Raw genomic sequence first — 53,934 nt, forward strand, 5'->3', positions numbered from 1 at the left:
GCGAGGCGCTCGGGCACGTCGTGGACGTGTCGGTGCGCGAATCGGTGTTCGAACTGGCCGACGCCGCGTTCGAGCACTTCGGCGCCGTGCACGTGCTGTGCAACAACGCCGGGATCGGCTCGGGCTCCGAGGGCAAGATGTGGGAGCACGACCCCAAGGACTGGGACTGGTGCTTCGCCGTCAACGTGTTCGGCGTCTTCAACGGCATCCAGGCGTTCGTACCGAGGATGCTCGCGCAGAACACCCCCGGCCACATCGTGAACACCTCCTCCGGCGACGGCGGCATCGCGCCGCTGCCGAACGCGTCGGTGTACGCGACCACCAAGGCCGCGGTGGTGACCATGACCGAGGCGCTGTACGCCCAGCTCGGCCAGGTGCACGCGCAACTCGGCGCGTCCGTGCTGTTCCCCGGGCCCAAGATGTTGCGCACCGGCCTGTGGGAGTCCTACCGCAACCGGCCCGAGCGGTTCGCCAAGTCGGTGCCGCGCAAGACGCCCTACAACACGCTCGACGCGTGGGAGAAGGCGATGCGCGACGCGGGGCAGGAGATCGAGTTCACCCCGGTCGAGTCGGTCGCGGCCGACGTGCTCGACGGCATCCGGGAGAACCGGTTCTGGATCCTGCCCGCCAGTGAGCACAGCGACGGACAGATCACCGCGCGGTCGCAGAGCATGCTCGCCCGCAGCAACCCCTCGTACCTCGAGACCTTTGTCCTGGACAAGTGAGTGACCATGACCCAGAGCAGCGAACACCCCGAGCGGAACGAACTCACCACCCCCTACACGATCATCTCCTCGGACACCCACGCCGGGCTGCCGACCGAGTTGTATCGCGACTACCTGGCCACCCGGCATCACGCCGCCTTCGATCAGTTCATGTCCGAACGCGAGGCGCAGCTCAAGGCGATCACCGACCTGGGTGTGCGCAACGAGGACTTCGCGGCGAACTGGTTCGAGACCAACGAGGAGGTGCTGCGCAGCGGTTGGGAGGTGGACCGGCGCGACCTGGAGTTGGACAAGGACGGCGTGGTCGGCGAGGTGATCTTTCCGGACGCGGACGCCGTCGAGTCGCGCACGTGTGTGCCCTTCGGCGCGGGCCTGGGCCTGTCCGGGGACATGGATCCGGAGCTGGGCCTGGCCGGCGCGCAGGCGCACAACCGCTGGCTGGCCGAGTTGTGCAAGACCAGTCCGGAACGGCGGCGCGGGGTCGCGCTGATCCCGATCACCGCGGCGATCGAGGACGTGCTCGCGGAGATCCGCCGGATCAAGGCGGACGGGCTGGGCGCGGTGATGATCCCCGCGATGTGGATGAACCAGACGCCGTATCACGATCGCAAATACGACCCGGTGTGGGCGCTGTGCCAGGACCTGGAACTCCCGGTGGTCACCCACTCGGGGCCGGCCGACCGCGAATCGTACGGTAACCACCTGGGCATCTACGTCACCGAGGTCACCTGGTGGCCGTCCCGACCGTTGTGGTTCCTGCTGTGGTCCGGCGTGTTCGAGCGGTTCCCGCGGCTGAAGTTCGGGGTGACCGAGGCGGGCTGCTGGTGGGTGGGCAACCTGCTGTGGTTCACCGACCGGCTGCTGCTGGGCTCGCGCGGCGCGGCCAAGTTGGCCGGGTTCGAGGAGATCAAGCTGCTCCCGAGCGAGTACTTCGACCGCAACTGCTTCATCGGCGCGTCCAACACCAAGCGGCGCGAGATCGGCATGCGCTACGAGATCGGTGTCGGCAACATCTGCTGGGGTAACGATTTCCCGCACCCCGAGGGCACCTGGCCGGAGACCCTCAACATCCTGCGCAAGACGTTCTCCGACGTCCCGATCGCCGAGACGCGCGTGATGCTCGGCGAGGCGGTGGCCGACGTGTACGGCTTCGACCTGGCCGCCCTCGCGCCGCACGCCGAGCGGGTCGGGGTCACCCCCGCCACGCTCGGTCAGGTGCACGAGGACGGTTCGGCGAAGGACCTGACGACCAAGTGGGCAGCGGCCGCCGAGATCGGCCGGCACTGGCTCACCGGACACGACACGGGCGCCGCGATCAACCCCAACGCGGAAGCCCTGGAGGTCTGATCCCCCATGACTGACAGCACCACCCCGCTCCCCGTCCCGAGCGGCCCCCCGTCCGGCGACCACCCCGAGCGGTACACCGTGATCTCGGCCGATTGCCACGGCGGCGGCGAGATCCACGGCTATCGCGACTACCTACCGACCCGCCTGCACGCCGAGTTCGATGCCTGGGTGGCGAACTACGAGATCCCGTATCCGGACCTCAAGGGGGACCTCGGCCCGCGCAACTGGGACTCCGACCGACGCCTGCGCGACCTGGAGGCGGACGGGGTGGTGGCCGAGGTCATCTTCCCCAACACCGTGCCGCCGTTCTTCCCCAAGCCCTCGCTGACCGACCAGCCGCCGGCCGCGAACGCGGGCGACCTGGCGCTGCGGTGGGAGGGGCTCAAGGCGCACAACCGCTGGATGGTCGACTTCTGCGCGGCCACGCCCGGGCGCCGGGCGGGCATCGTGCAGATCATGCTGCACGACATCCCGGCGGCGGTGGAGGAGATCCGCTGGGCCAAGGATGCCGGGCTCACCGGCGGCGTGTTGCTGCCCGGCACCCCGCCCGGTTCCGGTCTGGTGCCGATGTTCGACTACGCGCACTACGAGCCGCTGTGGCGGGTGTGCGAGGAGTTGGGCATGCCGGTCAATCACCACACCGGCTCGGCCGCGCCGCCGGCCGGGGACACCGACGTGGACAAGGTGGTGTTCCTGACCGAGGTGTCCTGGTGGGCGCACCGCGCGTTCACCCACCTGGTGGTCTCCGGCGCGATGGATCGCCACCCGGAGCTCCAGTTCGTGTTCACCGAGCAGGGCACCGCCTGGATCCCGGAGGAGACCCGGCGGCTGGACTACTACTGGCACCGGATGAGCACCGCGGTCGGCTCCCAGGAGTACGAGTGGGGCAGCGCGCTGGTCGGCCGGATGGAGCTCAAGCCGAGCGAGTACTGGGCCCGGCAGTGCCACGTCGGGGCCAGCTTCCAGCGCCCGGCCGAGGCCAAGCTGCGCTATCAGGTGGGCGTGGACCGGATCATGTGGGGCAGCGACTATCCGCACAAGGAGGCCAGCCATCCGTTCAGCCGCGAGGCGCTGCAGTTGACCTACAACGGCATCGACCCGGTCGAGGTCGCCGCCATGGTCGGCGGCAACGCGGCGAAGCTGTACGGCTTCGACCTGGACGCGCTGGCCCCGATCGCGGCGAAGGTGGGCCCCCGGGTCGACCAGGTGTGGGCGCCGCTGGCGCCCGAGGACATCCCGGTCGGCGCGGACAAGTGCCCGGCGTTCGTGGGCGCGGTCGGCATCAAGCCGTAGCCGCGTCGAGCCGTGGCCGCGTCGAAACCGTGGCCGCGGGCAACCGCGGCCGCGACCACCGCGTGCGGACCTCGGCGTCGAGGGGCCGGAACCCGCCGTTCCGGTCCCGTCGACGCCGAGGCCGTCGCGGCGGGCGCGCGGGTGTGACGCCTCGCACAGGGCTGCCAACCGTCGGGCCGGCGATTTCTCCGGTGAATCGTGGCGACACGCTTTAGAGTCCGATCCATGACTCGACCGGACTGGGCTCCAGAGCACATCGACATCACCCGCGCCAGCGTGGCCCGCGTCTACGACTACGCGCTCGGCGGCGCGCACAACTTCGCGGTCGACCGCGAGGCGGCCGAACTGGTCACCCAGGCGATGCCCGAGCTGCGCGACGTGCTGCGCGGGAACCGGGTGTTCCTCACCCGCGCCGTACACCACCTGCTGGACCTGGGCATCCGGCAGTTCCTGGACCTGGGCTCGGGCATCCCGACGGTGGGCAACGTGCACGAGATCGCGCACAAGGCCGACCCGGACGCGCGCGTGGTGTACGTGGACAACGATCCGGTCGCGGTCGCGCACAGCCAGGCCCTGCTCGCCGACAACCCGAACGCGACCGTGGTGGGCGCCGACCTGACCGATCCGGCCAAGGTGATCGACTCCCCCGAGGTGCGCAAGCTGATCGACTTCTCCCAGCCGGTCGGCGTGCTGATCGTGTCTGTGCTGCACTTCCTCCCGGACGAGGCGGACCCCATCGGCGTGGTGCGCCAGTACATGGACGCGACCGTGCCCGGCAGCCACCTCGCGCTCTCGCACGCGCACCGCAGCGAGGAGCGCCCCGCCGGGATGGACCGCGCACTCAGCGAGTACTCCTCCAACGTGCAAAAGATGCACGCCCGTTCGCACGACGAGATCCTGGCCGTCTTCGGCGGCCTGGAGCTGCTGCCCGCGCGGCTGGTCCCGGTGGACGTGTGGGGCCCGGCCGGCGCGCTCGGTGAGCCCGCCGTGAAGCTGCCTCAGTTGGCGGGCGTCGCGGTCAAGGCCTGAGCGGCCGGCACCGGGTTGTAGAACTCGCGCTGGCCGACCACCAGACCGTCCCGGAAGGCCAGCACCGCGATGTAGGTGTTGGCGTAGGCGCGGTCGGTGGGCCTGGCCCGCCCCTCGCCGATGAACTCGACGATCACGGTGTCCGGGTCCACGCAGTCGTGGACCCGGGTCACCGTCAGCCGCAGCTCGAAGACGCCGAGCGCGATCGCCAGATAGGCGTCCACCGCGTCCTTGCCCTCGATCCGCACCGGCGGCGCGGCGTACGGGAACTCCAGGACGACGTCGGGGTGGTAGCAGGCCACCTGCGCGCCGCGGTCGCCCGCGCCCACCGCCGCCAACAGCCGCTCGGCGATCCGGACGTTGTGCGCGCGCCGCGCCCGGGCCTGTTCGGGAACACCTGAGTCCATGGCCGCAGCCTGGCCCAGAACGGTTGTCGAGGGAAGATCACGCGGTGGCCGGTTGTCCCTCCCACGCCCGCACCGCGCGGGTCTCCGGCAGCGCGGAGAAGCACGCCACGCTCAGCACCGCGGCGGCCGCGAGATAGGCCGCGACGCTCCACGGGGTGCCGTCGCCTCGGGCCAGTTCGGTGGCCACGATCGGGGTCAGCGCACCGCCGAGCACGCCGCCCAGGTTGTACGCGGTGGACGCACCGGTGCACCGCACGCGCGGCTCGAACAACTCGGACAGATAGGCCCCGACCACCGAGAACATCGCGATGAAGGCGACCAGGGTGCCCAGGCACGCGAGCGTCATCCACACCGGCTCGCCGGTGGCCAGCAGCCCCAGCATCGGGAACGCCCACAGGCCCATCGCCGCGCAGCCCGCCACACACAGCGGCTTGCGCCCGTACCGGTCGCCGAGCAGCGCGAACAACGGGGTGGCCACGGCCTTGCCGACCACCGCGATCATGATGCACGCGAGCATCGTGGTGCGCCCGACCCCCAGCCTGCTGGTGGCGTAGTGCAGCGACCAGGTGGTGGTCAGGTAGAAGCCCACGTAGCCGCAGGTCAGCGCCCCGGCGATGAGCAGGATCAGCCGCCACTGGTCACGCACCACCTCGCGGAACGGGCTCGCCGAGAGTTCGTTCGCGACGGCCAGTTCGCGAAACGCGGGGGTCTCCTCGATCGAGGCGCGCAACATCAGTCCGACGCCCGCGAGCACGCCCGCAAACAGGAACGGCACCCGCCAACCCCAGGAGTGGAACTGGGCGTCGGTCAGCACCCCGGACAGGGTCAGCATGATGCCGTTGGCGAGCAGGAACCCGATCGCCGGCCCGGCCTGCGGAAAGCTGCCCCACAACGCGCGACGGCCCGGCGGCGCGTGTTCGGCCGCCAGCAGCACCGCGCCGCCCCATTCGCCGCCGACCCCGAGCCCCTGACAAAAACGCAGCAGCACCAGCAGGATCGGCGCGGCCAGGCCGATCCGGTCGTAGGTGGGCAGCAGTCCCACCAACACGGTGGCGACGCCGGTCAGCAGCAGCGAGACGACCAGGACCGGCCGACGCCCGCGCCGGTCGCCCAACCGGCCGAAGAGCACCGAGCCCAGCGGCCGCGAGACGAAACCGACCGCGTAGGTGGCGAACGCCGCGAGAGTGCCCGCGATCGGCGAGAACCCGGGAAAGAACAGCGGGCCCAGCACCAGGGCCGCGGCCGTGCCGTAGACGAAGAAATCGTAGAACTCGATCGACGTGCCGGCGAAGGACGCCGCCGCGATCCGGACCATGGAGACATTTCGCGTCACACCCGGCCCAACGATCGGGTCGAGGTGTGGTCACCCGTGCGGGCGTCACCCGTCCGGGGCAGTCTGTCGCGCCTTCCCGTGCGTCTCGGGTCGGCCGGGAGTACGCGCCTCACCCAGATCGGCCAGCCACGGCGCACCCGCGTCGTCGCCCACATGACCCAGCGCCCAGGCCGGGTTCCGGCACATCGCGGTCTGCACGATCTGGGTCCCCGGCAACGTCACCGGCCAGCACAGCAGATGACCCGCCAACCACCAGAACTTGCCCAGCACCGCGACCGAGAGGTCGTCCTCACCGGGCGGCCGGTCCCGGTACTCGTGCCGGTACCAGGTGCGCACCACCTGCGACCAGGACTGCTCGGCGATCACCGTGCCGTCCCGATCGCGCAGCGGCCCGTTGCGAAACGCCACGTCGCGCGCGATCCGGTGGGTCACCCGCAGGCCCAGCACACGCCGCACCGGAGTGAGCACGATGGTCACCCCGCCGCACACCGACCAGGTCACCATCGACGGCCACAACCCGAACACCAGGAACAACACCGCACCCGCGGCGCCCAGCGGCAGGCCGACCGCGCGCGCCGCGACCGGCTCCGCGTACACCTTCAGCGGTGTGATCGGCACCCGGAAGACGGTGTCGGGCGCGGTGGCGTAGCGCGACTCGTCGAAGTCGAGCGCGCGCGCCCGGCGATACGTCCGGGTCTGGAACCACGGCAGGGTCAGGGACAACACCGCGCCTGCGACACCCAACACAAACCAGGGCAGGGACACCTCGGGCAGTTCCATCGCCACGTCACCCCTTAGCGCGTCGATGTCTCCACGGTCGCCCATGGCGGCCTCCGGCGGAAGAGCACAGCCGCCACAAGTGGCAGAAAATGTGCGCCTTCGCCCACCTCGGCACCCGCCGCAGTCGTCACACCCGGATCATCCGGATCATCCGGTCCAGCGCGGGGACGCCGCCATCGTCTTCAACTGCTCGATGGAGAGCAGCGGTTCGGGCAGTGGGGCCGACTCGGCGCTCCGGCCGTCGCGCACCTCCAGGGAGACCGCCAGGCCGCCCGGGCGGATGACCAGGAGCGAACGCGACTGGACCCGGCCGTCGTTCGCGACCACCTGATGGGTCACTCCGGGCGTTCCGTCCGCCAGCGTCACGTTCACACAGAAGTCCTCCTTCGTACCGACCGGGCAAGGCGTCACAGCCGGGTCCCGGGTCGAGCGCAGCCGCACGGTCAGGTCCGACATCGCCTCATGGAGGCCGCCGAGGACGAAGTTGCCCACGGTCGTCTTCACCGCGCTCCGTACCCGGATCCCCTTGGGCAGCACGGCCGACACCGGCTCGAACGCCGCGGGGGGCACGTCGGACGGGTCGACCCCCACCACGGTCCACGCCTGGCTGTGCGCGATGGCGGTCAACTCCTCGGGCCCCAGGACCTGGCGCGTTCCCCTCGGCGTGTCCACGAGCTCGCCGGCCCGGACCTGGACGCCGTCCGGCCGCGTGTACACGACGGCGTAGGACTGCCGTTCGGCCCCCGGCGGCCAAAACCCGGAAACCATGAGCACGCCCCCGTCCGGCTCCACCGTGCGGACACACCGGAGTCGCGAACCGCCATCCGATGACGGGCAATGCGGGCCACGCCACAGATCCTCGACCGAACCGAACAGCGGACGGGAGAGTTCCACCTCGAGCCCCGTGGAGCCGTTGTGTCCGGTGTAGGTGCCGGCGATCCGGGTTTGGCCCGGCACCGGGCCCTCGCGGCTCGGCTCGAAGCGGTCGGTACGACCACCGTCCGGCAGCGCCGCGCGCACGTACGGGACCAACTCCCTGCCGACGGGAAGTCTCGCCATCGCTTCGAGCCGCCTCGCGGCAGGGCCCGAATCGGCGCTCGACCCGGCGAGCACCCCGTCGGGCAAGCCCAGCCCGCCGCTTCCGCCCAGCACCAGTACGGCGGCCACCGCCGCGCCCACCGCCAGCCGCGCCCGGCGCTGCCGCCTGCCGAGCCGGATACCGCGCTCGATCAGATCGGGGCTGGGTCCGCGGAACTCGGCGACGGCCGAACGCATCGCGCCCGGCAGATCCCGCTCGAACCTGTCGTCGGCGTCCACGCTGATCAGCTCCCTTCCGTCGATGCGAGGCGATCCGGGCAACGGCGCCGCCCGGCCCCCGGGCGATCGCGGCGACCGGCCCCCATCGCCGGTCAACATGCCATGCCCAGGTCGACCAGTTCCGCGCCGAGCATCGCGCGCAGCCGATCCAACGCCCGCTTGGACCGCACCCGGACCGCCCCGGGCTTGATCCGCAGGACGTCCGCGGTCTCCTCGACCGACCGGTCCTCCCAGTAGCGCAGCACCAGCACCGCGCGATCGGCGGGCGAGAGTCGGGCCAGGCCCTGAAGCAGGGTCAGGCGCAGCTCGATGTCCTCACCGGGGGCCGGCGGCGGCTCCGGCAGCGCGTCGCTGGGGCGTTCCGAGGAACGCCTGAGCCGACGCACGGACAAGAAGGTGCGCACCAGGGTGGTGTGCGCGTACGCGATCGGCGACTCCATCTCGCGGATCCGCCGCCAACGCCGGTACAGCTTGCCCAGCGTCTCCTGGACCAGATCCTCCGCCGTGTGCCAGTCGCCGGTGAGCAGACAGGCCGTGCGCAGCAGTTGGCCGCTGCGGGCCCGCGCGAACTCGTCGAAGCTCGCGCCCCCGTTCCCGCTCATGGTGCCTCCGCGCCTCGGTGTCGTGCGAATAACGCCGCGACCCGCCAAGCGCGTTACACCCCCGCGTCACCGACGCCGGTAGCCGGTCGCGCCGTGGATGCGGCCCAGGTGTTGGCGCAGCGTGGACACCCGGGGATGTTGCGGGCCCAGCCGGTGCTCCTGCTCGGCCAGCAGCGGCACCAGCACGCTCTCGGACCGGTACGGGTCGCCGAGCGCGGCGAGCAGCAGCCCGATCCGCTCGCGCAGGTCGAAACCCTGGTAGACGTCGGCCTCCGGGATCCGCCGGTGCAGGTCGAGCAATCGCCGGTACTCGCCGAGCGCGGCGGGCAGTTCGCCCAGTTCCTCCAGGCACGCGGCGACCTGCCGGCCGTATTCCATCGCCTCCGCGTCGGTCGGCCCGCCGGACGCCGCGAACACGCCCGCGATGTATTGCAACTCGGGGAGCGCGCGCCGGAACTGACGGTCCGCCAGCAATGTGTCGGCGAGCGCCTGTCGCAACCCCAGGACGAGCGGGTCGCGTTCGCCGTGCCGGGCGATGGCCACCGGCAGGGCGGCACCGAGCACGTCCACGGCCTGGGTCAGCGCACCCTCGCCGAGCAGCCGGTTGGCCTCGTCGAGCGCACTGCGCACGTCCAACGTGGGCGGCGCGGCGGAGGGCACCGCCGCCCAGTCCGGATCGGCGCGCGGCACGTGTGCCGAGGGGCCCGCGCTCATAGCCCACGGCGGCGTGGGCGGGGCCGGCACCGACGCCCGCACCGGGCCGGGCACCCCCGGCAACGGCTGCGGCGCGGCCGGGAAACGCAGCGGGCGGGTCGGGTCCATCGGCGCGGTCGGCGCGAGCGCGTCGCCGCGACTCGCGGGCAGCAGCGGAACGAGCCGCCGGTAGACCTCCTGCGCGTTCGCGGGCCGCTGGTCGGGCTGCTTGCCCAGCAGGTCCAGCACGAGCCGTTCCAGCCCGGCGGGGATGTCCGGGCGGTGCGCGCCCAACGGCTCGGGCGTCGCGCTGAGGTGCCCGAGCATCACCGAGGCCATCGTCGGCCCGGCGAACGGCGCCCGCCCGGCCAGCATCTCGTACAGCAGGCAACCGAGCGCGTACAGGTCGGTGCGCGGCTCGACGATGCCGTTCATCTGCTCGGGCGCCATGTACGCGGGCGAGCCGGGCATCGCGCCGGTCGTGGTGAGCTTGGTCGACTCCGGGTCGAGCACCGCGGCCACGCCCAGGTCGAGCACCTTGACCGTGCCGTCGCGCCGGACCATCACATTGCGCGGCTTGAGGTCGCGGTGCACCACCGGCACCGCGTGCACGGCGGCCAGCACCGAGCAGATCTGCGCGGCCACCGCGACCGCCCACTCCCACGGCACCGGCCGGTTCTCCGCGATCAGGTCGGCCAGGTCGCAACCGTCCAGGAGTTGCATCACCAGATACAGGTCGCCCTCGTCGGTGCCACCGTCGAACACGGTGACCAGGCCCGGGTGATCGATGCCCGCGGTGACCCGGCACTCGCGCAGGAAGCGCCGTTCCATCGCGCTGCGGCCGCCGCCCCCCTCGACCAGGTCGGTGCGCAGCAACTTGACCGCGACCCGGCGCTGGAGGGTCTGGTCGTACGCCTTCCAGACCTGGCCCATGCCGCCGCGGCCGATCGCCGCGGACAGTTCGTAGCGGCCCGCGATCACCCGTCCGGGAGCGCTCATCGGGGCCCTCCGGGGTTGCCGCCGTCCTGCTCGCGCAGCCGCTCGCTGAGCCCTTGCAGTCGGGCCCGGGCACGCGCGGCGGGATCGTCGACCGGCACCGGCCCGGCGACGGGCGGCGGGGCGACCGGTCCGCGCGGGGTACCGGGCCCGACCGGCGGGCCGGGCACCAGGTAGCCCGGCGGGGCCTGCGGCGGGGCCGGGGGGTAGGCCATGGGATGCGGTCCGACGGGCGCCTGCGGCCACGGCGTGTACCCGGCCGGCCCGTACGCGCGCATCGCCCGGGCCCAGCGGGCGGATCCGACACACCACCAGACCGGCACCGCGACCATCAGCACCAGCAGCATGACGGTGCCCACGTCGTCCAGGATCGTCTGGGGTTCGGGCGCGCCCAGCGCCTCGCGCGCGGCCTGCTCGCCGCTCGACTCGCTGCCCATCACCAGGAACACGAAGGCGAGGACCACGCTCACCGAGGTGACCGCCAGGACCACCCAGTCCCAGTGCTTGCGGGTGCGAACTCCCGCCACGAGCGGGGGAATCCACGACAGCAGTCCGATCGAGAGGAACGCGACCGCGGCGAGGCCGACAAGCCCGAACCAGTGACCGGCGGTACCGCGTCTACCGGGCACCGGATCGCGCGACGGACCTTGCATGCTGTGTGACTCCCGAGGCTGTGGGACTCCCGAGGCCGGACGACTCCCCCGCGGGGCGAGCCGATGCCGCGTCCGCACCCGGTCTGCCGGGAGTCGCGGGCGATGGGCCGGGAGACGGCGTGCCGGAAGCCTATCGGCGGGACCGGCCGGCCGGCTGCCGACCTGGACAAGCGCCCACCCACAGACCGTTCGCCCACCGGTTCGGGTCCGGGGCGCGGGCGCGCCGGGGCACCGCGAACGCCGACACCGCGCACCCGGCGGGACACACCGGGCACGGCGAGGGGTACCGTGCTCGGGTGTACCGCTTCCTGCTGACCCCGCGCTGGATCGCGATGGCGCTGCTCGTCCTCGTGCTGGTCCCGATCATGGTCGAGCTCGGTTTCTGGCAGTTCCACCGGCACGAGAACAAGGTCGCGCACAACGACCTGATCAGCGCCAACAGCAAGCGCGAGCCGGTGCCCGCGCAGGAGATCCTCGCGGTGGGCCGGAAGCTGCCCGGCGACCTCCAGTGGCGTCGGGTCACGGTGACCGGCACCTACGACACCGAGCACGAGATGCTCGCGCGCAACCGGTCGCAGAACAACGTGCCCGGCTTCTACGTGGTCACCCCGCTGATCACCGCCGACGGCCGCGCGCTGCTGGTGGACCGGGGCTGGGTGAAGAACCCGCCCACCGCCGCCGAGCGCCCCGAGGTGCCGCCGGCGCCGGCCGGGCAGGTCACGGTGACCGGTCGGCTGCGCCCGGACGAGACCCGCAAGGACTCCGGCATCCGCGACCTCGAGGTGCCCCAGGGCCAGGTGATGCGGATCTCCTCGTTCGAACTGGCCGCGAAGTTGCCGCATCCGATCCTCGGCGGCTATGTCGAACTCACCGAACAGACCCCGATGCCCGCCAAGGCACCGGCGCTGATCCCCGAGCCGGACGACGAGGACCTCGGCCCGCACCTGGCCTACGCGGTGCAGTGGTGGATCTTCGCGTTCGCGCTGCTGGCGATGCTCGTCAAGCTGGTTCGCAGCGAGGCCAAGGAGTTGGAGGCCGAGTTGGCCGCGCTGGACGAGGCCGACTCGGCGCCCGCGCCCGAGGAAGCGGCCAAGGTCTGAGGTGTCCCGGCCGGGACAACGCTCACAACCCCGCGACCAACTCCGGCAGCACCTCGCCGATCGGCTCGCGGATCACCGCGTCGGCGACCCGGTCGTAGGGCGTCTCCCCGGCGTTGACGATCACCAGCTTGGCCCCCGCCTCCTGCGCCACCCGGCACAACGACGCGGCGGGCTCGACCTGGAGCGAGGTGCCGATGGCCAGGAACACGTCGCCGATCTGCGCGGCGATCGCGGCCCGCTCCAGCACGCCGTGGTCGAGCCCCTGCCCGAACATGATCGTCGCGGTCTTCTGGATCCCGCCGCAGCGTAGGCAGCGCGGGTCGTCCTCACCCATCGCCACCCGCTCCAGCGCCGCGTCGAGCGTGGTGCGCGCGTCGCAGTCGGTGCACAACACGTAGAACATCGTGCCGTGCAACTCGATGATCTTCTCCGCGCCGGTTCCCGCCCGCAGGTGCAGCCCGTCCACGTTCTGGGTGATCAACGCGTTGAGCCGACCGGCCCGCTCCAGCGCGACCAGCGCGGCGTGTCCCGCGTTCGGCCCGGCCAGCCGCGCGGGGTTGTCCCGGCGCAGCAACCACGAGCGGCGGCGGATGTCCTCGTCGCCCATGTAGTAGCCGTAGGTGACCAGCTTCTCCGCGTCCGGGTCCTTGGTCCACACGCCCTGCGGGCCCCGGTAGTCGGGGATCCCGGAGTCGGTGGAGATGCCTGCCCCGGTGAGCACGGTGACCCCGTCCTCGGCCGCCCGGATCCACTCCCGCACCACGTCGATCTGCTCGGTCATGCCACCGAGGGTAGCGACCGGCCGAGCTGACGACCTGTCAATTACCGCGCGTCGGGGCCGGCACGAGGCAGGATGGTGGCATGGATCTTGGACTGCGCGATCGCGTGTATCTGGTCACCGGCGGCACCCGCGGCCTCGGCTTCGCCACCGCCCGCGCGCTGGTGGACGACGGCGCCCGGGTGGTGGTCACCGGGCGGGACGAAAAACGCGCGACGGAGGCCGTCGCCGCGCTCGGCGGGCCCGAACAGGCGTTGGGGATCGCCGCCGACAACGGCGACAGCGGCACCGCCGAGCGGCTGGTCGCGGCGGCGCTGGCCCGCTTCGAGCGGCTGGACGGCGCGTTGGTGAGCGTCGGCGGACCACCTCCGGGCGAGATCACCGCGATCGAGGACGACCAGTGGCGGGACGCGTTCGAGTCGGTGTTCCTGGGCGCGGTCCGGCTGGCCCGGGCGACCGCCTCGGCGCTGGGCACCGGCGGCGGATCGATCGGCTTCGTGCTGTCCTCGTCGGTGCGTCAACCGATCCCCGGCCTCGGCGTCTCCAACGGTCTGCGGCCGGGCCTGGCGATGGTGGCCAAGACCCTGGCCGACGAGCTGGGCCCGCGCGGCATCCGGGTGTTCGGACTGCTCCCCGGCCGGATCGACACCGACCGGGTGCGCGAACTGGACGATCTCAGCGGCGACGCGGAGGCGACCAGGGCCGCGCACACCGGAAGCATCCCGCTGGCCCGCTACGGCACCCCGGAGGAGTTCGGCCGGGTGGCCGCCTTCACACTGTCCCCGGCCGCGTCCTACCTGAGCGGCGTGATGATCCCGGTCGACGGCGGCCTGGCCCGCTCGTTGTGACACCCGTGCGGCTCGGGGCTCGACACCGATGTGGCCCGAACCCCGACGCGAGTGCAGCCGGAGCCCGACCCCGGTGACACCCGGGGCCCGACAGGAGTGGCGTCCGGGACATCACCCGGGCCCGAGACACGGGTGGGGCCCGGGACACGTCCCGGGCCCCACCGCCGTCCATCCGCGCCGCTCAGTCCAGGTGCCGCTTGGGCAATCCCCGGCTGGTCCGCAGGGTCATCATCGTGGGCAGTGTGTCCAGGCCCACCGCCTCGCGCGCGTTGGGCAACACCCGATCGCGCACCGCGCTCAGCAACGCGCGCGGCTCGGCGCCGGGTTCGGCCCGGACCATGACCCGCAGCGTCGGACCGTGCCGGCGGCGGATCAGATGCGCCGAGACGTGCTCGACGCCGTCCACGTACGACAGGTCGTCCTCGATCGCGTCGGCGAGCGCGTGGCCGGTCACCGTCAGCGTGTCCGCCTCGTCGCCGACCATGCCGAAGCCGGTGCCCAGACCGGACGGACCGTCGCCGGCCCCGTCCGTGGTGTCCTGCACCCGCAGCGAACGCACCGCCCGCCGGCCGAACTGCGCGAGCAGCCACCACAGCGCGAGCACCAGGATCAGCCCCGGCGCACCGAAGGCGACCCACCACCACCAGCCGTGGTCGGTGAGCCGCTCGGCCTGACTCGTGGTGACGAACGGCTTGTCCGCGGTGTGCAGCAGGTCGGGATACCAACCCCGCCCCCGGGCGGCGACGGCGAGCCCGCCGCCGATCAGGCCCAGACCGACGAGGAACAACAGGATCCGGTTGCAGACCGTACGCATGCTCGCCTCACCTCCCGCTCACGGGCTGAAGGCGCAGATCCACCCGTGGCACCCGGGCCAACGTGAGCGCGTTCGCGCGTTGCTCCAGTCGTTCCATCAACTCGTCGTGCAGGTCGTCCGGGTCGCGGAAGTGGTAGTCCACCCGCAGCACTGCCTTGCGCCGGCCCATCCGCACCCGCGCGTCCAGTACGCCCGAGGACGCCAGCGCGGTGTGCCGCAGGAACGAGGCGGCGGTGCGCCGGGTCATGTACACGGTCATCGCGTCGCCCGGCGAGCGCAGTCGCAGCAGGCTGCGTCGCCCGGGGGTGACCGCGAGCACGATCAGCCACAGGCCCAGCACCGCGGCGATCAGCCCGGCGGCGATGGTCGCGTTGTCGCGCCACACGTGCGTCTGGGCGCGCTCCAGGAGTTCGCGCGACCAGCGCGGGGCCCGGTCGATCCGGGCCGTGACGCCGATGTACAGCGCGGTGCCCGCGACGCCGCCGACGAGCAGCGCGACCAGCCCGGCCGGGAAGCCGCGCGTCGACCAGGCCCGGCGCACCTTCGCACCGTCGCCCCAGTCGTCGATCGCACCCGCCGACGTCTCGGCCGGCGAGGCACCGGAAGGCGCCTTTGGCGAAGCCTCCAGGCTCACTCGACTCTCCTCTTGCCGTGCCCCCCACGGGTCAACCGGCCGACCGTGACGTCCACCCGCACCACCGGCATCCCGGTCAGGTACTCCACGTCGGCGCGCACCCGCCGGCGAATCGTCCGGGCGATCTCGACCACGGGCCCGGGGTAGGGCACGTCCACGTCGAGAGTCACCGTCGCGTGGTCGTGGTGCATGGTGGCGCCCGCGCGCGGCGCGCGCAGCACGGTCTCCGGCGCGGCCTCGACGGTGGCCTCGCGTGCCGCGCGGGCGGCGATCTTCTCCACCACGCGCCCACCGATCTGCAGTACTCCGCGGTGCGCGGCCGGCGCCAGGCCCTCCGCCGGTACCGCGCGCATCAGCGCCGCCGGTTGCGCGAGCTGAACAGCTCGCCGAGGTCCAGGTCGCCGTCCAGGAAACGACCGACCAGGAAGCCGACCACCCCTAGCGCGGCGACCAGGAGAAAGGCCCCGAACCCGCCGAGCGCGGCGGCCAGGCCGAGGGCCATGCCGACCAACAGGCCGACCATGGGTGTAGTCATTGGCGAACGACTCCTCACTGAACCGACCATCGGTTGTTGTCGACCCTGTCGGGTCGGGTATCGAGAGACCGTGCGGATCCTTCGCGGATTCCACCGGTCCTCGCCCCGCCCGCTACTCGACGCGCGGGTTGTTGCGCCGTCGATGCCGCTCCGTCAACTGGCGCCAGAGCCGACCCGGCAGTCGGCCGCGGCGGTAGACCGTGGTCTCCGCCGCGGCCCCCGAACGAACCGGCGCCGATGGCCCGGCCGCGTCGATCAGCGCTCTGAACCGCTCCAGCCCGGCGACGAATTCCTCCGGGTCACCCCCACGATCGGGATGACTCGCACGGATGAATTCCCGGTATTCGCGCAGCAGTCGTCGCCGCGCGTCGTCGCCGGGCCCGACCGTCACTGAAGCTGGCGCTCCTTGGAGTCGTCTCCGTCGTACTCGATGTGGATGTCGTCCACCGCGATGTTGACCTCGACCACCTCGAGCGCGGTCATCCGCTCGACGGAGTCGATCACATTCTCTCGGACGGCCTGCGCCAATTCGGCGATGGGCACGCCGTAATCCACCACGATGTTGAGATCCACGGCACACTGCCGCTCGCCCACCTCGACGCTGACACCCTGCGCCACGTTGGGCTTGCCCCCCGGAATGCGCTGCCGCACCGCGCCGAACGCCCGGGCCGCGCCCCCGCCGAGCGCGTACACGCCGGGGATCTCGCGGGCGGCGATGCCCGCGATCTTGGCGACCACACCGTCCGCGATGGACGTGCGGCCCTTGTCCGTGGCCAGCTTGACGACCTCGGTCGAACGAGCCCCGCCCGCCGGCGAGCGCTCCTCGTCCTTCTCGAGCGCCTGCGTGCCGGTCTTGCCCTGGGTCGTTGTGTCCGCCATCGGCGCACTTCCTTCCTCGACTGCCCGAACCATGCGACCGGAACCCCACTCGGTCCCGCCTGACATCGGTGCCCCTTGCCGGGTCCACCACACCTGTACGACACACACACCGGGCGAACGTCACGCGTCGATCGGCGAATGTTTCGCCGAATCCGACGTTATCGGGCCGGACGGTTCCCGGCGTGGACCCACGCCCGCGCCTCGCCGTGGGGGTGGCGGTTCTCGTGTTGCGACCCCGGGCGCAGTACGGTCGCCGGGTTGGGACGAGGAGGGAAGCCGATGGCCGACGAGGCCGAGCTCGACGAGGGCACCCTGGTGGTGCGGGCTCAAGAGGGCGACGCCGAGGCATTCGAGGTACTGATGCGTCGGCACGGTCGATCCCTGTACACGCTCGCGCTGCGCATCCTGGGACGGCCCACGGACGCGGAGGACGCGGTGCAGGAGGCGTTCATCAGCGCGTGGCGCCGACTGCCCGGGTTCCGCGCCGAGTCGTCGTTCCTGACCTGGATGTATCGCATCGTCACCAACCGCGCGTTGAACATCGCCCGGACCAGACGGCCCACCGTCGGCCTGGACCAGGTACCCGATCGGGCGATAGAGCAGATGGCGGACAATCCGGAGCGGCGGGCGGAGGGGTCGGCGGCGCTCAAGGCGCTTCAGGAGGCGATGACCACGCTCACCGAGGAGCAGCGGGCCTGCTGGGTTCTGCGCGAGTTGCACGGGCAGAGCTACGACGAGATCGCGGCGGCCGTGGGGATCGGGGCGAACGCGGTCCGGGGCAGGATCTTCCGAGCACGACAGACCCTGGCGGAGGCGATGCGGCCGTGGACGTGACGAACGAGGCGGGCGACGCGCCCGACGCGCTGCGGCTGCCGTCCGCGGCGGAACTGCTCGCGACGACCCGGCACGCCCCGGTGGGGGCGACCACCTCGGCCGACCCCGACCCCGACCCGGATCGGGAGCTGCTGCCGTGCGGGCGCGAGCCCGAAGGGGTGCTCGAACACGCCGCCGAGGGCGGGCTGGACGAGCACGAGCGCTCGTGTCCGGAATGCCAGGCGGTGCTGCGCGACCACTCGGTGCTCGATCAGGTCACCCGCGAGTGGGCCGAGTTGCCGGTCCCGGTGCCGGACGACCTGGGCGCGCGGGTGATGCGCCTGGTCCGCGCCGAGTTGCACACCGGTCGGCTGCTGCCGCTGGGCGAGCCGGACGAGCAGTTGACGCTCACCGAGACCGCCGCGGCGCGTACGCTGCGCGCGGCGGTGGACGCCGAGCCCGGCGTACAGGCCCGCAGTTGCCGGATCCGGCCGTACGAGAACCGGGCGGGCGCGGCGGTGCCGGGTCCGGTCACCGTGCGGCTGTCGGTCGGCGTGCCGTACGGCGAGCCGATCCACGCGCTGGCCGAACGACTGCGCGAACGGGTGCGCCGGGCCGCGAGCGAACGACTGGGGTTGGAAGTGGCGAAGGTGGACGTGGACGTGGTCGGCCTGGAACCGGCTGCCGGGAATCGGGAGGCGAGCCGATGAGGCAGCCCGCGACGGGCACCTCGCGCGAGATGTCCGTCCTGGCCCGGACCACCGCGGGCGGCGCGGCGCTGACCGTGCCGGGCGTGGTGGACCTGCAACCGGGACTGCTCGACGCGGTCGCCCAGGTCTCCGGCGGCCTGATCCCGGGCCGGGTCCCGGGGGTGACCACACGCGTGCTCGACGGAGTCCTGCACGTGGACGTGCAGTTCCGCGCGGCGGCGGACCGCCGGGTACTGGACGTGGCGCGCGAGGTGCGCGCGGCGGTCACCGAAGCGGTGCGGCAGCGGACCGGACACAAGCACGTGGTGGTACACATCCTGGTCACCGACGCGGGACCCTGAGCACGGTGGCCCCGAGCCCGGACGTCCCGAGCCACGTCGTCGTGAGCCGTCGTCCCGAGCACCGTGCGCGCCCCGCGCGTCCGACGCGCGGTCAGACCCTCGCGAGGCTGTACGAGGGCCGCTCGTTCAGGGCCGCCGCGTCGTGCCCGGGCAGGTGGCCGTAGGCGCCGATGATGCCGCCGATCTCCTCGGTGGCGGTCAGCGGCCCGCTCGCGTCGGCGGCCCGCGGCACCCGGCCGTGGCCGATCAGTTGCAGCCACTTGTTCAGCGGCAGCCGGGCCCGCTCGTACATCTCCAGGGCCTCGGTCGGATCCTGGTACGAGGCCAGCGAGCGGGCCAGCACGCGCGCGTCGACGATCGACTCGGACGCGCCGCCGAGCACGTAGGGGTACATCGGGTGGGCCGCGTCGCCGAGCAGCGTGACCCGGCCGAACGACCACTGGTCCAGCGGCGGTCGGGTCACCAGCGGATAGCCGGAGGCCTCGGTCGGCGTCTTGACCATCGCGCCGACGTCGGCGCCGGCGATGCTCCAGCCGCGGAACACCCGGGTGAGCCGGCGCAGGTCCGCGGGTCCGTTCCACCCGGTGTCGCCGAGTTCGCCGGCCGACTGCCGATCGGGCAGTTCGGCGAGCCAGTTGGTGAGCGTGGTCCCGTCCCGCGGATCGATCGGCTTGATCGGGTGCGCCATGAAGCGCGCCTCGCCGTGCGCGGTCATGATCATCGTGTGCCCGTCGGCGAACGGCGCGCAGCGGGTGGTGCCGCGCATCAGGATGCGCGGCTGGGCCACCGGCGAGCCCTCGTCCGGCAACAGCGTCGCGCGCGTCGCCGAGTTGATCCCGTCCGCGCCGATCAGCACGTCGGCCCGCTCCCGCCAGGGCCGCCCTTCGCCGTCGACGAAGTAGCCGGTGACCCCGTCGTCGTCCTGGTCGAACCCGGTCAGCCGGGACCCGGTGCGCACCGCCGGGCGGCCGAGCCGCTGGTAGACCGCGCGCAGCAGGGCCACCTGCAATTCGCCGCGATGCACGGACAGATGCGGCCACAGGAAGCCGGCCCGCTGCCCGCGCGGTTCGAGCACCACGCGCTTGGCCGCCCGGTCGGGATAGGCCACACCGGACAGCGGCACGCCCAGGTTGGCGATCGGATGGTAGAGGTCGAGTTCGGCGAGTTCGCGCACCGCGTGGGGCAGGAGGCTGATACCGAGCCCGAGGGGCCGGATTCTCAGTGCCGCGTCGACCACCGTCACCTCGGTGATGCCCGCGTCGTACAGGCTCAGTGCCACAGCCAGTCCACCTATGCCGCCGCCGGCGACGAGAACACGCACGTAGAAGCCCCTCTTGCCAACCGTTTGGAATATCACCACACTACCCGCCGCCCCGGGCTGTGGTCGGTCAACTCGCGAGGGCCCGATCTTGTTCCTGGTCCCGGAACTGACGGTGGTACAGGTCCGCGTACAGTCCGTCCCGGGCGAGCAACTCGGCGTGTGTGCCGCGCTCCACGATGCCGCCGCCGTCCACCACCAGGATCAGGTCGGCGTCGCGCACGGTGGACAGCCGGTGGGCGATCACCAGCGCGGTACGACCCTCCAGGGCCGAGGCCAGCGCGTGCTGCACGGCCGCCTCGGACTCGGAGTCCAGGTGCGCGGTCGCCTCGTCGAGCACCACCACACGCGGTGACTTCAGCAACAGTCGGGCGATCGCGAGGCGTTGCTTCTCGCCGCCGGACAACCGGTGTCCGCGCTCGCCGACCACCGTGTCCAGTCGGTCCGGCAGCTCGGCCACCTGCTCGCCGATGTTCGCCGCGCGCAACGCGACCCACAACTCGTCGTCGCTCGCGTCCGGCTTGGCGTAGAGCAGGTTGCCGCGGATCGTGTCGTGGAACATGTGCGAGTCCTGGGTGACCACGCCGACGGTGTCCCGCAACGACGCGAGCGTGACATCGCGCACATCGTGGCCGCCGATTCGCACCGAGCCCTCGGTGGCGTCGTAGAGCCGGCCGACCAGGGAGGTGATCGTGGTCTTGCCCGCGCCCGAGGGGCCCACCAGGGCCACCACCTGACCGGGCTCGGCCCGGAACGACACGTCGCGCAACACCGGCTCGGAGCGCCGCCGATCGAGCACCGCGACGCTCTCCAGCGAGGCCAGCGAGACCTCGTCCGCGCCGGGGTAGGCGAACCCGACCGCGTCGAACTCGACCGTGGCCGCGTCCGCCGGCAGCGGCTCGGCGTCCGGCTTGTCGGCGATCATCGCGGGCAGGTCGAACACCTCGAAGACCCGCTCGAAGCTGACCAGCGCGGTCATCACGTCCACCCGCACGTTCGCCAGCGCGGTCAGCGGCCCGTACAGCCGGCCGAGCAGCACGGTGAGCGCGACCAGCGTGCCCACGGTCAGTTGCCCGTCCACCGCCAGGTGCCCGCCGATCAGGTACACCAGCGCGGTCGCCAGCGAGGCGACCAGGGTCAGCGCGGTGGCGAACACCCGGTTCACCAGGGCGATTCGGATGCCGATGTCGCGCACCCGGGCGGCCCGCCCGGAGAACAGCGCGTCCTCCTCCTCGGGCCGGCCGAAGATCTTGGCCAGCATCGCGCCGGACACGTTGAACCGCTCGGTCATCACGGTCGACATCTCCGCGTCGAGCTGCATCTGCTCGCGCGTCATGGCCTGCAACCGACGACCGATCCATTTGGCCGGCAGCAGGAACAGCGGCAGCAGGACCAGCGAGATCAGGGTGATCTGCCAGGCCAGGTAGAACATCGTGCCGGCCACCAGGACCAGGCTGACCAGGTTGGACACCACACCGGCCAGGGTCGAGGTGAACGCGCGCTGCGCGGAGAGCACATCGTTGTTCAGGCGCGAGATCAGCGCGCCGGTCTGGGTCCGGGTGAAGAACGCGATCGGCTGTCGCTGCACGTGCGCGAACACCTGGCTGCGCAGTTCGTAGATCGAGCCCTCGCCGATCCGCGCCGAGTACCACCGTTCGGCCAGGCCGAACCCGGCGGCGAGCAGCGCGATGCCCGCCACCACCATCGCGAGCACGGTCACCAGGTGACCGTTGCCTTCGAGCACCCCGTCGTCGACGATCCGCTGCGCGAGCAGCGGCGGCACGACGGTCAGCACCGCGCCGATCACGACCAGGATCAGATACACGGTGATCTGCCGTGCGAAGGGTCTCGCGAACTCGCCCACCCGCCGCACCGTGCCGGGCGCGAGCTTGCGCTCGACCACCGACGCGTCGCGGGTGTAGGAGCGCAGGTTCATTCCCATCGGGCCGCCGCCACTCATCACGCCTCGCTCCCGTACATATCGAATGATGAAATGAAATCCTGAGTCAACCTCAGCACTTCGTGTACGGGAACACCGACGTGGGCCCGCTTACTCCCGGGAGTCCCGGGCCCGACACGGCTTCGCCGGCCGTCGGCGGCGGCCGGATGTGACGTGGGTCTCACTACTCGCCGATGCCCGCGAGGTCACGCAGGCGGCGGGCCTGGGCGGCGCGTTCGGCGGCGCGCTGTTCGTCGTAGGTACGCCCCGCGGCGCCCGCGAGCAGGGCCTTCGTCTCGATCACCGCATCGCGCGGCGCGGCCAGGAGCGCGGCCAACAGGTCGCGCGCGGCGCCGTCGAGTTCCTCGCGCGGCACCGCGAGCGTGGCCATCCCCATCGACACGGCCTCCTCGGCACTCACCCAGCGGCCCGTGACGCAGATCTCCAGGGCACGGGCATAGCCCACGAGGTCGGTCAACGGCTTGGTCCCGGCCAGGTCCGGGACCAGACCGAGCGCGGTCTCGCGCATCGAGAACCGCGCGTCGTCGGCGCACACCCGCAGATCGCACGCCAACGCCAGCTGGAACCCGGCGCCGACGGCGTGCCCCTGCACCGCGGCGACGGTGAGCAGGTCGGGGCGGCGCCACCACGTGAACGCCTCCTGGAACGAGGCGATGGTCGCGTCGAGTTCGTCGTCGCTCGCCCCGGCCAGCGAGACGAGATCCGACTCCCCCGAAATGCCCCCGCCGCCCGGGAACATCCGCCGATCCAGGCCCGCGGAGAAGGAGGCGCCCTCCGCGCGCAACAACACGGCTCGGACGTCACCGGGCAGGTCGCGGCCGACGGCGGCGAGCGCGCGCCAGAGCGCGGGAGTCTGCGCGTTGCGCCGATCGGGATTGGTGAGGGTCACCACCGCGAACGAACCTTCGATCACGACCGAAAGATCCTGCCGTGCGGCGACGTCGGCACCGCCGACCTCACCGCCGTTGCCGTCCGTACCGCCATTGCCATTCGTACTGTCGAGCTGATTCGCCACCACGTCCACGGTCCCTCCCGTGTTCGGGTCGCTTCCGTCGAACGACCACGCGCCCGACGTTACCGGTCGGTCACATGGTCGTTCGACGGACGGTACGGTGATGCGGATCCTCCGGAGCTCGACCTCAGGCCGAGGACGACGCGGCGGTCTTGGCCTTGCCCCGCGTTGCCCCACCCCTGCCTCGGAGGGTCACCCCGGATTCGCTGAGCATCCGGTGCACGAAGCCGTAGGAACGGCCCGTCTCCTCCGCGAGGGCGCGGATGCTGGCACCGGAGTCGTACTTCTTCTTGAGGTCAGCCGCGAGCTGCTCGCGCGCGGCACCGGTCACCCGGCTGCCCTTCTTCAGAGTCTCGGCCACACGTGCCTCCTCATAGGAAGTGCGCTCTGGAATCCCATGATCACCCCTGGGGCATGGCATGGCCAGTGATTCCACCAGGCCCGATGGCTTGATCATCGCGGCGCGTGGCCCGTTGCACACAAAGATCACCCGAGCGGAATCACGCCTTCCCGTGCCGAATGCTTGACCGAATCCTGTGTCCGCCGACAAAGGCCCTGGTCACCCATGAGATTCGCGACCTTGCTCTGCGTCGCCGTCGAGCCTGGTGACCGGCATCACGTGCGGACCGGAAGGATGGCTTCCCCTTGTGAGGGTTTCGTGGTGAAAACCGGTCGGGGGACGAAAGCGAACACCCCGTCGGGTTGCCGAGGACGGCAACCCGACGGGGTGTCGGTGGTTCGGGCTTCCCGGGCGCGCACGCCCGAACGATCAGGCGAGCGCGACCAGGTCGGCGTAGTCCTCGTTCCACAGGTCCTCGACGCCGTCCGGCAGCAGGATGATCCGCTCCGGCTGGAGCGCCTCGACCGCGCCCTCGTCGTGCGTGACGAGCACGACCGCGCCCTCGTAGGTGCGCAGCGCGTCCAGCACCTCGGCGCGGCTGGCCGGGTCGAGGTTGTTGGTCGGCTCGTCCAGCAGCAGCACGTTCGCCTTGGAGACCACCAGCGTCGCCAGCGCGAGCCGGGTCTTCTCACCGCCGGAGAGCACCCCGGCCGGCTTGTCCACGTCGTCGCCGGAGAACAGGAACGAACCGAGCACCTTGCGCACCTCGACCAGGTCGAGGTCGGGCGAGGACGAGCGCATGTTCTCCAGCACCGTGCGCTCCGGGTCGAGCGTCTCGTGCTCCTGCGCGTAGTAGCCGAGTTGCAGCCCGTGGCCGGGCTCGATCTTGCCGGTGTCCGGGTCCTCGACCCCGCCGAGCAGGCGCAGCAGCGTGGTCTTGCCCGCGCCGTTGAGGCCCAGGATCACCACGCGCGAGCCCTTGTCGATGGCCAGGTCGACGTCGGTGAAGATCTCCAGCGAGCCGTACGACTTGGACAGGCCGGTCGCCATCAGCGGAGTCTTCCCGCACGGGGCCGGCTTGGGGAAGCGCAGCTTGGCCACCTTGTCCGACTTGCGCTCGCTCTCCAGTCCGGACAGCAGCTTCTCGGCACGACGGGCCATGTTCTGCGCGGCCACCGTCTTGGTCGCCTTGGCCCGCATCTTGTCGGCCTGCGTGAAGAGTTGGTCGGCCTTCTTCTCCGCGTTGGCCCGCTCGCGCTTGCGGCGCCGCTCGTCGGTCTCGCGCTGGAGCTTGTAGGCGTTCCAGCCGACGTTGTAGATGTCGATGGTGGTGCGGTTGGCGTCCAGGTAGAACACCTTGTTGACGCACGCCTCCATCAGGCCGACATCGTGACTGATCACGATGAAGCCGCCCTTGTAGGTCTTGAGGAACTCGCGCAGCCACCCGATCGAGTCGGCGTCGAGGTGGTTGGTGGGCTCGTCCAGGAGCAGCGTGTCGGCGTCCGAGAAAAGGATCCGGGCCAACTCGACCCGGCGGCGCTGGCCGCCGGAGAGGGTGTGCAGTTCCTGACCCAGGATCCGATCCGGCAGACCCAGGCTGGCCGCGATGGTGGCCGCCTCGGCCTCGGCCGCGTAGCCGCCCTTGGTCAGGAACTCGGTCTCCAGGCGCGAATACCTGCGCATCGCCTTCGCGGCGGTCTCGCCGCTCGCGCTGGCCATCAGACCCTCGGCCTCGCGCATCCCGGAGAGCGCCACGTCCAGCCCGCGCGCGGACAGGATCCGGTCCCGGGCGAGCACGTCCAGGTCACCGGTGCGCGGGTCCTGCGGGAGGTAGCCGACCTCGCCGGTACGGGTGATGGTGCCGGACGCGGGCTGGGTCTCCCCGGCCAGCGTCTTGGTCAGCGTGGTCTTGCCGGCGCCGTTGCGGCCGACCAGCCCGATCCGGTCGCCGGCCGCGACCCGGAAGGAGGCCGGCTCCAGCAGGATGCGGGCGCCGGCGCGTAGTTCGACGTTGGTTGCGTTGATCATGAAGGACTGGACTCCCGGTCGGGGACTGACGAAGACGGACGGTCGCGCGGGGCTCGCGGGGAAGCCGCACCGCTCTAAGGCCGCTCGCGGGGATATCCAGAGAAACCGACCATGCCCACGAGTCTACGGGAGGGCTCGCACCGGATTCCCGGGCGTCCCGCGGCGACGAACGGGACGCCGGCGATAAAAACCCGGAAAAGGGATATCCGTCACCCGACATCTTTCGTCTGGCCCTGTTCCCCAGCCCGCAGGCGGTGCCGTGATGCAGTTCAACGACGACGCGGATCTCGACACGTCACAGATCGAGGACCGTCGCGGCTCGGGCGGCGGCGGTCTGCGCCGGCCTGGCCTCGCGGTGGGCGGCGGGGCGGCGGGCCTGATCGCGGTGGTGCTCGGCCTGATCTTCGGCCTGAGCCCCGACCAGCTCGGGCTGAGCGACGACGGCGGAGGCAACTCGGTGCCGGCGGACAACCGGGTACTGCGGGACTCGTGCCGCAAGGGCACCGACGCCAACGCGCGCGACGACTGCCGAATCGTGGGCGTGGTCAACAGCGTGCAGGCGTATTGGACGGACGAGTACCGGCGCCGGGGCGCGACCTACAAGCCGGCGCCGACCCAATTCTTCACTGGCAGCACCTCGACCGCGTGCGGCGGGGCGACCTCGGCGGTGGGCCCCTTCTACTGTCCGGGCGACCGCAAGGTCTACATCGACCTGGGCTTCTTCGACGACCTGCGCACCAGGTTCGGCGCCAAGGGCGGCCCCTTCGCCGAGGCATATGTACTCGCCCACGAATACGGCCACCACATCCAGGACCTGACCGGCCAGATGGCCAAGGTCGGCAACGACCGCCAGGGCCCGCAAAGCGGCTCGGTCCGCCTCGAACTCCAAGCCGACTGCTACGCGGGCGTCTGGTCCCACCACGCCACCACCACCCCCCAGGCCGACGGCCAACCCCTGATCACCGCCCTCACCGACCAGGACATCGCCGACGGCCTGGACGCCGCGGCCGCGGTCGGCGACGACCGCATCCAAGAACAATTCCAGGGCCGAGTAACCCCCGAATCCTGGACCCACGGCTCCGCAACCCAACGCCAACAATGGTTCCGCCAGGGCTACACCACCGGCGACCCCACCAAATGCGACACCTTCACCTCCCGCATCTGACCCACCCAACGCATAACGCCACCCCACCAGAACCAACGCCAACCGAGCACCAAATCAGCCCGGCCGGCGCTTGAGGCCACTCAGCCCGTGCGGCGCTTGAGCACACTCAGCCCGGCCGGCGCATGAGGCCACCCCAACAGAGCCAACGCCCAACGCCAACCGAGCACCAAATCAGCCCGGCCGGCGCTTGAGGCCACTCAGCCCGTGTGGCGCTTGAGCACACTCAGCCCGGCCGGCGCATGAGGCCACCCCAGCGGAGCCGACGCCCATCGCCGGCCGAACCAATTCAGCCCGTGCGGCGCTTGAGCACACTCAGCCCGGCCGGGCGCATGAGGCCACCCCAGCGGAGCCACCGCCCAACGCCACCCGGCGCGCGAGGCCCACCAGCCACCGACCGCCCGATCGCGCAAGAGGCCAACTCGCCCCCGCACGAACCGAGTTCAGCCGACCGCAACCCGCGCCCGATCCACGATGTCCTCCGCATCGGCAACAGCCGAAAGATGCCGCGCCAACCGAGACCGGACCTCGCGCCCCCCACCATCGGCAACAACCAGCGAGACCCACGCCGCCGAAGCCTCCAGCGCCGCCCGCGCGCTGGCCGCCGCAGCCGCGAGATACGGAAGCACGTCCTCGTCCCCGCCATCGCGGACCGTACCCGCCAGTCCGATCAAATCCGCCGCCAACGCCGCGATACGCAAAGGCACTTCGGCCTCGCCCACGGCAACGGAATCCACCCCGGCCGCATGGCCAACCCGCATCGCCCGCTCCCGCATCCGCCCCGCCTCGGCCCGCGCCGCCCGCATCGTCTCCTCGGCGTCGGTCGTGTGCAGCGCCAGCGCGGCCGCCCGCTCGATCAGCGCCGCGGCCTGCGCGGCCTGGAGCGCGGCGGCGGCCCCTCGTACCGCGACGTCGGGACTGGCCAGTCGGTCGAGGTGTTCCCCGATGGTCTGTTCGCGCAACGGATCCTCCTTGCACAGCATGGACAAACAGTCGAACCGTCCCTGCCAGAGTGCACGCCGAGATCCAATTACGCCATTTTTCCGCCGTGTTGGTTTAAACCCGCCCCAACTCCGATCACCAACCGCGCACACCCGCACACCGCACGCGCACGCGCAGCCACCGAGCCCCACGGACCAAACCCCACGCGCCCCACGCATTTCCGCGCCCGAGTTCACTCCACGGTCTTCACGTCACACCAGACAACCTTCCCGTCCGGCACGGGATAGCTCCCCCACTCCTCCGCCATCGCGTCCACAAGCAACAACCCGCGCCCGTGCTCGTCGAGCAGATCCACCGCGTCCCCGGGCTCGGGGAGCGCCGGGTCGTTGTCCACGACCGCGATCCGAATCGAGTTCTCCCGACGCAGAATCGCCACCGCGACCGTATGACCCCGCACCGAGTGCTTGACCGCGTTGGTCACCAGTTCCGACAGCAACAGCTCCAGAGTGTCCACGGGCGCGTCCGGAACCCGTTCACCCAGCACCCGCCGCAGCGCGTGACGCGCCCGAGGCACCGCCTCCACAGTGGCCGTCAGCCTCAGCGACAGGAGCAGTGGGCCGGCCGAAGACTCCCCGGATCGCGGCGATGATGCGATTTCGCCCACGTCTCCCCCTGTATCCCCTGTATCCCCTGGTGGCGCGGATGAGGCGGCCGGAGGCATCGGCAACCTTTGTCCAAACTAGCCGCCCTTGTCTCCACTGTTGGTGAGATCGACTTCTTTCCCCCTGGTGAAACGTGGCGCGGGCCGGCGGTGGACGTGCGACCGGCGCTCGATCGGCGCTCGCGGTCGATGCGAGCGCCGTCGGGCGCCCGGGGCGCGGTTCCCGGCCCGCGTCGCGGGGTAGCGATCTGCGACGACAACGCTCCGAGCAGCACGTCGAGGCCGACACGTGACCGGTATCGCAGGGCCCGAGAGGGCGCTCGGGGAACCAACCGATCCGCCGCTTCGTCCCGCAAGCAGATGGCAACGGCCCGGGACACCCGGTGCCGGCTCGCCACCCGGCCGCTAACGTCGGGGGTACCGACCGCGTCACGGAGGACCTGCATGCAGCCCCGGCTCCAGGCCACTCTGGCCGATTTCGTCCCAGCCCTGCGCTTCGTCGCGCCCGAACTCGTCGCCGACTACCTCGAACACGAGGACCTGCCCGCGGCGTGGTGGATGAGCGTGCCCGTGGTGCGGGCCGCGGACACCTTCGGTCGCGACGAGCTCCCGGGGCGGCTCGCCGATCTGGCCTACACCGAGCTTCGCCACCTGCGCCTGGGCGACCTGCTGCCGGGCGCGTGGCTGGCCCGCAACGGCTTCCGGCTGTCCCAGTGGCCGGACGGCGCCCGGACGAACGTGATGGTGCGTACCCCGGACTGGGCGGACCTGCTGACCACGACCGTGCGCGAGGTCGGCGACTGGACCCAGATCGGCACCTCGACGGTACGACCGCTGGTGGCCCGGCTGTTCGAAGAGGTGCTCGGACTGCTGCCCGCGGACGACGAATCGGTGGACGTGGACGCGGTGTTCGGCACACCGGAGACCGCCGCGAGCGCGCCGGCCGTCGCCTCGACACCCGAGCCGGATCCGAACCCGGCCGAGCCGGAGCCGCATCCCGAACCGGAACCCGAGCCGGAACCCGAGCCCGAGCCGAAGCCGGTTCCCGCCGCGTCCGTCGCGATCCCGGCAGCGCCGCCCGAAGGTGACTGGGACACCCCGGACGAGTGGGGCGACCTGGACGAGGACGAGCTGTACCCGGTCAAGATGCCCGAGCCGTTGACCGCCGAACTGGGCACGGTGGTGCGCTGGCTGGCCGCCCAGGCGCCGGATGTTCCGCTGATGGCCCAGCTCGCCCAGGTCACCCTGGAGACCGCCGCCGTGGTCGGCCTGGAGGACGCCACGGACGAGGTCCGGACGGCACTGACCGCGCTGCTCACCCAGGTCCCGTCCGGCCTGCGCGCGTCGCTCGCGATGCCACCCGCACCGGTCGCGCCCGAGTCGGACGAGGCGGAGTCCGCGTCGACCGCCGGCACCGCGGCGGGCCGGGACGCGTACGGCGAGGTCCCGCCGCCCACCCGGGCGGACGTGGCCCCGGCCGCCCCAACCGAACGCAAGCAGGCCGAACCGCGCCCCGAGCCCGTACCCGAGCCCGCGGCCGAGTCGACGTCCACCGGAAAGCGGCAGCCGCGGGTCCGGACCGAGGACACCTCCGAGGACGCGCCGCCGCGCGCCGTGTCCGCCGAGCTCGCGACCGAGGGCGACCACCCGGGTCTGGACGCGTACGGCGAGACACCGCCGATGACCGTCGCGGACATCCCGATCCGCACGATCAAGGACCGCGGCCGGGCCGACGCGCCCGCCACCCGATCGCCCAAACAGGCCCCCAAACCGGCCAAGGACGAGGACGAGGACCCCGGGCAGGACGCGTTCGGCGAGGTCCCACCGCCCACCGCCGGCGAGTTGCCCGTCGTCGCCGAGTCGAACGTGCCGCGCACTCCCGAGGGACTGCGCATCCCGCCGCGCCCGAGCCACCCGCCGCGCACCGCGACCGCCGCGAGCCCGAGCACCCCGAATCCGACCACGGCGACGCCCGCCGCCGAGGCGGCCGCGACCGCCGCCGAGATGCCGTCCGTTCCCGCGCCGCCGGACCACTCGGTGGTGCCGCGGACGAACCGGGGTACGAAGGCCGCCGCCGACCCGGAGGCCACCGTCGAGATGGTGCCGGGCACACTGCCCGGGACCCAGGACGTCACGATGCTCGTCGACCGGCCGCTGCCCCGCGCCGGCGAACCCGGCGGCGGTGACCTCGTCGCGATCCTGACCTCGTGGTTCGCCGCTGTCGAACCGCAGCGCAAGGTGCTCGCCCGGGATCGGCTGTTCACCGACGCGCCGCGCGAACTCGAGTCACTGGCAGCCGAGTTCGGCACCTCGCCGGCCGAGGTCAAGATCATGGAGCGGGACCTGCGGCGCACCCTGGACGAGCGGATCGCCCGCTCCGACGGCGCGCCGGTCCGGGTCCACCTGAGCTTCGTCCGAGACCGGCTCGGCGTGCTCACCACGGTGTCCGAGCTGCGCGCGCTGCACCCCAAGCACACCGAGACCGTGCCGGGTCTGGAGATCCAGGTCTGGCAGGTGCTGCGCGGCCTGCTCGGGCTGCACATGTCGGTGGACGGCTGGCTGTCGAGCGCCCCGCTCGGCGAGCTGTCCGACCGCACCCAGAGCACCCTGGACGCGGCCTGCGCCCACGGCCCGGTTCCGCTCGAGGCGTTGGAGCGGGACCTCGCCGCGATGGGCATCCGCAAGCCGCTCCAGACCGCCTGGGTCGGCCGGCTGGACGGCTTCCAGGTGGAGAACGGCCACGTGCTCTCCCGCTCGGCGGACACCCTGGAACGGCCCGCCCGGAAGCAGCAGTCGGCGCCGATCGGCGACCCCTCCTGGACGGCGGGCTGCTTCCGCGAGGACACCGGCGCGTGGGCGTTCCGGGTGGACGTGTCCACCGCGATGCTCGAAGGCGAACCGGTGAAGCTGCCGCCGGCGTTCGCACAGTCCCTGGGGGTCACCCCCGGCGGCCAGGTCCGACTGCACCACGGACACGGCCCCGCCGCGCTGCGCTGGTCCGACACGCCCTACCTGGTGTCGATGCGGGCGATCCTGACCGGTCTGGCCGCGCACGAGGGCGACATGGTCTTCATCTCGTCCATCCACCAGGGCCGCCTGGAGGCACGCCTGGTCCGCGGCGACGCAACCGTACGCCTCCCCCGCTGGGCCCGCGCGCTACGCCACACCGGCGTCGACCCGGTCCCCGAGCAGGTCAACCTCCCCGAACTCCTCGGCGCCCGGATCGGCCTCGACCCCGGCATCGACCTCAAGGCAGTCCTGCACCGCCTCCAGCAACGAGGCGACACCGACGTCCTCGAACTCCTCGGCGTAAGCCAACCCCGCCCCTGACCCAACAAAAAAGCGCCGGGCGGACCGACCCGAAGTCGACCCACCCGGCACCCAACACCGCCCAAGCCCCAACCACCCCAACCGGCACCCGAGCCCACTCAGCCCAGCAGGCGCTTTGAGGCCACCCCAACCAAACCAAACGCCAACGCCGGCCAAAAGCCAAAAACAGCCGGGCCGGCGCTTGAGGCCACTCAGCCCGGCCGGCGCTTGAGGCCACCGAGCCCGCAGGCCAGGCAACCAAGCCCGGCCGGCGCTTGAGGCCAAAGGGCCCAGCCGGCCCGGAAGGCTACAGGTTGAACCCGAGCGCCCGCAGTTGCTCACGCCCGTCATCGGTGATCTTGTCCGGCCCCCACGGCGGCATCCAGACCCAGTTGATCCGCATGTCCGCGACGATCCCCTCGGTCGCGGTCCGCGTCTGGTCCTCGATCACGTCCGTCAACGGACACGCCGCGCTGGTGAGCGTCATGTCGATGGTCGCGATGTTCGCGTCGTCGACGTGCACCCCGTACACCAGGCCCAAGTCGACGACGTTGATCCCGAGCTCCGGGTCGACGACGTCGTACATCGCCTCGGTGACGTCCTCCGGCGTAGCCGCGGGACGCGCCTGCGTCTCGGTCATTTCTGCCCTTCCGTCGTCTGCAGCGTCTGCAGCGCCTGCGCGGTGGCGTCCTTGAAGGCCATCCACCCCAGCAGCGCACATTTCACCCGCGCCGGGTACTTGCTGACGCCGACGAACGCCACGGCGTCCTCCAGGACGTCCTCGTCCGGCTCACCCTGCCCCTTGGACTGCATGAGCGCGAGGAACTCGTCCCCGGCGTGCAACGCGTCCTCGATGGTGTGCCCGATCACCAGATCGGTCATCACGGACGCGCTGGCCTGGCTGATCGAACAGCCCTGACCCTCGTAGCTGACGTCGAGAACCTTCTCGCCGTCCAGCTTCACCCGCAGCGTGACCTCGTCCCCACAGGTCGGGTTGACGTGGTGGACCTGGGTGTCGAACGGGTCGCGCAGCCCCTTGTTATGGGGGTGCCGGTAGTGGTCCAGGATGATCTCCTGGTACATCCCGTCAAGCTTCATCTCTTCGCCTCCCGCCCCACTCAGCCGGAACCAGTGCTAACCGAAAAACTGTCGGACATGTTCCAGCCCGGCCACCAGCGCGTCGACCTCGGCCGGCGTGGAGTACAGGTAGAACGAGGCTCGCGTGGTCGCCGGCACTCCGTAGCGCAGGCACACCGGACGTGCGCAGTGGTGACCCACCCGCACCGCGATGCCCTGCTCGTCGAGCACCTGACCCACGTCGTGCGGGTGGATGTCGCCGAACGTGAAGGAGATCGCCGCACCGCGCGCGACATTGTCCGCCGGGCCGATGATCTTCAGGCCCTCGACGCCGTTCAGCGCGTCGATCGCGTAACCCGTGATCGCGTGCTCGTGCGCGGCGACGCGGTCCATGCCGATCGCCGACAGGTAGTCGATCGCCGCACCGAGCCCGACCGCTTCCGCGATCGGCGGGGTGCCGGCCTCGAACTTGTGCGGCGCGGGCGCGTACGTGGACGCGCTCATCGTCACGGTCTCGATCATCTCGCCGCCGCCCAGGAACGGCGGCAGCTCCTCCAGCAGACCGAGCCGGCCCCAGAGCACGCCGATGCCGGTCGGACCGCACATCTTGTGCCCGGTGAACGCGACGAAGTCGGCGCCCAGGGCCTGTACGTCCAGCACGGTGTGCGGCGCGGCCTGCGACGCGTCGACCACGACCAGCGCGCCGACGTCGTGCGCGCGGCGCACGATCGGCTCCAGGTCGTTGACCGTGCCGAGGATGTTCGAGGTGTGCACCACCGAGACGACCTTGGTCTCCTCGGTGATCACCTGCTCGATGTTCGACAGGTCCAGCCGGCCGTCGTCGGTGAGCCCGAACCACTTGAGCTGCGTGCCGGTGCGCTGCGCGAGCAACTGCCACGGCACGATGTTCGAGTGGTGCTCCATCTCGGTGATCACCACGTCGGCGCCCACGCCGACCTTGAACGGTTCGTCCGCCCAGGTCAGCATGTTCGCCACGAGGTTGATCGCCTCGGAGGAGTTCTTGGTGAAGATCACCTCGTCCCGGCTGGGCGCGTTGATGAACTCCGCGACCTTGTCCCGGGCACCCTCGTACAGCGCGGTGGCCTCTTCGGCCAGCACGTGCACGCCGCGGTGCACGTTCGCGTTGCTGTTCGCGTAGTAGTGCGTCATGGCGTCGATCACCTGGCGCGGGGTCTGCGACGTGGCCGCGTTGTCCAGGTAGACAAGCGGTCGGTCGCCGTGCAGGAGCCGTTCGAGGATCGGGAAGTCCTTGCGGATCGCGTCCGTGTCGAGCAGCCCCGGCAGGTGCACTGTCATGCAGTCTCCCCCTTGCCGGTGTAGGCCTCGTAGCCTTCGTCCTCGAGCTTGTCCGCGAGTTCGGCGCCGCCGGATTCCACGATCCGGCCGCCCGCGAAGACGTGCACGTGGTCGGGCTTGATGTACTTCAGGATGCGGGTGTAGTGGGTGATCAGCAGGGTGCCGATCTCGCCGGTCGCCTGCACCCGGTTGACACCCTCGGACACCACGCGCAGCGCGTCGACGTCCAGGCCGGAGTCGGTCTCGTCGAGGATCGCGATCTTCGGCCGGAGCAGTTCGAGCTGAAGGATCTCGTGCCGCTTCTTCTCACCGCCGGAGAAGCCCTCGTTGACGTTGCGCTCGGCGAAGGCGGGGTCCATCTGGAGGCGCTCCATGGCCTCCTTGACCTCCTTGATCCACAGCCGCAGCTTGGGGGCCTCGCCACGGGTGGCGGTGGCGGCGGTGCGCAGGAAGTTGGACACCGAGACGCCGGCGACCTCGACGGGGTACTGCATGGCCAGGAACAGGCCGGCGCGGGCCCGCTCGTCGACGGTCATGGACAGCACGTCCTCGCCGTCGAGCAGCACAGTGCCGCCGGTGACCTTGTACTTCGGGTGGCCCGCGACCGAATACGCGAGGGTCGACTTGCCGGAGCCGTTCGGGCCCATGATGGCGTGGGTCTCGCCCTGCTTCACGGTCAGGTCGACGCCGCGCAGGATCTCGCGCGGACCGTTCTCGGCGTCCACACTGACGTGCAGGTCGCGGATCTCAAGCGTTGCCATAACGGACTCAGGACTCCTGGTTCACTTCGACGAAGACGGCGCCGCCGTCGATCTTCACGGGGTACACGGGGACCGGCAGGTTTGCCGGGGGGCCCGAGGGGCGGCCGGTGCGCAGATCGAAGCGCGAGCCGTGCAGCCAGCACTCGATCGCGCAGTCCTCGACCTCGCCCTCGGAGAGCGACACGTTGGCGTGCGAGCACACGTCGTTGATCGCGTACACGTCGCCCTCGGTGCGCACGAGGGTGACCGGGATGTCGTCGAGCACGACCCGCAGGGGCGTGTCCTCGTGCAGGTCGGTCTCGGCGCAGGCCTTGAGGTAGCTCATCGGGCGCCGCCTTCGAGGCGTGCCTCGATCTGCTTCATCAGGCGCTCTTGGAGGTCGGTGATGCCGACCCGGGCGATCACCTCGGCGAAGAAGCCGCGCACGACCAGGCGGCGGGCCTCGTCCGCCGGGATGCCGCGCGACTGCAGGTAGAAGAGCTGCTCGTCGTCGAAGCGCCCGGTCGCGCTGGCGTGCCCGGCGCCGGCGATCTCGCCGGTCTCGATCTCCAGGTTGGGCACCGAGTCGGCGCGGGCGCCGTCGGTGAGCACCAGGTTGCGGTTGAGCTCGTAGGTGTCGGTGCCCTCGGCCGCGGCTCGGATGAGCACGTCGCCGATCCACACCGTGTGCGCGTCCGCGCCTTGGAGCGCGCCCTTGTAGGTGACCAGGCTGCGGCACTGCGGCACGTCGTGGTCGATGAACAGGCGGTGCTCCAGGTGCTGGCCGGCATCGGCGAAGTACACGCCGTACAGCTCGGCGTCGCCGCCCGGGGCGTCGTAGACCACGCGCGGGAAGAGCCGGACCAGGTCGCCGCCGAGGGTGACCACGACGGAGGCGAAGGACGCGTCCCGACCCACCCGGGTCAGGTGCGAGCCCACGTGCACGGACTCGGCGTCCCAGTCCTGGATCGAGACGACCTTGAGCCGGGCGCCGTCGCCGACGATGAACTCGACGTTCTGCGCGTAGGTCGCCGAGCCGCTGTGGTCGAGCACCACGGTCGCCTCGGCGAACCGCTGGACCTCGATGGTGACGTGCCCGAACGCGGTGCCGCCGGTGCCGCGCAGGTCGACGACGACCGGCTCGGCGAGTTGCGTGTCCTTGCCGACCACGATCAGCGTGGCCTTCTCGAACGAGCTGTACGCCTGGGCCGCGACCCGGTCGACCGGGCGGCCGGCCCGGCCGATCCGCGCGTCGGTGCGGTCCACCGTCTCGACGGTGACGCCCTCGGGCGCGGTCACCGAGACGGTGACCTCGCCCCGGTCGCCCGCGGCGGCGGTGCCGTCGTGCAGACCGCGCAGTCGGGCCAGCGGGGTGAACCGCCAGTCCTCCTCGCGGCCGGTGGGCACCACGAAGTCGGCCACGTCGTAGGACGCGACGGCGACCTGGCGGGCGTCCGCGGGCTGGGCGACCGAGCGGCCGGTGCCGGGGCCGGCGAGCACGTTCGCGGCCCCGGCCTCGCGCACGGCGATCGATCCGGCGGTCGTGCTACCGGGAGTGTTGGTGTTCGCAGCCATGGACTAGCCCACAGCCCCTTCCATCTGAAGCTCGATCAGGCGGTTCAATTCGAGGGCGTACTCCATCGGGAGTTCGCGCGCGATGGGCTCGACGAACCCGCGCACGATCATCGCCATGGCCTCGTCCTCGGTCATGCCGCGGCTCATGAGGTAGAAGAGCTGGTCGTCGGAGATCTTGGAGACGGTCGCCTCGTGACCCATCGACACGTCGTCCTCGCGGACGTCGACGTACGGGTAGGTGTCCGAGCGGCTGATCGTGTCGACCAGCAGCGCGTCGCACTTGACCGACGACGTCGAGCCGTGCGCGCCCTCCTCGATCTGCACCAGTCCGCGGTAGGACGTGCGGCCACCGCCGCGCGCGACCGACTTGGACACGATGTTGGACGAGGTGTTCGGGGCGCAGTGCACCATCTTCGAACCGGCGTCCTGGTGCTGGCCCTCGCCCGCGAAGGCGATCGACAACGTCTCGCCCTTGGCGTGCTCGCCGAGCAGCCACACGGCCGGGTACTTCATGGTGACCTTGGAACCGATGTTGCCGTCGATCCACTCCATCGTGGCGCCCTCGTGGGCCACCGCGCGCTTGGTCACCAGGTTGTACACGTTGTTCGACCAGTTCTGGATGGTCGTGTAGCGCACCCGGGCGTTCTTCTTGACCACGATCTCGACCACGGCCGAGTGCAGCGAGTCCGACTTGTAGATCGGCGCCGTGCAGCCCTCGACGTAGTGCACGTGGGAGCCCTCGTCGGCGATGATCAGCGTGCGCTCGAACTGGCCCATGTTCTCGGTGTTGATCCGGAAGTAGGCCTGGAGCGGGATCTCCACGTGCACGCCCGGCGGGACGTAGATGAACGAGCCACCGGACCAGACCGCGGTGTTCAGCGCGGAGAACTTGTTGTCGCCGGTCGGGATGACCGAGCCGAAGTACTCCTTGAACAGCTCCGGGTGCTCGCGCAGCCCGGTGTCGGTGTCCAGGAAGATGACGCCCTGCTCCTCCAGGTCCTCGCGGATCTGGTGGTAGACGACCTCCGACTCGTACTGCGCGGCGACACCGGCGACCAGGCGCTGCTTCTCCGCCTCCGGGATGCCCAGTCGGTCGTAGGTGTTCTTGATGTCCTCGGGCAGGTCCTCCCACGAGGCGGCCTGCTTCTCGGTCGAGCGCACGAAGTACTTGATGTTGTCGAAGTCGATTCCGGAGAGGTCGGAGCCCCACGTCGGCATCGGCTTCTTGCCGAAGAGCCGAAGGCCCTTCATGCGCTGCTTCAACATCCACTCGGGCTCGGACTTCTTCGCCGAGATGTCCGCGACGACCTCTTCGGAGATGCCCCGGCGCGCGGAGGCGCCGGCGGTGTCCGAGTCGGCCCAGCCGTACTCGTAGGTGCCCAGACCCTCAAGCTCGGGGCGAGCGTCGGTGGTCATGAAGTAGTCCTCCCGGAAGCCGGGGTGGCGTCGGTCGATTCCCGCGAACGGGAAGGGCCCCGGCGCGGCGGATTGTGTTCGGTGTTCAGGCCGGAGGAAACGGCCTTCGGGCCGGACGAGCCGACCCTGCGGCCGGTGGACCCGGCCGATTCAGCCTGCACAGCAGGAACGTGCGTGGTGCAGACGCCGTCGCCGTGGGCGATCGTCGCCAGCCTTTGCACGTGCGTACCGAGAAGGCGCGCGAACACCTCGGCCTCGGCCTCGCAGAGCTGCGGGAACCGCTCGGCGACGTGAGCCACCGGACAGTGGTGCTGGCAAAGCTGCTCTCCGCCGGGTGCGGGCCGCGCACTCGCGGCATACCCGTCGGCGGACAGCGCCTCGGCCAGCGCTCGGGCCCGCTCCCCGGGGGGCGCGGACTCGACCGAGGGACGATACCTCTCCTCGCGGGCGGCAAGCCGCTCGCGGGCGAATTTCGTCACGGCCTCGTCGCCGAGATGCTCGGCGACGAAGTTCAGCGCCTCGGCCGCCAGCTCGTCGTACTCCTGGTGGAACCCGGAGCGGCCGACGTCGGTGAGCGCGAACACCTTGGCCGGACGACCCCGGCCCCGGCGTCCGTAGACGCGCTGCTCGGTGGCCTCGACGACCCCCTCGGCGACCAGTGCGTCCAAATGGCGACGCACGCCCGCCGGGGTCAGCTCCAATCGCTCGGCCAGGTCCGCCGCGGTGGACGGGCCGTGGTCGACGATCGAGCGGGTGACCCGGTGCCGGGTGCCCTCGTGACCGTCATGCTCGGGCGTGCCGGCAGCCGCTGCGGTGACCCGCCGCGGTGCCTCTTCGCTCGTTCGCATGTTTTCCACAACACCATTGTTGCGTTAATCGCGCCCCAGGCCAAACGGCGATCGCGTGCGGTCCGTCACTTAGGTGTGCCTAACAACACACGCCCGTCGACACCCGTTCCGACCTGCGAATTCTCCTGACACACCGTCAGATGAACCGATCCGGACAACCCCCGCACCGGGGGCGCCGAGACCTTTCTAGACTGACTCGTCATGGACTCCTCGCCGCCGGCAGTCGCGATCACGGGCCTGGTCAAGCGCTACGGCGACAAGACCGCCGTGGACGGGCTCTCGCTCACCGTCGAACGCGGTCTGGTGACCGCGGTGCTCGGTCCCAACGGCGCCGGGAAGACCAGCACGATCGAGATCTGCGAGGGATACCGGCGCGCGGACGCGGGCGAGGTACGGGTGCTCGGCCTGGACCCGCGGCGCGACGCCGCCGCGCTGCGGCCCCGGATCGGGGTGATGTTGCAGGCGGGCGGCGTGTACTCGGGGGCGCGCGCCGAGGAGATGTTGCGACACGTGGCGAAGCTGCACGCCCACCCCCTGGACGTGTCGATGCTGATCGAGCGGCTCGGCCTGGGCTCGTGCGGGCGGACCACCTACCGGCGGTTGTCCGGCGGCCAACAGCAGCGGCTCGCGCTCGCGCTCGCCGTGGTCGGCCGCCCCGAGCTGGTCTTCCTGGACGAGCCGACCGCCGGACTCGACCCGCACGCCCGGCACGCCGGCTGGGACCTGGTGCGCGAGCTGCGCGCCGACGGGGTGAGCGTGGTGCTGACCACCCACCTGATGGACGAGGCGGAGAAGCTCGCCGACGAGGTGGCGATCGTGGACCACGGTCGGGTGATCGCCTCCGGCTCGCCCGAGGCGCTGTGCCACGACGGCGCGGAGAACTCGCTGCGCTTCGCCGGGCCGCCCGGCCTGGACCTGGGATCGCTGCTGAACGCGCTGCCGGTGGGTGCCAAGGCGCTGGAGGTCTCACGCGGCGCGTACCGGATCGAGGGCGAGATCGACCCGCAACTGCTGGCCACGGTCACCTCGTGGTGCGCGCAGCACGGGGTGATGCCGGAGCGGCTGACCGTGGAACGACGCAGCCTGGAGGACGTGTTCATGGAACTGACCGGACGGGAGCTGCGCAGTTGAGCACGCCGACGCGGGATTCGGTGGCAAAGGAACGACACCGCGGTACGTTCGCGCCCGCCCCCGGGGCCGCGCCGATGTCCCGGATGATCGGGGCGCAGACCGCGTTGGAGACGCGGATGTTGTTGCGCAACGGCGAGCAACTGTTGCTGACGGTGATCATCCCGACGCTGCTGCTGGTGGTCTTCGGGTCGGCGGACATCGTCGACACCGGGGACGGCGAACGGGTGGACTTCCTGGCGCCGGGGGTGCTGGCGCTGGCGGTGCTGTCGACCGCGTTCACCGGTCAGGCCATCGCGACCGGGTTCGAGCGGCGCTACGGAGTGCTCAAGCTGCTCGGTTCGACGCCGCTGCCCCGCTGGGGGCTGATGGTCGCGAAGACGGCGTGCGTGATCCTGGTGGAGATCCTCCAGGTGGCGCTGCTCGTGGTGATCGCGCTGGCGATGGGCTGGTCGCCGCACGGCAATCCGGTCTGGGTGATCCTGCTGCTCGTGCTGGGTACGGCGGCCTTCTCCGGACTCGGCCTGCTGATGGCCGGGACGCTGCGCGCCGAGGCCACCCTCGCCGCCGCGAACCTGGTGTTCATCCTGCTGCTGCTGGGCGGCGGGGTGATCGTGCCGCTGGACAAGTTCCCCTCCGGGGTCGAGCACACGCTCGCGCTGTTGCCGATCTCGGCGCTGTCCGACGGACTGCGCGACGTGCTCCGGGACGGATCGGGACTGCCGCTGGGCGACTTGGCGATCCTGGCGGTCTGGGCGGTTTTGGGCCTGGGCGCGGCGGCGCGCTTCTTCCGCTGGGAGTGAGGTCCGCGAGTGGTCCGGGGGGGCGCGGCCGGCCCGGCGTCGGCCGACACCCCTGGTGCGCTTGTGAATTCATTCACGACGTAGCATGTCGCGCATGAGTCTGCAGGCCGTCTCCCCCCTCGTCGCCCGCCGCGTGTTCCTCGCGAACCTGGTGGCGCAGATCGGCATCGTCGTCACGGGCGGTCTCGTCCGACTCACCGACTCGGGCCTGGGGTGCGACACCTGGCCCCGGTGCGACAGCGACACCAGCAACTGGACGCCGCACGAGGCGATCAGTCACCACGCGTACATCGAGTTCGGCAACCGCATGCTGGCCTACGTGGTCGGCGCGATCGCGGTGGCCTGCGTGGTGGCCGCCTACCGGCTGACCGTGCGCCGCAAGGACATCACCACGCTGGCCTGGATCCAGATCGGCACGGTCGTCGGCCAGGCCGTGCTGGGCGGGATCACCGTGCTCACCGACCTGCACCCGATGGCGGTGGCGAGCCACCTGCTCCTGTCGATGTTGCTGATCGCGTCGGCGGTGATGCTGTACGAGCGCGCCGGCGAGGGCGACGCGCCGGCCCGGCTGCTGGTCCGCCCGGAGATCCGCTGGTTCGGCTACGGCACCCTCGCGGTGGCCGGCGCGCTGATCGTGGTCGGCACCGTGGTCACCGGCTCCGGGCCGCACGCGGGCGACCTCAAGGCCAAGCGCTTCGACGTGGACATCGACCAGACGGCCTGGCTGCACGCGGACCTGGCGTTCCTGCTCCTGGGCGCGGCCGTCGCCCTGGCGCTGGCGCTGCGCGTCACCGACGCCCCGCTCGCCGCCCAGCACCGCGTGTGGTGGCTGCTCGCGGTGCTGATCCCGCAGGGCCTGATCGGCTACGTCCAGTACTTCAACGGCCTCCCCGAGTGGATGGTCCTCACCCACATGTTCGGCGCCGCCCTGACCGTGGTCACCGCCACCCGGGTCCTGTTCGCCCTGCGCATGCGCGGCGACACCCCGCCCGAGGGGGCCGACGACCTCGACGCCGAGCTGCGCGAGCCGGTCGCCACCCGTTACTGACCGCCCGATGCCGGGCCCGAAACGGGTCGAACCCTCGCGGGTCCGACCCGTCTCGGCGTTCCTGGTCCCGCCTCGATCAGCGGCTGGGGACCGCCAACAGGAGTGCGAAGCGCTCCTGCGGGTCGGTCCACCACTGGCGGACGGTGAAGCCCGCCTCGGCCAGCTCGGCGAGCAGGGCCTCGCGGCGGAACTTGGTGGAGATCTCGGTGCGCAGCAGCTCGCCCTCGGTGAAGTCCACCGACAGGTCCACCGCCGGGATCTTCACGGTCTGCCCGACGCGGGAGCGCAGGTGCATCTCGATGCGCTCCTCCCTGGCGTTCCACACGGCCACGTGGTCGTAGGCGTCCGGGTCGAAGTCCGCGTCGAGTTCGCGGTTGAGCACGTGGAGCACGTTCTTGTTGAAGGCGGCGGTGACGCCCTGGCTGTCGTCGTAGGCCGCGACCAGGACACCCGGGTCCTTGACCAGGTCCACGCCGAGCAACAGGGTGTCGTCGGCGCTCAGGGCGCGCCGCAGGATGCGGTAGAAGTCGGTGCGCTGGGCGGGGCCGAGGTTGCCCAGCGTGCTGCCCAGGAAACTGAGCAGTCGAGGGCCGGGTTCGTCGGCCAGTGCCAGGTCGTGTTCGAAGTCGGTGACGGTGGCCGCGACCCGCAGGCCGGGATAGTCGCGGCAGAGTGCCTCGCCGGCCTGGGTCAGCGCCGAGTCGCTCACGTCCAGCGGCACATAGCGCTCCAGCGTGCCGGCCGCGGTGAGCGCGTCCAGGAGCAGCCGGGTCTTGCGGGAGGAACCGGAGCCGAGCTCGATCAGCGTGTGCGCCCGGGTGGCGGCGGCGATCTCGGCGGCGCGCCGGGTGAGGATCTCCTGCTCGGCGCGGGTGGGGTAGTACTCGGGCAGGTGGGTGATCTGTTCGAACAGTTCGCTGCCGCGCGCGTCGTAGAACCACTTGGGCGGCAGCGACTTGGTCGGTGCCGTGAGGCCCCGGAGCACGTCGGCACGCAGCGTGGTGTCGAAGTAGTCGGCCGGCAGCCGGTGGTCGAGGGTGAAGCGGCTGTTCATGGGACGCCGTTCCTGTGGGGCGGATGACGGACGTGCGGCGACGGCCCGTACCGGGCGGATCGCGGCGATGCGGACCCCGCTGCGGGTAGCCAGCAGGAGGGAGCGTTCGGGTACCTCGAGCCACTCGCCCCAACCGCCTCCCGTGTTCGCGTCGGGCTCGGAGGCGACCAGGACCCGGCCGGGGGTGGTGCGGTACCACAGGGTGTCGCCGTACCGGGTGGCGAAGACGGTCCGGCCGTCGGTGAGCAGCAGGTTGAGCCGGGCGTTCGGACGCACCTCGGCGATCCGCCGGACCAGGTCGGCCAGCGCGCCGCCGACCGGCTCCCGCTGCCGGAGTCGGCGCGCGAGCATGGCCCAGAGCAGCGCCGAGTCGCAGCGCGACTCCAGGGCGAGCAGGTCGGCCGGATCGAGCGCGGGCCCGATCGGCAGCCGGGTCCATTCCGGGATCGCGCCGTTGTGGCTGAACAACCAGCGGCCGTCCCGAAACGGCGCGGCAGCGGCCTCGTCCTGACTGGTGCCCGCGGTGGCGCTGCGGACGGCGGCCAGGAAAGCGCCGCTGCGGATGGTGCGCGCCAGGTCGGGCAGGTTGGGATCGGCCCAGATCGGCAACGCCCGCCGGTAGCGGGCGGGTTCGACGTCGGCCCCGGCACCGGCCTCGGCTTCGGTTTCGTCCCGGGACGCCGAGGCCGGCTGGTCCGGATACCAGCCGAAGCCGAAGCCGTCCACGTTCACCGTCCCGTACCGCTGCCGACGCGGCGCCCAGGACTGCTCGTACAGGCCCTGCGCCGGGTCCACCAGGACCTCGGCGAGGGTGATCTCCGGTCCCAGATAGGCCAGATGACGACACATCAGCGCGCCTCCCGGGGCGCAGCGTCGCGGGCGGTCCGGAAGCCGGCGAAGATCTGCCGGCGGATCGGCAGATCCCAGTTGCGGAACGTGCCCCGGGCGACCACCTCGTCCACCCCGAACGCGCCGCCGCGCAGCACCTTGTGCCCGGGGCCGAAGAACACCTCGGAGTACTCCCGGTAGGGGAACGCGGCGAATCCCGGATAGGGGGTGAAGTCGGAGGAGGTCCACTCCCAGACGTCGCCGATCAACTGCCGCGCCCCGCACGCGGCGGCTCCCGCCGGGTAGGCGCCGGCCGGCGCCGGTCGCAGGTGCCGTTGGCCCAGGTTGGCGTGCTCGGGCGTGGGGTCGGCGTCACCCCACGGATACCGCCGCGAGCGGCCCTCGGCCGGATCGTGCCGGGCCGCCTTCTCCCACTCCGCCTCGGTCGGCAGCCGCCGCCCGGCCCAGCGCGCGTACGCGTCGGCCTCGTACCAGCACACGTGCAGGACCGGCTCGTCGAGCGGCACCGGCTCGGTCCGGCCGAACCGCCGAATCAGCCACGTGTCACCGTCGCGCCGCCAGAACAACGGGGCGGTGAGCTCGGCGTCCTGTCGGTGCCGCCGACCCTCCGGGCTCCACCAGCGGTCGTCCGCGTAACCGCCGTCGGCGATGAACTCCAGGTAGGCCGCGTTGGTCACCGGCGCCGTGTCCAGCCAGAACGCCGGTACGTCCACCATGTGCGCGGGTCGTTCGTTGTCCAGCGCCCACGGATCGTCCGTGGTGCCCATCTCGAACGGCCCGGCGGGGATCAGGACTTCACCGTCGAGCGCGTCCGCATCGGCCGCGCCCGGCGGTTCCGGGGCATCCAACACCGCTGCCCCGTCCCGCAGTTGATGGGTCGCCAGCATGGTCTCGTCGTGCTGCTGCTCGTGTTGGGCGAGCATGCCGAACACGAATCCGTCGGCCAGGAGCGGATCGCCGCCCGTGCCGAGATCGGCGGATTCCAAGACGTCGAAGGTGTGTTCACGCACCCGCCCGACGTACTCCCGGGCCTGCTCCGGCCCGAGCAGGGGCAGCGCGGGCCGGTCGGCGCGCGGATGCCGGAACGCGTCGTACAGCGGATCCAGGTCCGGGCGCAGCGCGGGTCTCCCGCCGGCGCGGCGGACCAGCCACAACTCCTCCTGGTTGCCGATGTGGGCCAGGTCCCAGACCAGCGGCGACATCAGCGGGGAGTGCTGGGCGGTCAGTTCCTCGTCGGTCAGGCAGTCGGTCAGGGCCAGGGTCCGACGTCGGGCCCGGATCAGCGCGGCCCGGGCTATCGCACGGCGATCGGTGGTCGGGGGTTCCGGATGGGATCCGCCGGATCCCGCGGACCCCGTGGCCCCAGTGGACGGTGTGGATGCTGTGGGCTGCGACGTCTTCGTCGACGCCGCCCGGCCGGACCGCTTCGACGGCTTCGGCGCCTTCGGCGGCTGCGATGGCTTCAACGACTTCATCGACGGGTCCTTTCCAGCAGGTCGTCCGCGGGACATCGGCCCCGTTCGGCGTAGCGCCGGGTGAATTCGGCGACGGCCGCGCGCAGCGGGCCGGGGGCGCCGCCGTCGGCCAGGGCGTTCTCGGTGGCGGCGAAGCACGCGCGGACCACCTTGCCCAGCACCGGGTCGGCGGGACCGAGCCGGGCGGCCCGGGTCCACATCGACTCGTCGGGCACCGCCGCGCCGTTCGGGCACAGCGGCTCGGTCGCCGCCCAGGCCGCCTCGGCCGCGACCGGGTCGTCCAAAAGGGTGGCGGCCATCGCGGCGGGGACGACCCAGTCGTCGCCGCACTGGGCGTCGATCATCCGCAGCTCCAGCCAACCGCGCGGGCGGACCGGCGGGAAGAGCGTGGTCAGGTGGTAGTCCAAGTCCTCCAGGGTGGGTGGGCGCACGCCGGGTGCGCCGCGCAGCCAGGAGCGGAAGGTCAGCCCCTCGGGTGCGGTCCAGCAGTCCTCCTCACTGCCGCGTACGCACAGCAGCGGGGCGTCCAGCGCGTAGCACGCCCAGGCGGCGCGCGGATCCGGGTCGGCTCCCGGCTGCGGCTCCGGCGGCCGGGTGCGGCCGGGGTCCATCCGGGTCCAGACGAGTTGTCGGGTCGACCGCCAACCGGTCGGCCTGCCCTGCCACAGCGGCGAGTTGGCGAACGCGGCGACCAGTACCGGGCCGAGTCGGTGGGTCAGTTCCCAGCGCGACCGATAGCCCTGACGGCCCTCGCCATCGTCTCCCGCGTCCAGGTTGACCTGGACGGACGCGGTACCGCGCATCATCATCCGGCCCCACGAGCCGCCACGGTCGAAGTACGCCTCCATAGCCCGATAGCGGGGATGGTCGACGATCCGTGGTGGGTTTTGGTACGGCTCCAGGCCGTGGCCGGCGAGCACCAGTCCGCTCGCGGCCAGCGCCTGTTCCAGGGCGACCTTGTCGGCCCGGAGGTCCTCGGCGCATCCAGCGAGCGTGGCGGCGGGTGGTGAGCTCAGCTCGACCTGCCCACCCGGCTCGCGGGTCAACCTACTGCCGAACGGCAGCCCATCAGCCTTCAGCGGGGCCAGGGCCTCGTCCAGCCGCTCCGGCGCCACCTCCCGGCGGGCGTCGGCACCGTCGTGCACGATCCATTCCAGCTCGATCCCCACCCGTGCGGGTGGGCCGGTCTTGAAGCACACCCCGTGTACGTGGGCCTGTGCGTCGTCCTCCCTCAGAGCGGCAGCCATCGCCCTCACTCCTTCGGTCCATCGTGTGGGCCCGTGGCCGGTCCCACGTGTGGCCCCATTTTGGTCCCTCACGTCACTTTCCCGCTCTGCTGTACCCGGCGGATGGGACCGGAACACCCGTACCCCGATGAACCCGGAACCACGCCCCGGTGACGCCGGGGGGGACCCCACGGCCGGACGATCCGGTTGCCCATCGGGGCCCGAATGCGCCGGCGCCGTCCCGCGGCCGGGTCGCAAAGGACGCCACTCCGACCGGTCGACCGCCGTCGTCCACGACCTCGGTGCGCAGGTCGGCCGGTTCGCTCCGCCGCGCGCCGTCCACGCTCGACCGACCGGCCAACGCCTCGGCCGACATCGACTCGGTGGCCGGGGGTTGGCCGAGTATGCGATCGGCCTCGACGAGCGCGAGCACGGCGGCCCGATCGGTTGGGCGGTAGGCGCGTGTTGCGTACCGCTCCACGCGGGCGGGCGAGTCGTCGGCCATCCGGTCGGTCTGCGAGTCCGGGCCCGTCTCGGCCGGCGAATATTTGGGCCCGCGCGCCGCTGCGGCCGGGCTGGACAACGCCGTACGGGTGCCCTGTCATGGTGCGATGACCGCCGCGCAGCCTACGCCGACACCGATGTCGCCCATCGACCTGGACGGCTACACCGGCACGCACGCCCATGACTTCCCGCTGCACCGAGAACGCGGCTTCGCCTTCTTCGCCCCGCCGCCCGAGGGCACGACAGCGGACCCCGGTCGGCAATTCGAGTCGGCCCGGCGAGACAAACTCCTCTTCGACCTCGCCTCCTGGCACCACGACATCGCGCCGACCCACGCCCGGGCCCGCGCGACGGCGGAGCACGCACACGAGGCACTGCGAACCGGAAAGTGTCGCGAGGAGGCGCTGCAAGCGGTCAGGACATATGCCTGCGCCCGCTCCGCCCTCCTCACCCTCCTCGACCGCCGACCCATGCCCCGCGGCGCCGAACCCCTCTACGAGCACTACGTCCCCGCCCCCACGCGTATCGACCCGACCACCCTCCCTCCGGAAGCCGACCTCCGCCGCCGCGCCGGTCTGCTCCGGCCGTGACGCACAGCACCGCGTGGGCGAGGCCGTCGTCCCGCCGCCCGACGGCCGCGAGATCGGTGCTCGAAGCGAGGATCCGGCCTGATTCGAGTGCGGGGCGAGTCGGCGCACGGCGTGCCGACCGGAGCGGAGCAGCGGATCGGCATCCGTCGTGACCGTCGCCCGCCGCCGCGGTGGGCCGATACTCGGCCGCCTTCGGGTTGTTCACCGCCGTGGCCGGAAGTCCCGGCTCTTGGTTACGTCGGTGTCCCCGCGCGCAAGGCGTGGATGGGCCAGGCGAGTTCGGGGGTGGGGTCGATCGGGGCGGGCCAGCCGTTGACGAGTGCGAGGAGGTGGAAGTAGCGGTGGCGGCGGGGGTCGTTCGCGGAGTGCAGGCGGGTGAGTAGGCGGCGGCGCAGGTGGGCGTCGTCGGGGAGGCCGGTGGTTCGGGCGCAGTCCGCTGTCAGCGCGGCGACGATCGGGGCGGCTTCGGGTGCGGTCGGGGCGATGCCGGCTGCCAGGGCCGCTGCCGCGTGGGTGCGGGCGACGGCGATGGTGTCGCGGCGCGGGACCGTGGCTCCGGACCGGGTGCGTTCGGTGCCGTGTTGCTCGGCCAGGTTTCGGAGGGCGGTGCGGAAGTCCGGGTCGCGGGTGAGTTCGGCCAGTTCGACCCACGCCTCGACCTGTTCCGGCTCGGGGTGGTCGGGGAGCTCGGGCGTCATCGAGCGGATGATCCCGGCGAACGCGGGATCGGCGTCCGGGTCGCCGAAGATCGACGTGAGGAAGTCGGCGATCAGGTGTCGACGTTCGTCTTCGGAGAGCTTGGCCAGGGTGTGCAAGAGATCCATCTCCTCGGGGCCGGCCCCGCGTCGAGCCGCCACCGTGAGCACCGCGCGACGCAGACGCAGCGTGTGGATCTGCGCCGCCAGCGCCTCGGCATGTGCCGCCGCGACCTCCGGGAGGGACTGCTCCCGGTCCACGACCCGGCGGATCGTGGACAGGTCCAGTCCCAGGTCGCGCAGTGTGCGGACGAGGTCCAGGCGGGCGACGGCGTCGGTGTCGTAGCGGCGGTGGCCGGCGGGACTGCGATCGGTGGGCGGCACGATCCCCGAGTCGGAGTAGAACCGAATGGCCTTGACCGTCAGCCCGGTCCGCCGAGCCAGGTCCCCGATCGTGTGGAGCGCGTCGCCGTTCATGCCCCCACCCTCACGGCTCCCCCTACCGGAGGCGCAAGTCCCCGCGTCGCGGCGGACACACTTCACGCCCCGACCGGGTGAAGCGCCGACGGGTAGTCGGGTACGCGTTCGCGCTCGGCCGGGCCGTCCACGACCGCCGTGTCGAACTCGGTTTGTCGCAGAGCGAACCGGCGGGGCGCGCGGGAATGACCCAGCCGCGCCGCGGATCTCCGACATCGAGGGCGGCGACTCCGTGCCGACCCTGCCGCTGCTCACGCGCCTCGCGAAGGCCCTGAATGCGTCGCTGACCATCGACCTGGACGGCGATGCCTCGGCTTTCGTGTTCACCGCGCACGACAGCCGCGATCCCGACGAAGCCCGTCCGGGCGGACACGACGAAGTGGCCTGACCCGCGCCGGCCGGCGCGCGCGGGCCGATGCCACGCCACGGTCCGACCGGGTCAGCCCTGCGAGCCGCCCAGTTGCATGCCCGCCATGCGGTTCCACTCGTACTTGGTCGTGCGTACCTTCGCCGCGAGGTCGTTCGGGAACTCCTCGTGCAGCGTGACGCCCGCCTTGACGATGGCCGCGCGCGCGATGTCCGGGTTGCGGACGACCTGGTCGCCCCATGCCCCGTCGGTCCCCACGAGCACGATCCGGGTCGCGTCGCGCCCGACGTACTCGACGATCGCGTCGCCTCCCCCGCCGTGCGCGGCGGTGAAGCGCTCGATGTGCTTGGCGATCCTGCGCACCTGTCGCTCGACCCGCGTGTCCGGGGTACCCGGGTCCGGCGTGGCCGTCGTGGTATCGGTGTCCGTCATGGCGCCCACATTACCGAGGGCGCGTCGCCGGATCCGAGTGAACCCACGTGGTCCGGATCACGTCCCCGGAGCCGACCGACGAGGGGGTCGGCTCAGAACACCAGCGGGTCCACCGCCACCGCGACGAACAGCAGCGTCAGGTAGGTGATCGACCAGTGGAACAGCCGCATCTCCTTCAGCTTGCCACCGGTGACCTCGGCCTTGGCCCGACGCTGGAGACCGTGCGCCTCCCACAACCACGCGATGCCGAGCAGCGCCGCCGCGATCGGGTAGAGCGGGCCGGTGTCGGCGGCCGGCCACAGCAGCATCGAGACACCGACCATGACCCAGCTGTAGGCCACGATCTGGTTCGCCACGACCTTGTTGCCCGCCACCACCGGCAACATCGGTACGCCGGCGTTGGTGTAGTCGTCGGTGAACTTCATGGACAGCGGCCAATAGTGCGGCGGCGTCCAGAAGAAGACCACCGCGAAGAGCACCACCGGCGCCCAATCCAGCGAATTCGTCACCGCGGTCCAGCCGATCAACACCTGCATACAGCCGGCGATGCCGCCCCACACGATGTTCTGCGGCGTGCGCCGCTTCAGCAGCATCGTGTACACGACCACGTAATAGAAGATCGCGAAGACCGAAAGCGCCGCCGACAGCGGATTGACCAGGAACCAGAACCACGCGGTGGAAATCACCCCGAGCGCGCTCGCGAACACGATCGACTCGCGCGGGGACACCATCCCGGTGACCAGCGGTCGCCGCTCGGTGCGGTGCATCAACCGGTCGATGTCCCGGTCGATGTACATGTTGAAGGCGTTGGCACTGCCCGCCGAGAGGTAGCCGCCGAAGACGACCAGAAGCACCAGACCCAGGTCCGGCAGCCCGTCGGCCGCGAGGAACATCACCGGAATCGTGCTGATCAGCAGCAGTTCGATGATGCGCGGCTTGGTGAGGGCCACGAATGCGAGAACCCGGGCCATCGGCGGGCGGGCGCCGGCGGGCGCATTTCCCACCAGCCCGGCCGGTCGGGATTCGACGGCTGTCACGAACACCCCATCAGCAGCGTTTTCGGCCGGGCCCGGGTGCCGCCCGGAAGCCGGTTTGCTCGTCAATATGTAAGCGGTATCGAGCGGCGTCGGGATGTCGAGGCCCGGACCCACTAGCAGGAAACTGTAGTCCCTCACCAGGGGCACAAACCCTCCGGGGCATGCCCGCCGCATGCCGGGGTAGCCGAGCCGAAGGCAGCCGCGCGTCGAGTCCCGCGCCCACCGCGTGTCCCGCCTCGTCCCGCCCGCACCTCCCGTCCTGTCCACCAGGTGAACGTCACCACCCGGGTGGCCGTCCTCCGAGCGAGCGGGCAGGTCGCCCCCGGTAGGCTCGGCCACGTGCCTGAGGCGCCGGGGCGTAGACCCCGAGCCGGCCGCTTTTTTTCGGCCTACACCGGAAGACCCCGGAAGGAGCCCTGACCAGGGTGAGCACCAAGCCGACCCCCGACAACAGCTCTCTCGACTGGAGCGACCTCGACAAGCGAGCCGTCGACACCGCTCGCGTGCTGGCGATGGACGCCGTTCAGAAGGTCGGTAACGGCCACCCCGGAACGGCCATGAGCCTGGCCCCCGCGGCCTACCTCATCTGGCAGAAGTTCCTGCGCCACGACCCGACCGACCCGGACTGGACCGGCCGCGACCGCTTCGTGCTGTCCCCGGGTCACACCAGCCTGACCCTGTACACGCAGCTCTACCTGTCCGGCTACGGCCTGACCCTGGACGACCTCAAGTCGTTCCGCACCTGGGGCAGCCGCACCCCCGGCCACCCCGAGCACGGCCACACCGCCGGCGTCGAGACCACCACCGGGCCGCTCGGCCAGGGTGTGGCCAACGCGGTCGGCATGGCGATGGCGGCCCGCTACGAGCGTGGCCTGTTCGACCCCGACGCCGCCCCCGGCACGTCGCCGTTCGACCACACCATCTGGGTGATCGCCTCCGACGGCGACCTGGAGGAGGGCGTCTCCGCCGAGGCCAGCTCGCTCGCCGGCCACCAGAAGCTGGGCAACCTCGTCGTGCTCTACGACGACAACCACATCTCGATCGAGGGTGACACCGAGACCGCGTTCAGCGAGGACGTCCTCGCCCGCTACGCGGCCTACGGCTGGCACACCATCCGCGTCGAGCCGCAGGCCGACGGCGACATCGACATCGCGGCGCTGAACGCGGCGCTGGAGGCGGGCAAGGCGGAGACCGGCCGGCCGACCATGATCGGCATGCGCACGATCATCGCGTGGCCCGCGCCGAACGCGCAGAACACCGGCAAGGCGCACGGCTCGGCGCTGGGCGCCGAGGAGGTCGCGGCCACCAAGCGGATCCTGGGCTTCGACCCGGAGCAGAACTTCGAGGTCGCCGCGGACGTACTGGCGCACGCCCACAAGGTGGTCGACCGGGGCCGTGCCGCGCACGACGCCTGGAAGAGCGCGTACGCCAAGTGGGCCGAGACCAACCCCGAGCGCGCCGCCGAGCACGCCCGGATCTCCGCCCGTCGGCTGCCCGACGGCTGGGAGAAGGTGCTGCCGGAGTTCGAGGCCGGCAAGCCGGTCGCCACCCGCAAGGCCTCCGGCAAGGTGCTCGCCGCGCTCGGCGCGGTCATCCCCGAGCTGTGGGGCGGCTCGGCCGACCTGGCCGAGTCCAACAACACCACCATCGACGAGGGCAGTTCGTTCCTGCCCGAGGGCAACCCGCTCAAGGGCGCGAGCCCGTACGGGCGCACCGTGCACTGGGGCATCCGCGAGCACGCCATGGGCTCGACCATGAACGGCATCGCCCTGCACGGCGGGACGCGCATCTACGGCGGCACGTTCCTGGTGTTCAGCGACTACATGCGCCCGGCCGTACGGCTCGCCGCGCTGATGAAGCTGCCCACGACGTACGTGTGGACGCACGACTCGATCGGCCTCGGCGAGGACGGTCCCACCCACCAGCCGATCGAGCACATCGCCGCGCTGCGCGCGATCCCCGGCCTGGACGTGGTCCGCCCGGGGGACGCGAACGAGGTCGCGGTGGCCTGGCGCAAGATCCTGGAGACCACCGACCGCCCGGCCGGCATCCTGCTCACCCGCCAGGACGTACCGACCTGGGACCGGGGCGAGTTCGGTTCGGCCGAGGGCACCGCGCGCGGTGGCTACGTGCTGGCCGAGGCGTCCAGCGGCACCCCGCAGGTGATCCTGATCGGCACCGGCTCCGAGGTGCAGATCGCGGTCGCGGCGCGCGAGGTGCTGGAGGCCGAGGGCGTGCCGACCCGGGTCGTCTCGCTGCCGTGCCTGGAGTGGTTCAACGAGCAGGACCAGGCCTACCGCGAGCAGGTGCTGCCGCCGTCGGTCAAGGCGCGCGTGTCGGTCGAGGCGGGCATCGCGCAGGGCTGGCGCGAGCTGGTCGGCGACGCCGGCCGGATCGTCTCGCTGGAGCACTTCGGCGCGTCGGCGGACTACAAGAAGCTGTTCGCCGAGTTCGGGCTGACCCACGAGGCGGTCGTTTCGGCCGCCCGGGAATCCCTGGCGCAAGCCGGTAGCTGAAGGTCACGTAACCCTGTGGGCGGTGTCGGGTGGGAACACCCGCCCGACACCGCCCACGACGGGCGCCGGTCCGGCACCCAAGAGCGATCCGGACCCGGCCGCCGACTCGAGAAGGAGCAAAGTGTCATGACGGAACCCCTGCGTCGCCTGTCCGCCGAGGGCGTGGCCGTGTGGCTCGACGACCTGAGCCGGACGCGGCTGGAGTCCGGCAACCTGCACGAACTCGTCCGCGACCGCGAGGTCGTCGGCGTGACCACCAACCCGGCGATCTTCCAGAAGGCGATCACCGGCAACGACGTCTACGACGCGCAGGTACGCGACCTCGCGGTGCGCGGCGTCACCGTCGAAGAGGCCGTGCGGATGATCACCTCCGCCGACGTGCGCCAGGCGTGCGACGTGCTGCGCCCGGTCTACGAGGCGACCGACGGTGTCGACGGCCGGGTGTCGATCGAGGTCGACCCGCGGCTGGCGCACAAGACCGAGCCGACCATCGCCGAGGCCCGCCAGCTCTGGTGGCTCGTCGACCGGCCGAACCTGTTCATCAAGATCCCGGCCACCAAGGCCGGCCTGCCCGCCATCTCGCAGACGCTCGCCGAGGGCATCAGCGTCAACGTCACGCTGATCTTCTCGCTGGCCCGCTACCGCGAGGTGATGGAGGCCTACGTCGAGGGCATCGAGCGCGCTCGCGCGGCCGGTCTGGACATCTCCAAGATCGAGTCGGTGGCGTCCTTCTTCGTCTCCCGTGTGGACACCGAGATCGACAAGCGGCTGGCGGCCCTGGGCACCGACGAGGCCAAGGCCGCGGCCGGCAAGGCGGCGGTCGCCAACGCGCGACTGGCCTACCAGGCGTACGAAGAGGTCTTCGGCACGGAGCGGTGGCAGGCCCTCGCCGCTGCCGGCGCCCGGCCGCAGCGCCCGCTGTGGGCCTCCACCGGCGTCAAGGACCCGGCGTACCGCGACACGATGTACGTGGACGACCTGGTCGTCAAGGGCGTCGTGAACACGATGCCCGAGGCCACCTTGAACGCGGTCGCCGACCACGGCGCCATCACCGGCGACACCGTGCACGGCACGTACGAGTCGGCCCGGGCCGACCTGGACGCGATCGCCAAGCTCGGCATCTCCTACGACGAGGTCGTCGACCTGCTCGAGGAGGAGGGCGTCGAGAAGTTCGAGACCTCCTGGAACGAGCTGCTCGCGTCCGTGCAGGGCGAGCTGGACCGGCTCGCCAAGGGCTGACGCCCGCCGGACCGACGAGCAGTCGCTCGAGACCGCAGGACCCGGTCGGCCTCCCTCGCCGACCGGCGCAGCACCCCTTCGTCCCGGGGGGGGGGGGAGGGGAGGGGGGGGGGGGGGGGGGGGGGGGGGGCCTCCCCAACCGAGGGGAGGGTTTGCGCCCCC

At 71.4% G+C, this 53,934-nt stretch carries 52 protein-coding genes and 2 pseudogenes (1 of these 54 only partly in view); 18 read left to right on the forward strand and 36 right to left on the reverse strand.

Going from position 1 to position 53,934, the window contains the following annotated elements; translation table 11 throughout:
* From ACZ4FV_RS20070 to ACZ4FV_RS20085, 4 genes are all read left to right on the forward strand, one after another.
* On the forward strand, positions 1–725 hold the 3' portion of the coding sequence (locus tag ACZ4FV_RS20070; protein WP_465323000.1) for an SDR family NAD(P)-dependent oxidoreductase. It extends 166 nt beyond the left edge of the window; 725 of the gene's 891 nt are visible here — the last part of the coding sequence; the start codon falls outside the window, past its left edge; its stop codon occupies positions 723–725.
* 6 nt (positions 726–731) lie between these two features.
* On the forward strand, positions 732–2,072 hold the full coding sequence (locus ACZ4FV_RS20075) for an amidohydrolase family protein (protein ID WP_395862681.1): 1,341 nt from the start codon (positions 732–734) through the stop codon (positions 2,070–2,072).
* A 6-nt stretch (positions 2,073–2,078) separates the two neighbouring features.
* Entirely contained in the window at positions 2,079–3,365 is a 1,287-nt protein-coding gene (locus ACZ4FV_RS20080; RefSeq protein ID WP_395862679.1) for an amidohydrolase family protein, read from the forward strand.
* Between the two features lie 225 nt (positions 3,366–3,590).
* Positions 3,591–4,394 (forward strand): SAM-dependent methyltransferase, encoded by an 804-nt coding sequence (locus tag ACZ4FV_RS20085; protein ID WP_465323001.1) that lies wholly within the window; start codon positions 3,591–3,593, stop codon positions 4,392–4,394.
* Here ACZ4FV_RS20085 and ACZ4FV_RS20090 read toward each other — a convergent pair.
* The 7 genes from ACZ4FV_RS20090 to ACZ4FV_RS20120 form a co-directional block, all read right to left on the reverse strand.
* Complete coding sequence (locus ACZ4FV_RS20090) at positions 4,364–4,801, reverse strand: nuclear transport factor 2 family protein (protein WP_395862675.1); 438 nt, start codon at positions 4,799–4,801, stop codon at positions 4,364–4,366. The two genes, ACZ4FV_RS20085 and ACZ4FV_RS20090, sit on opposite strands and share 31 nt — an antisense overlap.
* Positions 4,802–4,838: 37 nt before the next feature.
* Positions 4,839–6,116: an MFS transporter gene (locus tag ACZ4FV_RS20095; protein WP_465323011.1), complete on the reverse strand. Its 1,278-nt coding sequence runs from the start codon at positions 6,114–6,116 to the stop codon at positions 4,839–4,841.
* 63 nt (positions 6,117–6,179) lie between these two features.
* On the reverse strand, positions 6,180–6,959 hold the full coding sequence (locus tag ACZ4FV_RS20100; protein ID WP_465323002.1) for a hypothetical protein: 780 nt from the start codon (positions 6,957–6,959) through the stop codon (positions 6,180–6,182).
* A 102-nt stretch (positions 6,960–7,061) separates the two neighbouring features.
* Positions 7,062–8,231 carry a hypothetical protein gene (locus ACZ4FV_RS20105; protein ID WP_395862668.1) on the reverse strand — a complete coding sequence of 390 codons (1,170 nt, stop codon included), beginning with the start codon at positions 8,229–8,231 and terminating at the stop codon, positions 7,062–7,064.
* A gap of 92 nt (positions 8,232–8,323) precedes the next feature.
* Positions 8,324–8,833 (reverse strand): SigE family RNA polymerase sigma factor, encoded by a 510-nt coding sequence (locus ACZ4FV_RS20110; RefSeq protein ID WP_395862666.1) that lies wholly within the window; start codon positions 8,831–8,833, stop codon positions 8,324–8,326.
* A 66-nt stretch (positions 8,834–8,899) separates the two neighbouring features.
* Positions 8,900–10,525, reverse strand: coding sequence for a serine/threonine-protein kinase (locus ACZ4FV_RS20115; RefSeq protein ID WP_465323003.1), 1,626 nt, complete (start codon positions 10,523–10,525; stop codon positions 8,900–8,902).
* Entirely contained in the window at positions 10,522–11,175 is a 654-nt protein-coding gene (locus ACZ4FV_RS20120; protein WP_402231633.1) for a hypothetical protein, read from the reverse strand. The genes ACZ4FV_RS20115 and ACZ4FV_RS20120 overlap by 4 nt, the downstream gene beginning before the upstream one ends.
* 296 nt (positions 11,176–11,471) lie before the next feature.
* On the opposite strand from ACZ4FV_RS20120, the gene ACZ4FV_RS20125 reads away from it, so the two are divergent.
* Positions 11,472–12,275 (forward strand): SURF1 family cytochrome oxidase biogenesis protein, encoded by an 804-nt coding sequence (locus ACZ4FV_RS20125; RefSeq protein ID WP_395862660.1) that lies wholly within the window; start codon positions 11,472–11,474, stop codon positions 12,273–12,275.
* Positions 12,276–12,297: 22 nt separating this feature from the next.
* Here the strand turns inward: ACZ4FV_RS20125 and ACZ4FV_RS20130 are convergent, their stop codons facing one another.
* Positions 12,298–13,056 (reverse strand): SIR2 family NAD-dependent protein deacylase, encoded by a 759-nt coding sequence (locus ACZ4FV_RS20130; RefSeq protein ID WP_395862659.1) that lies wholly within the window; start codon positions 13,054–13,056, stop codon positions 12,298–12,300.
* Between the two features lie 80 nt (positions 13,057–13,136).
* Between ACZ4FV_RS20130 and ACZ4FV_RS20135 the strand changes: the two genes are divergently transcribed.
* Positions 13,137–13,901: an SDR family oxidoreductase gene (locus ACZ4FV_RS20135; RefSeq protein ID WP_395862657.1), complete on the forward strand. Its 765-nt coding sequence runs from the start codon at positions 13,137–13,139 to the stop codon at positions 13,899–13,901.
* A gap of 181 nt (positions 13,902–14,082) precedes the next feature.
* Here the strand turns inward: ACZ4FV_RS20135 and ACZ4FV_RS20140 are convergent, their stop codons facing one another.
* The 6 genes from ACZ4FV_RS20140 to ACZ4FV_RS20165 form a co-directional block, all read right to left on the reverse strand.
* On the reverse strand, positions 14,083–14,715 hold the full coding sequence (locus tag ACZ4FV_RS20140) for a hypothetical protein (protein WP_395862655.1): 633 nt from the start codon (positions 14,713–14,715) through the stop codon (positions 14,083–14,085).
* Between the two features lie 7 nt (positions 14,716–14,722).
* On the reverse strand, positions 14,723–15,349 hold the full coding sequence (locus ACZ4FV_RS20145; RefSeq protein ID WP_395862653.1) for a DUF6286 domain-containing protein: 627 nt from the start codon (positions 15,347–15,349) through the stop codon (positions 14,723–14,725).
* Positions 15,346–15,702, reverse strand: coding sequence for an Asp23/Gls24 family envelope stress response protein (locus ACZ4FV_RS20150; protein WP_402231637.1), 357 nt, complete (start codon positions 15,700–15,702; stop codon positions 15,346–15,348). The genes ACZ4FV_RS20145 and ACZ4FV_RS20150 overlap by 4 nt, the downstream gene beginning before the upstream one ends.
* Positions 15,702–15,884, reverse strand: a complete 183-nt coding sequence (locus ACZ4FV_RS20155) for a hypothetical protein (protein WP_078977717.1) — start codon at positions 15,882–15,884, stop codon at positions 15,702–15,704. Before ACZ4FV_RS20155 ends, ACZ4FV_RS20150 begins: the two co-directional genes overlap by 1 nt.
* A 112-nt stretch (positions 15,885–15,996) precedes the next feature.
* The gene (locus ACZ4FV_RS20160; RefSeq protein ID WP_395862649.1) at positions 15,997–16,275 is read right to left on the reverse strand and encodes a hypothetical protein; all 279 of its coding nucleotides are present in this window, start codon (positions 16,273–16,275) and stop codon (positions 15,997–15,999) included.
* Complete coding sequence (locus ACZ4FV_RS20165) at positions 16,272–16,763, reverse strand: Asp23/Gls24 family envelope stress response protein (RefSeq protein WP_395862647.1); 492 nt, start codon at positions 16,761–16,763, stop codon at positions 16,272–16,274. The genes ACZ4FV_RS20160 and ACZ4FV_RS20165 overlap by 4 nt, the downstream gene beginning before the upstream one ends.
* 279 nt (positions 16,764–17,042) lie before the next feature.
* On the opposite strand from ACZ4FV_RS20165, the gene ACZ4FV_RS20170 reads away from it, so the two are divergent.
* From ACZ4FV_RS20170 to ACZ4FV_RS20180, 3 genes are read left to right on the forward strand one after another with little or no spacing between them, the layout of a single operon-like run.
* The gene (locus tag ACZ4FV_RS20170) at positions 17,043–17,597 is read left to right on the forward strand and encodes an RNA polymerase sigma factor (protein WP_360305297.1); all 555 of its coding nucleotides are present in this window, start codon (positions 17,043–17,045) and stop codon (positions 17,595–17,597) included.
* Positions 17,588–18,286 carry an Asp23/Gls24 family envelope stress response protein gene (locus ACZ4FV_RS20175; protein WP_395862645.1) on the forward strand — a complete coding sequence of 233 codons (699 nt, stop codon included), beginning with the start codon at positions 17,588–17,590 and terminating at the stop codon, positions 18,284–18,286. The genes ACZ4FV_RS20170 and ACZ4FV_RS20175 overlap by 10 nt, the downstream gene beginning before the upstream one ends.
* Positions 18,283–18,627, forward strand: coding sequence for an Asp23/Gls24 family envelope stress response protein (locus ACZ4FV_RS20180; RefSeq protein ID WP_395862643.1), 345 nt, complete (start codon positions 18,283–18,285; stop codon positions 18,625–18,627). Before ACZ4FV_RS20175 ends, ACZ4FV_RS20180 begins: the two co-directional genes overlap by 4 nt.
* A gap of 91 nt (positions 18,628–18,718) precedes the next feature.
* On the opposite strand, the gene ACZ4FV_RS20185 is transcribed toward ACZ4FV_RS20180, so the two are convergent.
* From ACZ4FV_RS20185 to ACZ4FV_RS20205, 5 genes are all read right to left on the reverse strand, one after another.
* Positions 18,719–19,948 carry an FAD-dependent monooxygenase gene (locus ACZ4FV_RS20185; protein ID WP_395862642.1) on the reverse strand — a complete coding sequence of 410 codons (1,230 nt, stop codon included), beginning with the start codon at positions 19,946–19,948 and terminating at the stop codon, positions 18,719–18,721.
* 67 nt (positions 19,949–20,015) lie between these two features.
* On the reverse strand, positions 20,016–21,905 hold the full coding sequence (locus ACZ4FV_RS20190; protein WP_465323004.1) for an ABC transporter ATP-binding protein: 1,890 nt from the start codon (positions 21,903–21,905) through the stop codon (positions 20,016–20,018).
* A gap of 163 nt (positions 21,906–22,068) precedes the next feature.
* Complete coding sequence (locus ACZ4FV_RS20195; protein WP_395862804.1) at positions 22,069–22,818, reverse strand: enoyl-CoA hydratase/isomerase family protein; 750 nt, start codon at positions 22,816–22,818, stop codon at positions 22,069–22,071.
* 226 nt (positions 22,819–23,044) lie between these two features.
* Entirely contained in the window at positions 23,045–23,278 is a 234-nt protein-coding gene (locus ACZ4FV_RS20200) for a helix-turn-helix domain-containing protein (protein ID WP_020553538.1), read from the reverse strand.
* 408 nt (positions 23,279–23,686) lie between these two features.
* Positions 23,687–25,285, reverse strand: coding sequence for an ABC-F family ATP-binding cassette domain-containing protein (locus ACZ4FV_RS20205; RefSeq protein WP_395862638.1), 1,599 nt, complete (start codon positions 25,283–25,285; stop codon positions 23,687–23,689).
* 262 nt (positions 25,286–25,547) lie between these two features.
* Here ACZ4FV_RS20205 and ypfJ point away from each other — a divergent pair, with 262 nt between their 5' ends.
* The gene (ypfJ, locus tag ACZ4FV_RS20210; protein WP_402231643.1) at positions 25,548–26,450 is read left to right on the forward strand and encodes a KPN_02809 family neutral zinc metallopeptidase; all 903 of its coding nucleotides are present in this window, start codon (positions 25,548–25,550) and stop codon (positions 26,448–26,450) included.
* Between the two features lie 440 nt (positions 26,451–26,890).
* On the opposite strand, the gene ACZ4FV_RS20215 is transcribed toward ypfJ, so the two are convergent.
* Positions 26,891–27,430: a hypothetical protein gene (locus ACZ4FV_RS20215; protein WP_395862634.1), complete on the reverse strand. Its 540-nt coding sequence runs from the start codon at positions 27,428–27,430 to the stop codon at positions 26,891–26,893.
* A gap of 191 nt (positions 27,431–27,621) precedes the next feature.
* Positions 27,622–28,110, reverse strand: coding sequence for an ATP-binding protein (locus ACZ4FV_RS20220; protein ID WP_395862632.1), 489 nt, complete (start codon positions 28,108–28,110; stop codon positions 27,622–27,624).
* Between the two features lie 384 nt (positions 28,111–28,494).
* Between ACZ4FV_RS20220 and ACZ4FV_RS20225 the strand changes: the two genes are divergently transcribed.
* The gene (locus tag ACZ4FV_RS20225; RefSeq protein ID WP_465323005.1) at positions 28,495–31,380 is read left to right on the forward strand and encodes a hypothetical protein; all 2,886 of its coding nucleotides are present in this window, start codon (positions 28,495–28,497) and stop codon (positions 31,378–31,380) included.
* 286 nt (positions 31,381–31,666) lie between these two features.
* On the opposite strand, the gene ACZ4FV_RS20230 is transcribed toward ACZ4FV_RS20225, so the two are convergent.
* The 8 genes from ACZ4FV_RS20230 to ACZ4FV_RS20265 are packed head-to-tail and all read right to left on the reverse strand — an operon-like array spanning position 31,667 to position 38,332.
* Complete coding sequence (locus tag ACZ4FV_RS20230) at positions 31,667–31,999, reverse strand: metal-sulfur cluster assembly factor (protein WP_355541487.1); 333 nt, start codon at positions 31,997–31,999, stop codon at positions 31,667–31,669.
* On the reverse strand, positions 31,996–32,457 hold the full coding sequence (gene sufU / locus ACZ4FV_RS20235) for a Fe-S cluster assembly sulfur transfer protein SufU (protein WP_395862628.1): 462 nt from the start codon (positions 32,455–32,457) through the stop codon (positions 31,996–31,998). Before sufU ends, ACZ4FV_RS20230 begins: the two co-directional genes overlap by 4 nt.
* Positions 32,458–32,493: 36 nt before the next feature.
* Positions 32,494–33,753: a cysteine desulfurase gene (locus ACZ4FV_RS20240; protein ID WP_395862626.1), complete on the reverse strand. Its 1,260-nt coding sequence runs from the start codon at positions 33,751–33,753 to the stop codon at positions 32,494–32,496.
* Entirely contained in the window at positions 33,750–34,514 is a 765-nt protein-coding gene (sufC, locus tag ACZ4FV_RS20245) for a Fe-S cluster assembly ATPase SufC (RefSeq protein ID WP_395862625.1), read from the reverse strand. The genes ACZ4FV_RS20240 and sufC overlap by 4 nt, the downstream gene beginning before the upstream one ends.
* A gap of 7 nt (positions 34,515–34,521) precedes the next feature.
* The gene (locus ACZ4FV_RS20250) at positions 34,522–34,839 is read right to left on the reverse strand and encodes a non-heme iron oxygenase ferredoxin subunit (RefSeq protein WP_395862622.1); all 318 of its coding nucleotides are present in this window, start codon (positions 34,837–34,839) and stop codon (positions 34,522–34,524) included.
* Positions 34,836–36,068 carry a Fe-S cluster assembly protein SufD gene (sufD, locus tag ACZ4FV_RS20255; RefSeq protein ID WP_395862621.1) on the reverse strand — a complete coding sequence of 411 codons (1,233 nt, stop codon included), beginning with the start codon at positions 36,066–36,068 and terminating at the stop codon, positions 34,836–34,838. The genes ACZ4FV_RS20250 and sufD overlap by 4 nt, the downstream gene beginning before the upstream one ends.
* A 3-nt stretch (positions 36,069–36,071) precedes the next feature.
* A complete protein-coding gene (gene sufB / locus ACZ4FV_RS20260) occupies positions 36,072–37,484 on the reverse strand; it encodes a Fe-S cluster assembly protein SufB (protein ID WP_355541505.1) in 1,413 nt (470 codons plus the stop codon).
* On the reverse strand, positions 37,481–38,332 hold the full coding sequence (locus ACZ4FV_RS20265) for a helix-turn-helix transcriptional regulator (protein ID WP_395862619.1): 852 nt from the start codon (positions 38,330–38,332) through the stop codon (positions 37,481–37,483). Before ACZ4FV_RS20265 ends, sufB begins: the two co-directional genes overlap by 4 nt.
* A gap of 201 nt (positions 38,333–38,533) precedes the next feature.
* Here ACZ4FV_RS20265 and ACZ4FV_RS20270 point away from each other — a divergent pair, with 201 nt between their 5' ends.
* From ACZ4FV_RS20270 to ACZ4FV_RS20280, 3 genes are all read left to right on the forward strand, one after another.
* Complete coding sequence (locus ACZ4FV_RS20270; protein WP_395862617.1) at positions 38,534–39,463, forward strand: ABC transporter ATP-binding protein; 930 nt, start codon at positions 38,534–38,536, stop codon at positions 39,461–39,463.
* A 74-nt stretch (positions 39,464–39,537) separates the two neighbouring features.
* Positions 39,538–40,263, forward strand: coding sequence for an ABC transporter permease (locus tag ACZ4FV_RS20275; protein ID WP_395862802.1), 726 nt, complete (start codon positions 39,538–39,540; stop codon positions 40,261–40,263).
* A gap of 94 nt (positions 40,264–40,357) precedes the next feature.
* Positions 40,358–41,311, forward strand: a complete 954-nt coding sequence (locus ACZ4FV_RS20280; RefSeq protein WP_402231650.1) for a COX15/CtaA family protein — start codon at positions 40,358–40,360, stop codon at positions 41,309–41,311.
* 76 nt (positions 41,312–41,387) lie between these two features.
* Here ACZ4FV_RS20280 and egtD read toward each other — a convergent pair whose 3' ends face one another.
* The 4 genes and pseudogenes from egtD to egtA form a co-directional block, all read right to left on the reverse strand.
* Positions 41,388–42,365: an L-histidine N(alpha)-methyltransferase gene (gene egtD, locus ACZ4FV_RS20285; RefSeq protein WP_465323012.1), complete on the reverse strand. Its 978-nt coding sequence runs from the start codon at positions 42,363–42,365 to the stop codon at positions 41,388–41,390.
* A gap of 120 nt (positions 42,366–42,485) precedes the next feature.
* Positions 42,486–43,214, reverse strand: a pseudogene (egtC, locus tag ACZ4FV_RS20290) (ergothioneine biosynthesis protein EgtC); the annotation flags it as partial.
* On the reverse strand, positions 43,214–44,689 hold the full coding sequence (egtB, locus tag ACZ4FV_RS20295) for an ergothioneine biosynthesis protein EgtB (RefSeq protein ID WP_465323006.1): 1,476 nt from the start codon (positions 44,687–44,689) through the stop codon (positions 43,214–43,216). The gene egtB and the pseudogene egtC, both read right to left, overlap by 1 nt.
* Positions 44,686–45,936, reverse strand: coding sequence for an ergothioneine biosynthesis glutamate--cysteine ligase EgtA (gene egtA / locus ACZ4FV_RS20300; protein ID WP_465323007.1), 1,251 nt, complete (start codon positions 45,934–45,936; stop codon positions 44,686–44,688). The genes egtB and egtA overlap by 4 nt, the downstream gene beginning before the upstream one ends.
* 590 nt (positions 45,937–46,526) lie before the next feature.
* Here egtA and ACZ4FV_RS20305 point away from each other — a divergent pair.
* Positions 46,527–47,009: a hypothetical protein gene (locus ACZ4FV_RS20305; RefSeq protein WP_465323008.1), complete on the forward strand. Its 483-nt coding sequence runs from the start codon at positions 46,527–46,529 to the stop codon at positions 47,007–47,009.
* A gap of 233 nt (positions 47,010–47,242) precedes the next feature.
* Here the strand turns inward: ACZ4FV_RS20305 and ACZ4FV_RS20310 are convergent, their stop codons facing one another.
* Complete coding sequence (locus ACZ4FV_RS20310; RefSeq protein ID WP_465323009.1) at positions 47,243–48,181, reverse strand: helix-turn-helix domain-containing protein; 939 nt, start codon at positions 48,179–48,181, stop codon at positions 47,243–47,245.
* Positions 48,182–48,285: 104 nt separating this feature from the next.
* On the opposite strand from ACZ4FV_RS20310, the pseudogene ACZ4FV_RS20315 reads away from it, so the two are divergent.
* Positions 48,286–48,569 (forward strand): annotated as a pseudogene (locus ACZ4FV_RS20315) (helix-turn-helix domain-containing protein); the annotation flags it as partial.
* A gap of 51 nt (positions 48,570–48,620) precedes the next feature.
* On the opposite strand, the gene ACZ4FV_RS20320 reads toward ACZ4FV_RS20315, so the two are convergent.
* On the reverse strand, positions 48,621–48,980 hold the full coding sequence (locus ACZ4FV_RS20320) for a hypothetical protein (protein WP_395862606.1): 360 nt from the start codon (positions 48,978–48,980) through the stop codon (positions 48,621–48,623).
* Positions 48,981–49,072: 92 nt separating this feature from the next.
* Positions 49,073–50,017, reverse strand: coding sequence for a heme o synthase (locus ACZ4FV_RS20325; protein WP_395862604.1), 945 nt, complete (start codon positions 50,015–50,017; stop codon positions 49,073–49,075).
* Between the two features lie 425 nt (positions 50,018–50,442).
* Here ACZ4FV_RS20325 and tkt point away from each other — a divergent pair, with 425 nt between their 5' ends.
* Positions 50,443–52,533, forward strand: a complete 2,091-nt coding sequence (gene tkt / locus ACZ4FV_RS20330) for a transketolase (protein WP_395862602.1) — start codon at positions 50,443–50,445, stop codon at positions 52,531–52,533.
* Positions 52,534–52,659: 126 nt separating this feature from the next.
* Positions 52,660–53,772: a transaldolase gene (tal, locus tag ACZ4FV_RS20335; RefSeq protein ID WP_395862600.1), complete on the forward strand. Its 1,113-nt coding sequence runs from the start codon at positions 52,660–52,662 to the stop codon at positions 53,770–53,772.
* The last annotated feature ends 162 nt before the right edge of the window (positions 53,773–53,934 follow it).

It is taken from the genome of Embleya sp. NPDC025285, from assembly GCF_055558835.1.

Bases quoted from the DNA above. Each gene is read 5' to 3' on its own strand.
- ACZ4FV_RS20075 (WP_395862681.1), top strand. From the start codon at position 732: ATGACCCAGAGCAGCGAACACCCCGAGCGGAACGAACTCACCACCCCC.
- ACZ4FV_RS20080 (WP_395862679.1), top strand. From the start codon at position 2,079: ATGACTGACAGCACCACCCCGCTCCCCGTCCCGAGCGGCCCCCCGTCC.
- ACZ4FV_RS20085 (WP_465323001.1), top strand. From the start codon at position 3,591: ATGACTCGACCGGACTGGGCTCCAGAGCACATCGACATCACCCGCGCC.
- ACZ4FV_RS20090 (WP_395862675.1), bottom strand. From the start codon at position 4,801: ATGGACTCAGGTGTTCCCGAACAGGCCCGGGCGCGGCGCGCGCACAAC.
- ACZ4FV_RS20095 (WP_465323011.1), bottom strand. From the start codon at position 6,116: ATGGTCCGGATCGCGGCGGCGTCCTTCGCCGGCACGTCGATCGAGTTC.
- ACZ4FV_RS20100 (WP_465323002.1), bottom strand. From the start codon at position 6,959: ATGGGCGACCGTGGAGACATCGACGCGCTAAGGGGTGACGTGGCGATG.
- ACZ4FV_RS20110 (WP_395862666.1), bottom strand. From the start codon at position 8,833: ATGAGCGGGAACGGGGGCGCGAGCTTCGACGAGTTCGCGCGGGCCCGC.
- ACZ4FV_RS20115 (WP_465323003.1), bottom strand. From the start codon at position 10,525: ATGAGCGCTCCCGGACGGGTGATCGCGGGCCGCTACGAACTGTCCGCG.
- ACZ4FV_RS20120 (WP_402231633.1), bottom strand. From the start codon at position 11,175: ATGCAAGGTCCGTCGCGCGATCCGGTGCCCGGTAGACGCGGTACCGCC.
- ACZ4FV_RS20130 (WP_395862659.1), bottom strand. From the start codon at position 13,056: ATGACCGAGCAGATCGACGTGGTGCGGGAGTGGATCCGGGCGGCCGAG.
- ACZ4FV_RS20135 (WP_395862657.1), top strand. From the start codon at position 13,137: ATGGATCTTGGACTGCGCGATCGCGTGTATCTGGTCACCGGCGGCACC.
- ACZ4FV_RS20140 (WP_395862655.1), bottom strand. From the start codon at position 14,715: ATGCGTACGGTCTGCAACCGGATCCTGTTGTTCCTCGTCGGTCTGGGC.
- ACZ4FV_RS20150 (WP_402231637.1), bottom strand. From the start codon at position 15,702: ATGCGCGCGGTACCGGCGGAGGGCCTGGCGCCGGCCGCGCACCGCGGA.
- ACZ4FV_RS20155 (WP_078977717.1), bottom strand. From the start codon at position 15,884: ATGACTACACCCATGGTCGGCCTGTTGGTCGGCATGGCCCTCGGCCTG.
- ACZ4FV_RS20165 (WP_395862647.1), bottom strand. From the start codon at position 16,763: ATGGCGGACACAACGACCCAGGGCAAGACCGGCACGCAGGCGCTCGAG.
- ACZ4FV_RS20170 (WP_360305297.1), top strand. From the start codon at position 17,043: ATGGCCGACGAGGCCGAGCTCGACGAGGGCACCCTGGTGGTGCGGGCT.
- ACZ4FV_RS20180 (WP_395862643.1), top strand. From the start codon at position 18,283: ATGAGGCAGCCCGCGACGGGCACCTCGCGCGAGATGTCCGTCCTGGCC.
- ACZ4FV_RS20190 (WP_465323004.1), bottom strand. From the start codon at position 21,905: ATGAGTGGCGGCGGCCCGATGGGAATGAACCTGCGCTCCTACACCCGC.
- ACZ4FV_RS20205 (WP_395862638.1), bottom strand. From the start codon at position 25,285: ATGATCAACGCAACCAACGTCGAACTACGCGCCGGCGCCCGCATCCTG.
- ypfJ (WP_402231643.1), top strand. From the start codon at position 25,548: ATGCAGTTCAACGACGACGCGGATCTCGACACGTCACAGATCGAGGAC.
- ACZ4FV_RS20215 (WP_395862634.1), bottom strand. From the start codon at position 27,430: ATGCTGTGCAAGGAGGATCCGTTGCGCGAACAGACCATCGGGGAACAC.
- ACZ4FV_RS20220 (WP_395862632.1), bottom strand. From the start codon at position 28,110: ATGCCTCCGGCCGCCTCATCCGCGCCACCAGGGGATACAGGGGATACA.
- ACZ4FV_RS20225 (WP_465323005.1), top strand. From the start codon at position 28,495: ATGCAGCCCCGGCTCCAGGCCACTCTGGCCGATTTCGTCCCAGCCCTG.
- ACZ4FV_RS20230 (WP_355541487.1), bottom strand. From the start codon at position 31,999: ATGACCGAGACGCAGGCGCGTCCCGCGGCTACGCCGGAGGACGTCACC.
- sufU (WP_395862628.1), bottom strand. From the start codon at position 32,457: ATGAAGCTTGACGGGATGTACCAGGAGATCATCCTGGACCACTACCGG.
- ACZ4FV_RS20240 (WP_395862626.1), bottom strand. From the start codon at position 33,753: ATGACAGTGCACCTGCCGGGGCTGCTCGACACGGACGCGATCCGCAAG.
- sufC (WP_395862625.1), bottom strand. From the start codon at position 34,514: ATGGCAACGCTTGAGATCCGCGACCTGCACGTCAGTGTGGACGCCGAG.
- ACZ4FV_RS20250 (WP_395862622.1), bottom strand. From the start codon at position 34,839: ATGAGCTACCTCAAGGCCTGCGCCGAGACCGACCTGCACGAGGACACG.
- sufD (WP_395862621.1), bottom strand. From the start codon at position 36,068: ATGGCTGCGAACACCAACACTCCCGGTAGCACGACCGCCGGATCGATC.
- sufB (WP_355541505.1), bottom strand. From the start codon at position 37,484: ATGACCACCGACGCTCGCCCCGAGCTTGAGGGTCTGGGCACCTACGAG.
- ACZ4FV_RS20265 (WP_395862619.1), bottom strand. From the start codon at position 38,332: ATGCGAACGAGCGAAGAGGCACCGCGGCGGGTCACCGCAGCGGCTGCC.
- ACZ4FV_RS20270 (WP_395862617.1), top strand. From the start codon at position 38,534: ATGGACTCCTCGCCGCCGGCAGTCGCGATCACGGGCCTGGTCAAGCGC.
- ACZ4FV_RS20275 (WP_395862802.1), top strand. From the start codon at position 39,538: ATGTCCCGGATGATCGGGGCGCAGACCGCGTTGGAGACGCGGATGTTG.
- ACZ4FV_RS20280 (WP_402231650.1), top strand. From the start codon at position 40,358: ATGAGTCTGCAGGCCGTCTCCCCCCTCGTCGCCCGCCGCGTGTTCCTC.
- egtD (WP_465323012.1), bottom strand. From the start codon at position 42,365: ATGAACAGCCGCTTCACCCTCGACCACCGGCTGCCGGCCGACTACTTC.
- egtB (WP_465323006.1), bottom strand. From the start codon at position 44,689: ATGAAGTCGTTGAAGCCATCGCAGCCGCCGAAGGCGCCGAAGCCGTCG.
- egtA (WP_465323007.1), bottom strand. From the start codon at position 45,936: ATGGCTGCCGCTCTGAGGGAGGACGACGCACAGGCCCACGTACACGGG.
- ACZ4FV_RS20305 (WP_465323008.1), top strand. From the start codon at position 46,527: ATGACCGCCGCGCAGCCTACGCCGACACCGATGTCGCCCATCGACCTG.
- ACZ4FV_RS20310 (WP_465323009.1), bottom strand. From the start codon at position 48,181: ATGAACGGCGACGCGCTCCACACGATCGGGGACCTGGCTCGGCGGACC.
- ACZ4FV_RS20320 (WP_395862606.1), bottom strand. From the start codon at position 48,980: ATGACGGACACCGATACCACGACGGCCACGCCGGACCCGGGTACCCCG.
- tal (WP_395862600.1), top strand. From the start codon at position 52,660: ATGACGGAACCCCTGCGTCGCCTGTCCGCCGAGGGCGTGGCCGTGTGG.